At 55.2% G+C, this 57,525-nt stretch carries 53 protein-coding genes and 3 pseudogenes (2 of these 56 only partly in view); 24 read left to right on the forward strand and 32 right to left on the reverse strand.

Annotated features, from left to right (window positions below; translation table 11 throughout):
* On the reverse strand, nt 1-145 hold the beginning of the coding sequence (locus M1D99_RS26325; RefSeq protein ID WP_458131012.1) for a DUF1413 domain-containing protein. 218 nt of this gene lie to the left of the window's left edge; the window shows 145 of its 363 coding nt (coding positions 1-145); the start codon lies at nt 143-145; the stop codon falls past the left edge of the window.
* Between the two features lie 517 nt (nt 146-662).
* Here M1D99_RS26325 and M1D99_RS26330 point away from each other — a divergent pair.
* Entirely contained in the window at nt 663-809 is a 147-nt protein-coding gene (locus M1D99_RS26330; protein ID WP_458131013.1) for a hypothetical protein, read from the forward strand.
* 142 nt (nt 810-951) lie between these two features.
* Here the strand turns inward: M1D99_RS26330 and M1D99_RS26335 are convergent, their stop codons facing one another.
* Nucleotides 952-1,278, reverse strand: coding sequence for a hypothetical protein (locus M1D99_RS26335; protein WP_217861190.1), 327 nt, complete (start codon nt 1,276-1,278; stop codon nt 952-954).
* Between the two features lie 378 nt (nt 1,279-1,656).
* Here M1D99_RS26335 and M1D99_RS26340 point away from each other — a divergent pair, with 378 nt between their 5' ends.
* Nucleotides 1,657-2,478 (forward strand): HNH endonuclease, encoded by an 822-nt coding sequence (locus M1D99_RS26340; RefSeq protein WP_458131014.1) that lies wholly within the window; start codon nt 1,657-1,659, stop codon nt 2,476-2,478.
* A 75-nt stretch (nt 2,479-2,553) separates the two neighbouring features.
* Here M1D99_RS26340 and M1D99_RS26345 read toward each other — a convergent pair whose 3' ends face one another.
* The 7 genes from M1D99_RS26345 to M1D99_RS26375 form a co-directional block, all read right to left on the reverse strand.
* Entirely contained in the window at nt 2,554-3,348 is a 795-nt protein-coding gene (locus M1D99_RS26345; protein WP_458131015.1) for a hypothetical protein, read from the reverse strand.
* Nucleotides 3,349-3,828: 480 nt separating this feature from the next.
* Nucleotides 3,829-4,926: a DUF4238 domain-containing protein gene (locus M1D99_RS26350; protein WP_458131016.1), complete on the reverse strand. Its 1,098-nt coding sequence runs from the start codon at nt 4,924-4,926 to the stop codon at nt 3,829-3,831.
* 202 nt (nt 4,927-5,128) lie between these two features.
* Complete coding sequence (gene tnpC / locus M1D99_RS26355; protein WP_458130747.1) at nt 5,129-6,673, reverse strand: IS66 family transposase; 1,545 nt, start codon at nt 6,671-6,673, stop codon at nt 5,129-5,131.
* An 18-nt stretch (nt 6,674-6,691) separates the two neighbouring features.
* Nucleotides 6,692-7,051, reverse strand: coding sequence for an IS66 family insertion sequence element accessory protein TnpB (gene tnpB / locus M1D99_RS26360; protein WP_244651899.1), 360 nt, complete (start codon nt 7,049-7,051; stop codon nt 6,692-6,694).
* Nucleotides 7,052-7,476: 425 nt separating this feature from the next.
* Nucleotides 7,477-8,508, reverse strand: a complete 1,032-nt coding sequence (locus M1D99_RS26365; RefSeq protein ID WP_217861186.1) for a hypothetical protein — start codon at nt 8,506-8,508, stop codon at nt 7,477-7,479.
* Between the two features lie 298 nt (nt 8,509-8,806).
* On the reverse strand, nt 8,807-9,253 hold the full coding sequence (locus M1D99_RS26370; protein WP_458131017.1) for a hypothetical protein: 447 nt from the start codon (nt 9,251-9,253) through the stop codon (nt 8,807-8,809).
* A gap of 34 nt (nt 9,254-9,287) precedes the next feature.
* Nucleotides 9,288-10,337, reverse strand: coding sequence for a hypothetical protein (locus M1D99_RS26375; protein ID WP_458131018.1), 1,050 nt, complete (start codon nt 10,335-10,337; stop codon nt 9,288-9,290).
* A 27-nt stretch (nt 10,338-10,364) separates the two neighbouring features.
* Between M1D99_RS26375 and M1D99_RS26380 the strand changes: the two genes are divergently transcribed.
* A complete protein-coding gene (locus M1D99_RS26380; RefSeq protein WP_217861183.1) occupies nt 10,365-10,670 on the forward strand; it encodes a helix-turn-helix domain-containing protein in 306 nt (101 codons plus the stop codon).
* A gap of 240 nt (nt 10,671-10,910) precedes the next feature.
* On the opposite strand, the gene M1D99_RS26385 is transcribed toward M1D99_RS26380, so the two are convergent.
* The 3 genes and pseudogenes from M1D99_RS26385 to M1D99_RS26395 form a co-directional block, all read right to left on the reverse strand.
* A complete protein-coding gene (locus M1D99_RS26385) occupies nt 10,911-11,291 on the reverse strand; it encodes a histone-like nucleoid-structuring protein, MvaT/MvaU family (protein WP_217861182.1) in 381 nt (126 codons plus the stop codon).
* Nucleotides 11,292-11,672: 381 nt separating this feature from the next.
* Nucleotides 11,673-11,990, reverse strand: coding sequence for a hypothetical protein (locus M1D99_RS26390; protein WP_217861181.1), 318 nt, complete (start codon nt 11,988-11,990; stop codon nt 11,673-11,675).
* A gap of 159 nt (nt 11,991-12,149) precedes the next feature.
* Nucleotides 12,150-12,269 (reverse strand): annotated as a pseudogene (locus M1D99_RS26395) (hypothetical protein); the annotation flags it as partial.
* Nucleotides 12,270-12,614: 345 nt separating this feature from the next.
* Between M1D99_RS26395 and M1D99_RS26400 the strand changes: the two are divergent.
* Nucleotides 12,615-13,160, forward strand: coding sequence for a hypothetical protein (locus M1D99_RS26400; protein ID WP_458131019.1), 546 nt, complete (start codon nt 12,615-12,617; stop codon nt 13,158-13,160).
* A gap of 125 nt (nt 13,161-13,285) precedes the next feature.
* On the opposite strand, the gene M1D99_RS26405 is transcribed toward M1D99_RS26400, so the two are convergent.
* The 3 genes from M1D99_RS26405 to M1D99_RS26415 all read right to left on the reverse strand — a co-directional run bounded on the left by M1D99_RS26405 (nt 13,286) and on the right by M1D99_RS26415 (nt 17,946).
* Entirely contained in the window at nt 13,286-13,369 is an 84-nt protein-coding gene (locus M1D99_RS26405) for a helix-turn-helix domain-containing protein (protein ID WP_458132168.1), read from the reverse strand.
* A gap of 285 nt (nt 13,370-13,654) precedes the next feature.
* The gene (locus M1D99_RS26410; protein ID WP_458131020.1) at nt 13,655-15,916 is read right to left on the reverse strand and encodes an nSTAND3 domain-containing NTPase; all 2,262 of its coding nucleotides are present in this window, start codon (nt 15,914-15,916) and stop codon (nt 13,655-13,657) included.
* 182 nt (nt 15,917-16,098) lie between these two features.
* Nucleotides 16,099-17,946, reverse strand: coding sequence for a P-loop NTPase fold protein (locus M1D99_RS26415; RefSeq protein ID WP_217861178.1), 1,848 nt, complete (start codon nt 17,944-17,946; stop codon nt 16,099-16,101).
* A gap of 92 nt (nt 17,947-18,038) precedes the next feature.
* On the opposite strand from M1D99_RS26415, the gene M1D99_RS26420 reads away from it, so the two are divergent.
* The 3 genes from M1D99_RS26420 (at nt 18,039) to M1D99_RS26430 (ending at nt 20,996) form a co-directional block, all read left to right on the forward strand.
* A complete protein-coding gene (locus M1D99_RS26420) occupies nt 18,039-18,953 on the forward strand; it encodes an abortive infection family protein (protein ID WP_225936089.1) in 915 nt (304 codons plus the stop codon).
* A gap of 283 nt (nt 18,954-19,236) precedes the next feature.
* Nucleotides 19,237-19,515: a hypothetical protein gene (locus tag M1D99_RS26425; protein WP_217861177.1), complete on the forward strand. Its 279-nt coding sequence runs from the start codon at nt 19,237-19,239 to the stop codon at nt 19,513-19,515.
* 11 nt (nt 19,516-19,526) lie between these two features.
* Nucleotides 19,527-20,996, forward strand: coding sequence for a hypothetical protein (locus M1D99_RS26430; RefSeq protein WP_458131021.1), 1,470 nt, complete (start codon nt 19,527-19,529; stop codon nt 20,994-20,996).
* Nucleotides 20,997-21,153: 157 nt separating this feature from the next.
* On the opposite strand, the gene M1D99_RS26435 is transcribed toward M1D99_RS26430, so the two are convergent.
* A complete protein-coding gene (locus M1D99_RS26435) occupies nt 21,154-22,017 on the reverse strand; it encodes a restriction endonuclease (protein WP_217861175.1) in 864 nt (287 codons plus the stop codon).
* Between the two features lie 231 nt (nt 22,018-22,248).
* A pseudogene (locus M1D99_RS26440) lies at nt 22,249-22,807 on the reverse strand (lipocalin family protein).
* 297 nt (nt 22,808-23,104) lie between these two features.
* On the opposite strand from M1D99_RS26440, the gene M1D99_RS26445 reads away from it, so the two are divergent.
* The 4 genes from M1D99_RS26445 (at nt 23,105) to M1D99_RS26460 (ending at nt 30,702) form a co-directional block, all read left to right on the forward strand.
* On the forward strand, nt 23,105-26,200 hold the full coding sequence (locus M1D99_RS26445) for a TrlF family AAA-like ATPase (RefSeq protein ID WP_458131022.1): 3,096 nt from the start codon (nt 23,105-23,107) through the stop codon (nt 26,198-26,200).
* A gap of 745 nt (nt 26,201-26,945) precedes the next feature.
* Nucleotides 26,946-28,157: an ABC-three component system protein gene (locus tag M1D99_RS26450; protein WP_458131023.1), complete on the forward strand. Its 1,212-nt coding sequence runs from the start codon at nt 26,946-26,948 to the stop codon at nt 28,155-28,157.
* Nucleotides 28,154-28,726 (forward strand): ABC-three component system middle component 4, encoded by a 573-nt coding sequence (locus M1D99_RS26455; RefSeq protein ID WP_458131024.1) that lies wholly within the window; start codon nt 28,154-28,156, stop codon nt 28,724-28,726. The genes M1D99_RS26450 and M1D99_RS26455 overlap by 4 nt, the downstream gene beginning before the upstream one ends.
* Before the next feature lie 2 nt (nt 28,727-28,728).
* Complete coding sequence (locus M1D99_RS26460; protein WP_458131025.1) at nt 28,729-30,702, forward strand: AAA family ATPase; 1,974 nt, start codon at nt 28,729-28,731, stop codon at nt 30,700-30,702.
* A gap of 401 nt (nt 30,703-31,103) precedes the next feature.
* On the opposite strand, the gene M1D99_RS26465 is transcribed toward M1D99_RS26460, so the two are convergent.
* Nucleotides 31,104-31,379 (reverse strand): hypothetical protein, encoded by a 276-nt coding sequence (locus M1D99_RS26465; RefSeq protein ID WP_458131026.1) that lies wholly within the window; start codon nt 31,377-31,379, stop codon nt 31,104-31,106.
* A gap of 407 nt (nt 31,380-31,786) precedes the next feature.
* Nucleotides 31,787-32,128 (reverse strand): annotated as a pseudogene (locus M1D99_RS26470) (calcium:proton antiporter); the annotation flags it as partial.
* A gap of 355 nt (nt 32,129-32,483) precedes the next feature.
* On the opposite strand from M1D99_RS26470, the gene M1D99_RS26475 reads away from it, so the two are divergent.
* The 3 genes from M1D99_RS26475 (at nt 32,484) to M1D99_RS26485 (ending at nt 35,711) form a co-directional block, all read left to right on the forward strand.
* The gene (locus tag M1D99_RS26475) at nt 32,484-33,566 is read left to right on the forward strand and encodes a BMP family ABC transporter substrate-binding protein (protein ID WP_434572580.1); all 1,083 of its coding nucleotides are present in this window, start codon (nt 32,484-32,486) and stop codon (nt 33,564-33,566) included.
* 141 nt (nt 33,567-33,707) lie between these two features.
* On the forward strand, nt 33,708-34,673 hold the full coding sequence (locus M1D99_RS26480) for a 2-oxoglutarate and iron-dependent oxygenase domain-containing protein (RefSeq protein WP_434572582.1): 966 nt from the start codon (nt 33,708-33,710) through the stop codon (nt 34,671-34,673).
* Between the two features lie 84 nt (nt 34,674-34,757).
* Complete coding sequence (locus M1D99_RS26485) at nt 34,758-35,711, forward strand: adenosine deaminase (protein WP_458131027.1); 954 nt, start codon at nt 34,758-34,760, stop codon at nt 35,709-35,711.
* 153 nt (nt 35,712-35,864) lie between these two features.
* Here the strand turns inward: M1D99_RS26485 and M1D99_RS26490 are convergent, their stop codons facing one another.
* From M1D99_RS26490 to M1D99_RS26500, 3 genes are all read right to left on the reverse strand, one after another.
* Nucleotides 35,865-37,247, reverse strand: a complete 1,383-nt coding sequence (locus tag M1D99_RS26490; RefSeq protein WP_434572586.1) for an MFS transporter — start codon at nt 37,245-37,247, stop codon at nt 35,865-35,867.
* Nucleotides 37,248-37,353: 106 nt separating this feature from the next.
* Entirely contained in the window at nt 37,354-38,088 is a 735-nt protein-coding gene (locus M1D99_RS26495) for an ArsR/SmtB family transcription factor (RefSeq protein WP_434572588.1), read from the reverse strand.
* Nucleotides 38,089-38,229: 141 nt separating this feature from the next.
* The gene (locus M1D99_RS26500; protein WP_434572590.1) at nt 38,230-39,159 is read right to left on the reverse strand and encodes a LysR family transcriptional regulator; all 930 of its coding nucleotides are present in this window, start codon (nt 39,157-39,159) and stop codon (nt 38,230-38,232) included.
* A 114-nt stretch (nt 39,160-39,273) separates the two neighbouring features.
* On the opposite strand from M1D99_RS26500, the gene M1D99_RS26505 reads away from it, so the two are divergent.
* Both M1D99_RS26505 and M1D99_RS26510 read left to right on the forward strand, forming a co-directional pair.
* On the forward strand, nt 39,274-40,287 hold the full coding sequence (locus tag M1D99_RS26505) for a zinc-binding alcohol dehydrogenase family protein (RefSeq protein ID WP_186707938.1): 1,014 nt from the start codon (nt 39,274-39,276) through the stop codon (nt 40,285-40,287).
* Nucleotides 40,288-40,536: 249 nt separating this feature from the next.
* Nucleotides 40,537-40,707, forward strand: coding sequence for a hypothetical protein (locus M1D99_RS26510; RefSeq protein WP_434572592.1), 171 nt, complete (start codon nt 40,537-40,539; stop codon nt 40,705-40,707).
* A 1-nt stretch (nt 40,708) separates the two neighbouring features.
* Here M1D99_RS26510 and M1D99_RS26515 read toward each other — a convergent pair whose 3' ends face one another.
* Nucleotides 40,709-41,911 carry a multidrug effflux MFS transporter gene (locus M1D99_RS26515; RefSeq protein ID WP_458131028.1) on the reverse strand — a complete coding sequence of 401 codons (1,203 nt, stop codon included), beginning with the start codon at nt 41,909-41,911 and terminating at the stop codon, nt 40,709-40,711.
* A gap of 95 nt (nt 41,912-42,006) precedes the next feature.
* Nucleotides 42,007-42,204, reverse strand: a complete 198-nt coding sequence (locus tag M1D99_RS26520; RefSeq protein WP_186707934.1) for a heavy-metal-associated domain-containing protein — start codon at nt 42,202-42,204, stop codon at nt 42,007-42,009.
* A 148-nt stretch (nt 42,205-42,352) separates the two neighbouring features.
* Between M1D99_RS26520 and M1D99_RS26525 the strand changes: the two genes are divergently transcribed.
* From M1D99_RS26525 to cueR, 3 genes are all read left to right on the forward strand, one after another.
* Complete coding sequence (locus tag M1D99_RS26525) at nt 42,353-42,736, forward strand: hypothetical protein (RefSeq protein WP_434572597.1); 384 nt, start codon at nt 42,353-42,355, stop codon at nt 42,734-42,736.
* A 234-nt stretch (nt 42,737-42,970) separates the two neighbouring features.
* On the forward strand, nt 42,971-45,364 hold the full coding sequence (locus tag M1D99_RS26530) for a heavy metal translocating P-type ATPase (RefSeq protein WP_458131029.1): 2,394 nt from the start codon (nt 42,971-42,973) through the stop codon (nt 45,362-45,364).
* The gene (cueR, locus tag M1D99_RS26535) at nt 45,361-45,762 is read left to right on the forward strand and encodes a Cu(I)-responsive transcriptional regulator (protein ID WP_109752292.1); all 402 of its coding nucleotides are present in this window, start codon (nt 45,361-45,363) and stop codon (nt 45,760-45,762) included. The genes M1D99_RS26530 and cueR overlap by 4 nt, the downstream gene beginning before the upstream one ends.
* A gap of 416 nt (nt 45,763-46,178) precedes the next feature.
* On the opposite strand, the gene M1D99_RS26540 is transcribed toward cueR, so the two are convergent.
* Complete coding sequence (locus M1D99_RS26540) at nt 46,179-47,072, reverse strand: PA4780 family RIO1-like protein kinase (protein ID WP_014336406.1); 894 nt, start codon at nt 47,070-47,072, stop codon at nt 46,179-46,181.
* Nucleotides 47,073-47,310: 238 nt separating this feature from the next.
* Nucleotides 47,311-48,102 carry an AraC family transcriptional regulator gene (locus M1D99_RS26545; protein WP_458131030.1) on the reverse strand — a complete coding sequence of 264 codons (792 nt, stop codon included), beginning with the start codon at nt 48,100-48,102 and terminating at the stop codon, nt 47,311-47,313.
* A gap of 79 nt (nt 48,103-48,181) precedes the next feature.
* Here M1D99_RS26545 and M1D99_RS26550 point away from each other — a divergent pair, with 79 nt between their 5' ends.
* On the forward strand, nt 48,182-49,210 hold the full coding sequence (locus M1D99_RS26550) for a bile acid:sodium symporter family protein (RefSeq protein ID WP_458131031.1): 1,029 nt from the start codon (nt 48,182-48,184) through the stop codon (nt 49,208-49,210).
* On the opposite strand, the gene M1D99_RS26555 is transcribed toward M1D99_RS26550, so the two are convergent.
* Nucleotides 49,197-50,474, reverse strand: coding sequence for an acetyl-CoA C-acetyltransferase (locus M1D99_RS26555; protein ID WP_458131032.1), 1,278 nt, complete (start codon nt 50,472-50,474; stop codon nt 49,197-49,199). The genes M1D99_RS26550 and M1D99_RS26555 overlap by 14 nt on opposite strands.
* Nucleotides 50,475-50,723: 249 nt before the next feature.
* On the opposite strand from M1D99_RS26555, the gene M1D99_RS26560 reads away from it, so the two are divergent.
* Both M1D99_RS26560 and M1D99_RS26565 read left to right on the forward strand, forming a co-directional pair.
* A complete protein-coding gene (locus tag M1D99_RS26560; RefSeq protein WP_434572608.1) occupies nt 50,724-52,076 on the forward strand; it encodes a 3-oxoacyl-ACP reductase in 1,353 nt (450 codons plus the stop codon).
* A 2-nt stretch (nt 52,077-52,078) separates the two neighbouring features.
* Nucleotides 52,079-52,933, forward strand: a complete 855-nt coding sequence (locus M1D99_RS26565) for a MaoC family dehydratase (RefSeq protein WP_434572610.1) — start codon at nt 52,079-52,081, stop codon at nt 52,931-52,933.
* 225 nt (nt 52,934-53,158) lie between these two features.
* Here M1D99_RS26565 and M1D99_RS26570 read toward each other — a convergent pair whose 3' ends face one another.
* From M1D99_RS26570 to M1D99_RS26585, 4 genes are read right to left on the reverse strand one after another with little or no spacing between them, the layout of a single operon-like run.
* Nucleotides 53,159-53,716 (reverse strand): DUF4136 domain-containing protein, encoded by a 558-nt coding sequence (locus tag M1D99_RS26570; protein ID WP_186707916.1) that lies wholly within the window; start codon nt 53,714-53,716, stop codon nt 53,159-53,161.
* Nucleotides 53,717-53,736: 20 nt separating this feature from the next.
* Entirely contained in the window at nt 53,737-54,354 is a 618-nt protein-coding gene (locus M1D99_RS26575; protein ID WP_186707914.1) for a DUF4136 domain-containing protein, read from the reverse strand.
* Between the two features lie 25 nt (nt 54,355-54,379).
* Nucleotides 54,380-55,129 carry a methyltransferase gene (locus M1D99_RS26580; protein ID WP_434572612.1) on the reverse strand — a complete coding sequence of 250 codons (750 nt, stop codon included), beginning with the start codon at nt 55,127-55,129 and terminating at the stop codon, nt 54,380-54,382.
* A complete protein-coding gene (locus M1D99_RS26585) occupies nt 55,126-55,431 on the reverse strand; it encodes a MazG-like family protein (protein ID WP_003186192.1) in 306 nt (101 codons plus the stop codon). The genes M1D99_RS26580 and M1D99_RS26585 overlap by 4 nt, the downstream gene beginning before the upstream one ends.
* A gap of 165 nt (nt 55,432-55,596) precedes the next feature.
* Between M1D99_RS26585 and M1D99_RS26590 the strand changes: the two genes are divergently transcribed.
* Together M1D99_RS26590 and M1D99_RS26595 are read left to right on the forward strand one after the other, a co-directional pair.
* Nucleotides 55,597-55,890 (forward strand): hypothetical protein, encoded by a 294-nt coding sequence (locus tag M1D99_RS26590; RefSeq protein WP_018607618.1) that lies wholly within the window; start codon nt 55,597-55,599, stop codon nt 55,888-55,890.
* Nucleotides 55,891-56,085: 195 nt separating this feature from the next.
* Entirely contained in the window at nt 56,086-57,432 is a 1,347-nt protein-coding gene (locus tag M1D99_RS26595; RefSeq protein ID WP_458131033.1) for an MATE family efflux transporter, read from the forward strand.
* 6 nt (nt 57,433-57,438) lie between these two features.
* On the opposite strand, the gene M1D99_RS26600 is transcribed toward M1D99_RS26595, so the two are convergent.
* Nucleotides 57,439-57,525, reverse strand: partial view of a DUF4123 domain-containing protein gene (locus M1D99_RS26600; protein WP_186730139.1) — the 3' end only. Its footprint extends 711 nt past the window's final position; 87 of the gene's 798 nt are visible here — the last part of the coding sequence; the start codon falls outside the window, past its right edge — the gene reads right to left on this strand; the stop codon is at nt 57,439-57,441.

A 57,525-nucleotide genomic window follows, 5' to 3' on the forward strand; every position in this document is an offset into this window, starting at 1 on the left:
CAAGCGATTTGCTCTCTAAATCAGGGTCATCAAGGGCTTCCCGCAAAATGTCGTCGATAGCAGCCTCCACCGTCGAGCCATTTGTTTTAGCGTGTGTGAGTAAGGCGAGGAGTAAATCATCTTTGATCGGGATATTGACTAGCATTTTGGGGAAGCCTCATGGAGTTCATCATTTGAGATGAATTTAAATGAATAGCCCAATGAATGCAATTCATTTTACACATGAGTTCTACAGGAATGACCCTTCCCGGCTAACTGCCCATACAAGACGGTCAATAAAAAGCAGGTAAATGCCCAACGACTTGTCGCTTGATCGGCGTTCAAATAGGGCTTGCTGTGGTCATTACAGGCATGGAGAACGATGGTGAGCGCGTTCTCAATATCGTGGTTCGCCGCGAGACCTTGGCCACCACAGAGCGGCTGCCCTCAGTGACGATCCGTGGTTGATACCGGCCTCTTGTGGAGCGAATCACAAGCGCGGTAGGCGTGTGGCCCACCGTCTAGTTCACAGTGCTGAACGCCAGCGCAAACGCTTGGCCCCTGAGTGTAGTGCCCCACGTTGAACCCGGACGCAGGCCGATGTATTCGTCAGCTCCAGAAAAGCTCCAGAGGCGCAGCAAGCGAACTGCGATCCGGCCGTCGAGGGCGGCAAGGCAGCGTGGATGAGTCAGCCACGCATTGCGCGGTCGACGACCTTGGGTGATATCTGCTCGAAAAATATCTCGGGCTTGATTGCCCCGCTTGGATACAGCACATCTGCAATCCTCAGCAAGGCCAATTCAGTAACGGAAACGGTCGATGATGAATGATTCCTATGGGCCGATTACTGCCAGTAACGAGAGGCAGAATACGACCCAAAGCGAACCTTCGCGGAAGGCACTAATCTGCCAATAACACTTTCGGGCCTGCGCCGCGCATGACTGTTTAGTGCAGCCCTTGTGCAGTCAATGCTCACCCCCACGTCCAGCCGTTGAGGTATGCCGGTGGTTCGAGCGGCAATTCGTACTGCTCGACATCGATCAGCAGCCAGCCGCCGGCTGGTTCGTCGCTGCCCTCGACAATCGGGCCTTGCAGCAGCAGCCCGCCGGGCAGCACCACACGGATGGCATTGGCTTCCTTTGGGCCTGGCAGGTAACGGTCAAATTCTAAGCGAAAACGCCCCGCACCGACGTTGAGCAATCGGATGTTCAGTTCCAGCGTAGTCAGCTCGTTCGGCTGTAGCCCCTGGTAAAGGGCCAATACAGCGACGGTCGCCAACCCTTCATAGGCGTACGACAAGGGCGATGATCCTGTTCAAATGAGGAAAGACTGAGTTCGCCAGACCGTTAAGCAATGGTAGACCAGCCGAGGTGGTGTAGTTTCAGTGCACGGAAAAGGCCCTCGCACCGGCGTCACGTGTGGGGCTTATTCAATAAATCGGCGTCCCGCTTACTGATCTTCACGGGCCCCCAAACGACCCAAAGCTGACGGTGGGGACAGGCTGAAACCGGCCAAAAAAGGACAGCTGGGTAGCGCTTAGCAGGCCTCACTTGTGGCCTGGAGCACACTACAAAACTAGGGGCGATTCACACATCTTTTTTTATAGGAGAGCTATGACCAAGACGGAAAATGGCTGATTGATAGCGTAGACATACTGCAAATGAGGAACTATTGTAGGTGCAAAATAAGGATCTACTACAAGATGGTAAGTTTATGAGTGGATATTTAAAAGCTTGTCATGTTTTTAATTTTTCTGAGTCGTACGCATATGCTGATAAGGTGCGAAAATCTATTTTTGAAAATGACTTTCCGGTTGATCCATTAGATGTTGCCAGTAATTTGGAAGTGCAAGCCGCGAAACCTCAGCAGAAAACTATTTTGCACGATTACATTGATTATGTAATTCGTGAAGACTTGAGTTTTTATTTTGGCGGTGGTGGATGGGAGTATGAAGATGTAACTCCTGTTTTTGCCATGCTGGATTCGCATGGCATTCACTATATTTCATTAGAGGAATATGTAGCGGAACAATATCGCGACGATGAGACGGGAGAAACGGTAGCAGTCACAAATGATCTTATGGACAAGATGAAATTTCAGTACCTTAGTGAGTATTTAGAAGATATAGCTATGGACGGCCTCTCTTCTCTATTGGTGACAGAAGTTTTTACATTGCTTTTTGCTGATCGTGAAGCAATGAAAGTTTTTAATCTCAGGATAGCTGATAGCCTGGAAGAGCGAACGCCTCGATGCACGTACTGGCCGAAATGGCTAGAGCGGGCGTTATTTTGTAGAGAAAAAGGTCTATGTGCAATTTGTAAGACGGATTTAACATCTTTGTTCCATACCTATGGAAAACTGGCTATTGACCATATAGTTCCTATCGCCCTTAAAGGGGTGAATGACCCTACCAATTTGCAAGTTCTTTGCGGAAAGTGCAATGGTGAAAAAAGTGGAACAACAGTGGTTACGTCAAACTCTATGCCGGTATTTTGGTAGTAATTTTCCTAAAAATCATACGTCTATCCATTTTGGCGTCAATCTTATGTCGCAAAAATGCTAAGCCGCAGACCTTTAACTGCTGCGAGTTTCCTCGCGTGCAGGGGCACCGCGGGACTCTGAATGGACATACATTTTCAATAGATCAAAAAACCGCTGAGATTCAGTAGGTAACGGCGACTGCGCACAAATTCCATCATAATAAACCCCGACAACCTCACGTGCCGTTTCCAGGCTGGAAGACTTTTCATATTCATTTTTCAAAAGTTCGGAAAACTTTGCGCGACTCATTTTCATTTCAACTTCGCTGTAGGCGAGACGCACAATTGTAGTTAATGAGTTTGCAAGTTCAAAATTAAAGTAAATCGAAAACAGCGCAAAGAGTCCGCTCATTTCAGCCGTAATTTCTCGGAAGTCTGCGTAAGCTGAGTGTGCTTGTTCCATATACTCTTGGTGCTTATCCCAGTACATTTTGTACGCGGTCCCGTTTTCTTCATCTTTCGTAATGCCTGCCGCAGCCAGCGCTAACTCTCGCTCAGAAATCAGCATTTGATATCTTTTAACTAAATTTATAACTTTTGCCACGTCAGTTACAGATTTTTTGAATGTCTCAATTTTTAATTTTGACTCTTCACGCGCCCAAAGGTGTGCTTGTTGCTCTTGCCATAATTTAAGTTTGTAATTCTCAAACTGCTTGGCATGCTCACCTTTGACTGATTCTATTTTATCGGTAATTGCTTCTATGTCTTCCTTGGTAGCTAGATTTTTCCCTTTCTCTCTTGAGTAGCTAGTTAAGTAATACTGCATGACCAGAAGTATTGCACCACCACTCAAAAAACTCATAATTTGGGTCAACTGTTCCGAAGCCATCCAACTATCCTCTAAATTATAAATTGCCGTGATCGCATGGCGAATGCCGAAGCAATACTAGACTCTACGTCAAAAGCACACAGTCGTGCCGAATACGCACGCCGGTTGCTCCGGCGTTTGCAGCGCTACCACTGGCGCCTCACCTGTGGTTGCCGCTCGTCTCGCCTTAGGCTCTTTAGTTCTATGCGATCTACCGCGAAAGATCGCTATGGGTCGAAAACGGCTATTCATACGGTTGCTCTTGGCCGTTTTCTGCCCGTTACCACTGGCAGCTTTTGGCCGGTGGCGGTCGCTTGCCAACGTTCCCTTCTGGCCGAAAGCGACTAGTAGCCAAACGTTGCTTTTGGGTCACAATGAGCAGGCAGAAACCACCCCGATGATGGCCCTGGGATTCTTGCTAAAGGCCCTACGATAAGGGTAGAAATGTTCATGCGCAGAGCGCGCCTATCATCATGTTTCAACGATTGCAATTCGCGAATTCTACTTATACGGAGAAACCTTAAAAAAAGGTCGAGCTGTTTCTATCATCGCTGCATGCATCTGTCGGAGGTATCCTATTCCAGTGCCATTGTAGTAAGCACAGCTTTTATTTCGGCGGAGCAGGAAACTAGGCCATTGCGACGGGATTTGAGATATCGTTTGAGCATGCATGATGCCATCGTGAGCGTCTTTAAAATCCGACTTGGATACCACACGATATTTTTTATGCTCTGCCGTCTCTTCGCCCTCAAAAATTGCAAAATTGACGATATGCCTTGCTGCTGGCCTGTGGTGAATAAACTCATCAACAAAGCGGTGCAGTCCTTCAGCATAATCCAGGCTGCCAACAAAAAGATTGGCTCGACAATTTAATACTTGAAATTCATTGAGGGCCTCCACGTCAGTGGCGTTACGTAATGTTAGCCAGCCGCTGTCACTTGGAACCCGATAGACATCTGGATCGTAGCCTAGACAAAATATCGTTGGAGATAACGGAAGTAATAATATTGCTCCGGCATCCCTGAGGCCGAGCGAGCCACCACGAGTCCGCTTGTCCTCCAACTGCCATCGGTTCGTTAAGACTGCCGGATCATCAGAAACAAGGAACGGAACGCTGGTAGCATTCCTAACCAGACAAACTTTTAAATCAGACACAACTTCCATGTTTTCAGCAAAGGCGCGCATTGCCGTTTGTACAGCCTCCTTAATACTCATGGAAAAGTCGCTATCGAGCCCAGTAGGCTCGATCATATCCGCAAACATTTCAGCCGACCGCCTACATGCACCCTCAGTGCGTAGATATTGAAATAGCCAAAAAATCTTGAGAGTATATTGATGCTCCAACTGGAGCTTATATCCAGGCTCAATTATCTCACTGATAACTGAGCCATACCACTGTTCCAGCGACTGGATAGCCTTCTCAAGCTGATCGTCTTGACCGTAAAAATAGTCGCGCGAGCACTGATTTTTTACCGGTGCATTAGTTATGAGCCTTCGCCTATCAAGATTGTAAACATTGATAGCAGCACCTTCACCTTTGATTGTGAACGGCTTTAGATAACAACGCGGAACAAAATGCTGATTTTTATTCGATGCCATATTTGACTCCATGCATGGGCAGGTCTCAGCCGCTTTTCAACCGCTTCCTGCGAGACGCGAGCTGCAAACTTATCGGTGATTGCATGGCTTGAGGTTTTGCGTCGGCGGCGGGGATGGTGGCCTAGAGACATTATCACTACCTGACCTCAGTTTGATGGTATGCGATCCATAAACCCCACCTACCCAACAGTGGGTTAACGGTTTACCGTGGCATTTCTGGCGAGCAGTTCCACGGCAGTAAAGCTTCATAATCTTCAAGCGACGAAGCCTGAGGCAGCCGCTCCAGTACGTGGCGCAGCCACGTATAGGGCTCTTGGCCGTTGACCTTGGCGGTCTCGACCAGGCTGTAGATCTTTGCGCTGGCAGTGGCGCCGTTGACGGTATCGCTGAACAGCCAGGCCTTGCGTCCAATGACAAACGGCTTGATCGCTCTTTCGGCCGGGTTGTTGTCGATGGGCAGATAACCCGCTTCGACATAGCGCTCCAGTCGGCTCCAGTTATTCGCCAGATAATGCACCGCCTTGCCTAATGCACTTTGCGGCGTCACCTGGGATTGGGTTTTATCAAGCCAGACTTTCAGCTGCCCCAAGATCGGCAGGCTCTTTTCCTGGCGGGCGATAAACCTCTGTTCATCACTGGCTACCTTGAGTTCACGCTCGATTCCATACAGTTTGTTAATCATCGTCAGCGCGATATCCGCACGTCCCGTCTTGCCCTTGGGTTGCACTTTTTGCGCGTCCACGAACTTACGTCGTGCATGGGCCATGCACGCCAAGCGTTCCACGCCCAGCTGCAACGCCAAAGCGTTATAGCCAGCGTAATCATCGGTCATGACGTAGCCACGATAACTTTCCAGCAAACGCAACGGCACCTCCTGCGCACGGCTGGACGTGTAATCGAATAGCACGACTTTTCGATCCGGCGGACCACTGGTTTGCACCCACATCCAGGATTGACTGGTCGGGTCTCGATCCGGCTCTTTCAACACCTGGACGCGGGTTTCATCGCAATGGATCACCGGACTTTCCAGTAATCGGTCGCGCATCAAATTCAACAGTGGCTGAAAGTGCTCGCTGCACTGGATGATCCAGCGCGCGAGAGTCTGGCGCGGAATATCAATGCCATGTCGGCTTAGCACCGTTTCAAACCGGTGCAACGGCAAGCCATCAACATATTTGGTGGTCAGCAGCATCGCCAACACGCTGGGGCTGGCCATGCTTTTTTCGATCAACTGGGCCGGTTTGTCGACGGTGACCGGTGCAGTTTCGCAGCCTCGGCAAGCGTAGATCTTGCGGATATGTTTGATGACGCGGATCTGCATCGGCACGATATCCAGCTGCTCGCTGGTTTCCTCGCCAATGGCATGTTTGCGGCAACCACAGGCACAGGTCAGCTCGTGTTCGGGCAGTTCATGGATAACTTCGATACGCGGCAGCTCAGCCGACAACGGCTTGCGTTTGCCACGGCGAGGTGTCGGTGCAACGACTTCTTCATCAGCGTCGCCAACTAGCGGCATGGGTTCGCTTTCAGGCTCGTTGAACAAGGCCAATTGCGGCGTGTTGGGCTCAACAGTTTGCTCGGACTTGCGCCCAAATAGACGGTCGCGCAACAGCTTGATCTGTTCTTTCAGGTCGACAATGTGGGTCTGATAAGCTTGCGCCGATTCTTCCTGGCGGCTGAGTGCCTCAAGCAGCAATTGCTTGAGCAAAACAGGATCATCAGGAAGGTCGTCGGGTAGAGAAATCATGGCCCGGATTATACCGAGTCACGCCACGTAGCGCGGCGTCAAAACTTGATGAGGACGGTTGCGCCAGAGATCAAAACCGTCGAGCAGCCAGTTCAGCTCCTGGACGCTGAGGATAATCGCCTCGTCCGTAGCATCGGGCGACGTTTTGAAGCGCTCGGATTCCAAGCGCTTGAGCCAAAGACAGAAGCCGTTGCGCTCCCAGTACAAGATCTTCACGCGGTTGCGGGACTTGTTGAGAAAGACGAAAAGCACCGGATCGAACACGGCCACTTTTATATCCAGTTCGACCAATGCGGCTAGGCCATCGATGGATTTTCGAAAGTCCACTGGCTTGGGGTAGAGGTACACTTTTTCGACTTTGGCGTCGGGTCGCATCATGGCGGGGCTGGCTCCAGAAAGAGATCGGGAGCGAAGCATCGGGGATCAAATGCGGGCTTGGAATGTGGGGATCATGGATCACTTACGTTTGATGGGGCGGGCAAAAAAAACTCAAGCCACGATATTAGGCTTAAGCCCCTCCTTTGATTTGATACCAAATTAGGCAGGCGTCGATGTGCATGGAGTGGCGTACGCTCTGCCCGCATGGCGACTACAATTGGCGTGAACGAGAGCAGATGTAACCGCCGGCTTGCCGGCGAACATGCGCGTGACGAGGCCATGTGATGTTGAATAGATGAAATCCCGCTTCGGGTCAAAAGCGGATGGTCGCGACGAGCCAGATGATGTCATCTGACGCACCGTGCCTCTGACAAAACCTGTAATTTCGCCTGCTACATGAAAATCCACACGGTTGATGCATCTCGTCAAATCTTCAGTTTGAAGTGCATGAGCGGTCCATCTTTCAACCGATTCAGCACATGGGCTGTGATCTCCTCCATTTGACGGCGATCCTCTTCAATGTCTATTTCTGTTCCTTGGAAAGCCTTTAACGTTGAGCGGCCCAGGGCATCTTTGATCGATGCGCAATGTAAAATTATTTTTTGTTCCCAATAGTCATCCCCGGCTTTCACGTCGTCAAATTTCGTTGACTTGCCTAAGCTATCAAAGGCAAACACCCCTCCCGCCAAGAAAGTGCGTACGCGATTCGTGGGATGGTGATACTCGGTGGAACGTGCTGACACAGCTTTCAGTAATGTTCCCAATAAGTAAGAAGCTCGGATGAGGCGCCTGTACATATCCTCTTCTAATTTAGGCTTCCTATAGGTCGCAGGCAGGTGCCAAACCCAGACCCCAAACATGGTACCGGCATTGAAATCAGCGTCTGACTCTAACGCCCTTGCTTCATCATCGTTGTTTGGTCTGTAGTCACAATGGCCGTGGATTGCGTGAGCTAATTCGTGAAAATACAGCAAAAGACAGGCATCCAGTGCAAGCCCGAGCGCGTCGAATCCCGCCTCATCAGGTTCCTGCACACCAGGGAATAAACAGCGAATTGAGTTCTCACCTGGACGATATTGATTTGACAAGCCGGCCGTGGCGCTGTCCTCTTCAAGAGCACATAACTCAATAGCGGCCGACAGGGTCACAAGCAATGTTCCAGCAGCAATATCAATTCGGTACTGACCCTCACCGCCTCCAACCATAGCTTGAAAGGTATCATTGCCTCTGAATTCCCTGTCTATCGTCCAGCCCTGCTTGGCTAGCCTGTGCTTGCGCAACTCCTTCATCAAGAATTCAATCTCTGAATCAAATTCCCTAAACATCACTTCTGACAAAGCAAGTCTGCCGTCAACCAGATCGTGCGTTTGAAAAATGGCGTTAAGGATGTGGCCTTGCGGGTACGCCCGCAAGGAAATACCACCAGACTGAGGAGATTGCCCATCTATTAGGTACATGTAGTTTTCAGCCCTATCCTATTGATTTATTGGCGAAAGACCATTCCACCGAGTACCCGCCTAGCGGCAGATCATCGCCTCCCCATCCTATGGACAGGTTCGGGTGCCCCCCACTGGTTTAGACGGCAAAAAGCCGCTGAGATCCCAATCGAACGGTCTCATAAGTAATCGGCAACCCAAAGCTAAAATTGAGGCGGGTTGGAGAAATCAATACAATCGTTAAATGCCCCAGGTAGAGGATGGTTGCATGATAACAATCCATACAACCGTTACAACAGCGCAGGAGCACGGAATATCGTTAACGAGTGATATTGAATACTTTGCGAGCTTTGAAGTGATCTTTCATTATGAAATACGCAATACCCATTCCAGTTCCCACCAATATTATTAATGAAACCATGATCGATTGAGTAGCGCGCAAAATAGCTACGAATATTGGACTCATCAAAAGAGAAAAAGCGAATCCAAGCATTATCACCCAAACGACAGCTAGCCCCTTACCTTTGGAGACTATTTCACCGTCTTCAAGCTGCGCGGAGTACAGAACATGCACACCCTGAAGTCTACGAACGAGCGCGAGTTTAATCTTTCGCCCTACCACCAAAAATGAACGCATGTAGTCGTCACAAATGACATCTTTTACTCGAACACCGTTTATTTTTACAAATGAGATGATTCTTTGCCCATCCATGTATGAGCCGAAGCCAATTTCTTGAATGACGCCGTCTAGAATTACAAGTGCCATACTCACATCACCGTAGAAAAAGTTATATATCTGGTCAAATATTCTTCGAATAAATTATCTTGCCATCAGCACTTTTGAGATCAATTCGCTGTGGGCCTATTAAAACAATTCGTTGTGGACCAAATTCACCTGCGAAACGCTCCCGCTCCACTGATTTCACGTAGCCCCAAATATCAATCTTCAAGCTATCTCTAGAGGCTTCTATTTTGCGAGCAAGAACTTCATCTTGTACGTCCAGGAGTATGTCGGAACCACCCTTAAATCCTAGATAATAGGGAGTTGGCCCAGGATTGATATAGCAGCGGAGCTTCGGAACTCTTGCCATAGCGGTGGAATTGCGCTTTTCTTCATCTGAATATTCCAGCTTGTCAGAAAACAGACAATGATCTATTCGAAAACCTTTCGCTTGCTGGTCATAGTTACTCAGAGAAATTGGCGTCCAATCATCAGAGCTAAACTTGACAAAATTGTACTGCTTGTATTTTTCGGCCTCCTCTCCAACCAGTACACCTATCGCTGTCGTCAGATCTTTCTTTTTGAATGAGTCCTGCTCCGACAGTCTTTCTGACGCCAACCGATAAAGCTCCGGATTTGCCTTCCGGACGTTAAACGCATCGGCAATGGACTCAGCGATATCCTCGGGTGATTCGTTCCAATCGCGTTTCGCGTTGTACAAATTGAAAGTCGTCATTGGTTGTTTGACGTCAAGGTAGGCAGTTGGCTCTCCTATCCCCGGGTCTTGGAAAGCAACCAGGCGTGGAGCATTTTCTTGCTCTAGTTGTTGCAAAACCGCTTGGTCAGACGTCTTCGCGTCAATCGCCGCAGAGTTTGCAGAGGACTTAGTGTTTTCAGGTCTAGGCGTCTCACTTCCTCCCCCACATCCTGCTAACAGCATGAAGCCGGCAGGTATTGCGAGCGCAAGCAGCCTGCGCCCTCGCAGCGAATATTGGCCAAGGAGCATGAATTGTATCCCTATGAAATTTCCCGAATGACGGCCGATTGAGTGCTTCTGAGCCACCGATTTGCCATCGCCGGCCAAAGCTACCAAATCGGTAGTATTTAGAAAAGCAGCAAATTGCACCATGACGTCACTGATTTTCTAGAAGACATCATGACAACCAGCACGCTATCCATACGGCTCAAACACGCACGACTAAGTGCTGGGCTGTCTCAAGAGGAATTGGGGATACGAATCGGCCTTGATCCTGCTTCGGCGAGCACGCGTATGAATCGCTATGAGCTTGGCAAACGCGTTCCAGCGCCTGAGTTGATAGAACGAGTCGCAGTTGAGCTGGACCTGCCCGCCGCATACTTTTACGCCTACCGTCATGATGAAGCGGACCTGCTTGAGCGTTACTTTCGGCTCAGCGAGTCTGGGAAGGAGCGGTTGATGGCTTATCTCAATAGCCTTGAATAATCCCTGCCCCAATCACATTCCGAAAAGGTCCAGCAGAGACGCTCAAGACTGCATACCTGCGTGCTGGTTGAGAGGATCATCGAAGGACTTGTGCGGACGGCTGTATGTCTGCGATGCAGTACCACTGGCGCTAATGCAGCTAAAGCTAATCGCGACTATTGGGTTGTACCGTAGTCATCCCATGCCGATTTCGGAGAAAGAAAAAAGGCCCCACAGGGCCTTTTGTCACACTCGCGCTCTTTACTTCTTGAGCCAGGATTCGACGGTCGCAGACCCATGCTCAGATTTCCACTGCTTCAAAATCTTGTGGTTGCCACCTTTGGTTTCAACGCGCTCACCCGTTTTTGGATGTTCATAGATTTTCACCTCGCGCGCTCTCCGAGTTCCAGCTTTCGGAGCATCAGCGGCAGCGGCAGCGCCAGCCCCCCGACCTACGCTTTTTGGCTCCAAAAGGTTAACGACGTCCTTAAGACTGAAGCCATATTTCGCAAGTAAATCGCGAAGCTTCGTTTCAAATTCAATTTCTTTTTTCAGCCCGGCGTCACCCTTCAGCGCTTCAAGGGCCTCTAACTGCTCGGCCAAATGTTTTTCCAATTGACGATATTCTGCAAGCTTAGACATATGCTGCTCCTATGTTCGAAAGGCGATGGCTACTCAAGACGACATAGCATCGTTTTTACCCGACAATCAACGAGATTGAATCACAGAGTTTGCGATCCTAATACAGCATCTTGTTATAGCCTTAGTAGATCGCGCCATGGCTGCGTCAAATTCGAAACTGAGCACTTTTTCTGTACTCATTAGCCAAATGACTGCTGGAACGCAGGATAATTCCAGCCAGCTTTTTAGGACTTGTCCGGTATTCAAGTAATGTCCAATCTCCTGCTCCAACTCACGCTTTGGGCGCCTTAAACAGCCTCCGCCAGCGAAGTCGGACATCGTCGATGGCTGGTTTGCGGCTGAAGGTTGAGCGGCTCTGTACCCATACGCTATTGGAAGCCGTCAGATTGATTCGATCGACACCAACTCAAAATATTTGAACTTGCGTTTCTTCGCTTCTGACTTTGCCTCCTGTTCAGCAACGAGTCGACTCAGCGTGCTTGCGTCATAGACCAGCGTCTCCGCTGAGCCTTCGAATTCCGACCTAACACAAAGTGTTACTCTCAACTTGGGTGAACGGCTAGCGTGTGCAGGTCGGGCTTTTGAAACGTGCTGCTGATCTGCCGTAACCTGCGGGGTTTCAATGACTGGAGCAGCTCCATTGCTCTGCGTTCCAAAAAGCGCCTGGCGCATCTCTTCTTCGCTCAGATTATCTTTCATGTAGATGTCTCGTCTGTTGTCTCTGGTTGATCAGTATTAAATGGTGAGCAGCCTAGCCTTTCTGGAAGTCGGGCTCATGCGCCCATGGCGTATCGGCAGCGATGGGAAAGTGCAGTGTCTAAGTGTGCTCCTCCGATCAGATAAAATGGATTAAAAAGGTCAACGCAATTTTTCCAGCATTCGGTAGTACCACATGCCCGCGGCTAGCATCGGGCTTCCAAGCAGTCGCCCCATCGGCACACTAATGTGCTGGCAGGCGGCGAAGGTATGGAAAGCATCTCGGCGCTACCGAACAGCGCTCGCGCATCCTTTCTTTGCCAAATCTTCACGCATCTGAGGTTCAAAAAGGGTGCTATCAGGCTGGCCTCATAATACCAGCGTTGCCCAGGGACCCGATTCCCTCTCCTTCCATCTCAGTGCCTTATAGCCAACCTGATGAGGAATTGAGCCCCAGGGGTTGTGCCACGCGGGAAAATGAGTCAACTTAAAGGCAGGCGTGGATGGACGCCTGCCGCTTGCGTTGGCGAAGCTCAGCACCATCAAGAAAGACCCTTCCCTGTGTGGCACCTTTCCCATGGCGCACACGGTTAGCAAGCTATCGTCGTGCTAATGCTGGAGAGTGCTATGTCCAAGTACAGCTACGTCAACATTATCAAATCACGATGCAAAGACTTTGCGCGTGAAAATCAAATGCCGCTTAACGTTGTTCATGAAATGGCAGCCGAAAGCGTCGGCTTTACGAGCTATCACGACCTCACTCAGGTCTCAAAATCTAGTCCGCAAGACATCAGGCTTATGAGGCTTGCGTTCAGCTTAGAAAAGCTTGAAGACGCGATATACCAGGACGAAATCCTCCCCAATTTGGATAGACAGCTTGAGGACCAGATGTCCGGAGAGATGGCGGAAACCAATGCCACATTTTTCACCATCGAGAACGTCGATCCAGCTAATGCATCCTATGACGCCACTAATGGTCATTTGACGCTGGAGCTGAATTTTGATTGGCAAGGAGAACAGGATGAAGAACGCCCTTGGTCCGGCAACGATTTCAACATCGATGCCGTGGTAACACTGGTGTATCGCTCTAAGGGCTGGAAGCTGCACGATCAGCATGGACTAGAGATCATCAGCTCCGAATCGAATAGGGACCGTGAATCGTACTTCGAGTAGTTCTTTGCGGCGAGTAAGAGTCGTACTCAGGGTTGTATCAGCGATATCGTTTTTTATCGCTGATGTAGCCGTGAGCTTTATCCTCGGTCTGCGGCCACAGGAGGTGAGCGTCGGTATTCAGGGCATTACTGGAGCAGATCACCCGGCTGGCATCGCAGGATCTCGCAAAGAGCAGTCATCGTTGAGAAACGGATTGCACGGGCTCTCAGTAAGCCTCATCGACTGAGTGTAGGGGCAACCGCTCCACTCGCGAGGCTGCACGTGGTGATCTCGTCGGAATTGCAGCGTTCTATAAACTATCGCCCCGCTGGCGCCCTTCGGACCTTCATCTAAAGGTCCGGTCTCTCACGGCGGAGTTACCTCCACAGTCTGCACAGCAAACAACCTCAAGACCTCATGTTACTAACGGTGATCGCCAAACAATAACTGCTACAACACAAACTTTTTAGAGTTGGCAAGCCTCGACCCTGAGAGATTGTGACTGAAGATCAATATTAGTCACGCGCAAATAAATCATCAATTGGATCAATTGCAACACTCAACGCACCCGACCAATCAATTTTTTGATCTCTATAAGAATCATAATCAGGTTCATATTCCGAGCTATAAAAATATTTATCGTAGTGCTCATCTACGTCCACAGCATCTATGACGGTATTGGCGACGCTAGAAGAGTCTGTTGCCCCAAGCTCACTCGCTCTTTCATCCATCAAAATTTTTAGTTTGCTGCGCGCGTCTGACTGAGAGGAACAGCCTGATAAAATTGACTCTGGAAAATCGTCCTCAACGGAGGAAATCAAATAGTCTGCTACAGCATCATCATAAGCCTCTGAAATCGATTCATCTTCCGAATCGCGAAAATATGCAACCAGCTCACCTAAAACCAACAACTCATCTTCGTTTGGATCATTTACAAATGCACCTTCCAAGAAACCTTCAACTGCTTTCTTATCAACACTGCTATTACACAACGCCCAAAGCAGAATTTGTGCCGAGGCCAAAAAAGATCGCATGCATATCTCATTAGAAACAAATTCAATGGCTTTCAGCAGACTTTTATCGGAAGAACTAAGAACTTTGCCAAGGTCGGATCTTATGATACAAAGCTGTGCTACAAACTCAGCATTACAGCCAAGAAAATTTATTTCAGAGACAGTCTTAAATACATGATCTGTCACATTAACAGCGATTTGTTTTGAAATAATTTTGTTACCCAGCATATCCTTCAAGCTTTTTAAAGATGCCAGCGTTCTCAAGCTACCAAAGCAGTCCCGTAACGCAGGGGCATTATTAGAAAATCTATTAATTACATAATCACCCAACGAAGGGTTAAACAACCGTACATAAGGATGGGGATCGCCATTCACAAACCTTGTAAGCATGGAACCCGAAAGATGCCGTAGATTAAGCAAAAAATCCTTCTTACCCATAATGCTCGCGGTGCTTGGAGAAGCTAAATATCTCGCAAACGCCTCCGCAAGCTCTGATTCGTTGATCACCCGCCCATTCAAAGCAACCAGTAGTACAAGCGCACGGCCACAGTCATCCAATTGCGCTTGAAATGGATGATCCCAGACTTGAGAAGGATTTTTTAATAAATCAATTGCATGCGACCAATATGAATCAGCTGGAACGTCCTCTAACCGCTGAGCGTCGGTAATGAAACGGATTAGCCTGGGGTTAAAATTTGGATGATCAATGATGGTTCGGTAACGCTTACCTAGATATAACTGTTCGACGTAGTCGCGATCCATCTCCGAATGCCAAATATGGTTATATAGAATTCGGGCCTTGTCTATCTTATCCAAAGATTCCAGCGTAATTTCAAACTCATTTCGGCTTACGTTTGAGTTATGAAAAACATCATTCAAAATCTTTCCCTGATTGAGAATGGTGGTACGAGACGTCAATACAAATCGCTTTTTTGGATCTTTCACAATGCGTCGAATAAAGCTCACGATCTTAGCGCCTTCGTGCCCAGAAAGCGCCTCCAAATAGTTACGACCCAAAAAATCATCAAAATAGAATATTTGCTTTGAATCTTGGTCGTATACCCCTTCTGCTTCTTTAATATCATCAGAAATAACCGACAGCGCAAAGCCTTCTGCCGCATACTGTAGGATCAGTTGACCAGCCAGCGTCGTCTTACCGATCCCTGCCGGACCTGTGATAATGACGACATTCATAGACTCCAGTTTCTCAATGGCCTCATCATGGTTGACGGTCGGCACATACAGACGAGACGCCTCCATGATTTCGTCAAGCTCAAATTGACTTCTATCATATATAGGCTTATTGAAGATATAACTCAGAACATTTGAGCTAGCAATCCAGAGCTTATAATGTCGTTTTTCGACATCAGCGTGGTTCGCCAAAATATCATTTAAATCCTCGCGACCTAATATGTCATCAGGAGAGCACACAAAAGGCGAAAGCTTCTCCATTAAAATGCTTTTATCTTTTCGTGAAAGCGGGTGTGATACTGCCAAAATATATCGACTAGGCGATAGCTTCTGAACTTTTAAGCTCTCCGAGTCCTCGATGTGCTTAACCAGACGTTCCAACGGCGTCGAAATCCAATGCTTACACTGAAGAATCCACTCATTCCCCTCGGACTTAAAATAACGACCATCCACCCCTCCATCACGTCCAGGCTTGAAGCGCTCAAACCGGACTCCTTCCCTTGCGCTGAGCAGGTCAGTGCAGAAGACTTCGAATTCCTTGTCGTTTAGTCGCGAAAAGTCGTATTCGTTCACAGAGGCCTCGGTATTGGTGAGCCACATGCCACTCACCAGATCAGCACGTAGTTGTAGTTTTTGATGTTTTTCTAAGGCCTATAGCTGGGAGAGCTGTGTAGAGAGAGCTACCAGGCGACTTCGCTACATCTTACCTGTAGAAACCGGGCGAATAGAGCATTCGCCCGAACTAAGCCAGAGGGTTAGCTGACGGGTGCGGGCCAACCAATTCCTTCTCCGATTTTTTCGAAATAGTAGTTCACACGATCACGAAGCATTTTTGCAAACGGCGCAGTGTCGGCATCGGCCATTGCCAGTAAATGAGTCTTCAAGTTTTCGACCCACTCGTACTCAGCCTTCAGGGACTGGCCGATTTGGAAATTATGCTCGTATCGCTTTGCGAGCGACGCGAAAAGCTGGTCATTGGTGCGAGAATCGGCGATCAGGAGAGCCGCCAGATCCTCCACATTTGTATGGTGAAGAAATGGTGCACCGGCATAGTTTTCGTCCTCAATGCCATGCTCGTATAGTGAAGAATAGCTGTCAGGCCCAGTCGCTAGGCGCGCCACGTAGTTGTGCGCTTTAACCTTCAACTGCCTACGTAAAACTTCTGCACTGGCGTCTTTCACCATCGTATAGATAGAGGTAAACTCTGGGTTGGTATAAGAAGAATATCCGAGCCCAACAGCGCTCATGCTGTCGAAGCCATAAACGCCCTTGTTTGGTATCAACGTACCCGCGTCTACCAATCTGAACACATACTCAGTGAAATACTTTAGTAGGTCCCGCTCGCCGCCTATCAAGTGGTCACCATATCCACCTAGGGTAATGGCGATTCCTGCCACATGCAGAATCACACCTGGATGAGTAAGCTTTTCGTCAGCCAATTCACTCAACAGCTCAGTCTTGGCTTTCTCATACTCCGATTTACTCATGCGCGACCAATCCCAGAGAAGCCGCCATGCCGGGATATGAGCGTGCCCGACTACATCTGGATGGCGGGCTAACTCATCGTTGATTGCATCTACATCGATTTTGCCGCTGAAGAACAGATCGGCCAGATGCTTCAGGCTGACAATGGGGTCCGTCCAGCGGACCTCGGGGTAGCGGTTGTTGAGCATCTCAAAGGCTTGCTCTGTAGGAGTCTTTTCTGATTTCGAGAACAGCCGTCCCACTGAGAAAGCGGTAGTCGGAAGCTGCCGGAGCATAGCCTCACTCAAATCTGCACTGCGGGCTTCACATCCTGTCGCAATCATGTACAACAGGAGCTGCTTCAGTGCATCTGGGGCTTCGCTCAGCCGCTTATCCACTACCCCCACCAAGCGCTCGAAGTCCGCTAGTACGGCGCGCAGATTGCGATAATTGGGTTTCTTCGAGGCGTTGAAAGTGGCCAGCAACGCCATCTTTTCAGCCGACACGATCTCCTTAACAGCGCCTGACTTCAGGTCGCTCGTTAGCTTGTCCAGAACCTCAGCAGGATCTGCCTTAACCTCAATAGTCTTGCCTACAAGCTTCTCTTTCTGCCTGTCGTAGTCTTCACGCTGGGCTTTGGGGATCTCGCTCTCGTTGGCGAGGATGATCACTTTGAGCTTCTCATGCTCGACCAGAGTGTTGATGAAGCCCATGACATCCGAGATCTTCATCGAGCAGCGTTCTAGGTCATCGATTACCAGAATCTTGCCGTCCAGGTTTAGTAGCAACTCCTTCAAAGCCTGAGCGCCACCCTTAGCGCCGGAAAACTTTTCTAAGACCCCAGAGGCCATATTTCCGAAAAGCTGAAAACCCTTCGAATTGAGCTGCGGATGAATCTGGGCGAAAAATTGATCTTTGATCGCAGAGATAGCGGTGACGCCGAAAAGGCTCGCATACAAGTAGTAGGGGGCTTTTTCCTCAGTCAGACTAGCCGAACGGTGATCCAGATATTTCCTGATGAAGTGAGTTTTCCCAGCTCCCCATGGGGCAGAGAGCATAATTGCGTATTCTGTATCGACAGAATCATCAAGGTAATAGTCCAGCAGTTTGGTCGCTTCGTTGGATTGGCTGCTCGCCATGGCTAAAACTCCGGAATGCCTGTAGCGGGTCTAGGTTCTTACCACTCTTGAGTGGGTTGGATTTCAGGTCACATTGGCGAAGGGTATCGACGATGGCCTTCCAGCACAGTGCTTGGACGAATGAACAATGGATCACTAAGCTTTCCACGCTGCCCAAAACAAAAAAAGAGAGCATAAAACGAATGGCACTTCCAATCACAGACTTGATCGTGGCGACAGTTAGTAAGATGGTCGATGACTCCCAATCGGGGGCGTACAGAGAGCCAAGTCATTCGGATCTGGATTTCTACATTAGCCGCGCGGGACTATCGAACATCGACCCAAAGGTACAGGGTCAAACGGTGGGCAAAGCGAAGCGTGTACGGGCTGTGCTGTCCTGGGCACTCGATAACGACCAAGTTGCCGGAGGAAAGCTGGTCGAGAGCTTGATTTCCAAGATAAGAGCTTCCGGTGGTTTCAGGGAAACGTCCGAAAACTATGTAGGAAATGATGTCATTTTGCGGGCCGTAGACGCCTTCAATTCCGAAGGCTATGTGCTCGCAATGGATGGAGATCTACGATCCAAGAACTTGGAATCACTAAGTGGCCGGAACCTCACCGAGGCACTACGAGCATATGCTAGACGCGCTAAGAAAGGTTCGGAAGACGCAGCGCTGCTCTCCGGCACAAGCAAAGACTTACTAGAAGCGACGGCGGCTCACGTGATAACAGTGAAGTTCGGCGCCTACCCTCAGCAAGCCAATTTCCCAGCATTGCTTGGCCAAGCCTTTGTTGCTCTCGGCATGGCTACGCCGGAAGACCCGCCATCATCGACAGAAGCTCCATGCCGAGTTATGGAACGCGGCATGTATCACGTTGCGGTAGGCGTTAATCGTCTTCGAAATAAAGAAGGCGCCGGCCACGGCCGGCCTTGGTCTTCTGGCATTACAAAGGTTGAAGCAGAAGCGGCGGTAGAGGTAACTGGCGTAATCGCTGGGTACATGCTGGACAAGCTCAACACATACTAAAAGTGAAGATCGCCTGACTCTCACAGCTCTAGCGACTTGCTCTGACGCTGCTGACATGTGCTTCTTCGTGGTCGTTAGCTTAAAAATCCGGTCTGATACCGGAGATCCCCTAGAGAAAAGACAGATCTTTAAGGTTCCGCGCTGGTAGGAGTGGCCCATTTCCGACTTCAGTAGCTCCCTCAAATTTCGCGGGAGATTCGGCCTTCATCTTTTACACCTCCTGGCTGACACTCTCCGTCGTCCTCATTCCGAGGACATCAGAGACACCATCGGGAGACGAAAAATGAAAGACTACCTCGACGAGAAAAAACTGCTCATTCGTCAAGGCCATCAACTATGGCACCTCCATAACGCCTTGCTCGAAAACCCTGAGGAGATAGTGATTTGCGAGATGGCCAACGTGTATAAAGAGGTCGGTCGAGTGCGAACCATAGCTGAAGGCATGGTTCTGGCTGGTGCGAATATCACCGCCTACCGCAGCACCGAAGAAGGAGAGCGGGTGATGCAGCGCACCCGTGACAATCTCAAAACTCGCCCAAAGGGCGACCCACTTTTGGCTTAAGGAGACGAAAAATGGATCGCACGTTCCAGCCTATAGAGCGTGCGCTCAAAGATGAGTTCGAACGCATTGGGCGAGAGTATCCGGACCGAGAGATTAAGACAGCGATTGAGGACGGTATCGTCCGAAAGGTCATCCGCGAAATTTTGTCCTTGCCACCCCACGCAAAAGTCCCCGGTACAGCGGACGAGCATAGCTTGCTGGAAAGTATCATCTGCTTGGTAAGCAGTCATAACAGAAAGTGGCTGAGTGAAATTCAGGTTGCGATCCCATACAGCCGGCTCACTTCGAAGCTACGCCCAAAAGATGCGCAGTTGAAAGCCAAGGTACCAGTACGCACGGTTCCCGATGAGGTCGTAGGCTCCTGCATGTTGTCGGACATGCAGCTTCGCAACTACTTTCTTAAATGGCTATGGATGTGTGTTCCTGAATCCGAGTTGGAAACCTTTCCACACCTGCTGTCGCTGTTCAACCAAAATGAAGACGCGGCAGAAACGACAGATCGGTTAGAAGTCGTCATGGAGTCAGGGGCTTGGGAGGTTCTGACCAAATGCCAACAGTTCGTGTATGCCTCCGAAAAGAAAGCGCGCCCAGCGAAGAGAAAGAGCGTTCGGGAATACAGTAACGAAGATATAAAAGGCATTCAGGCCAAAATTCTTGCATCTATGACACAGAGCGTCTCTGAAAGTACTTGGCGCTCTGACCTCCTCAACACGCTACCAAGCCAAGATGGATTGTTCGCCAAACTGCTGATCAATGCTGCTCTCAATCGCTTCATTTTGGAGAACTGGGCGTTCGAAAAGCGCACCCGATCTGTGGCCGAAATTCACTCAGGCTTTTTATCAGAGCTTGAAGAAACTGCTCCTGAGGGACTAGTTCAGATGCTCGATGAGCACCGAATCGAGGGGAAAATCTGTCACCGTGATCTTGCCTGGAGCATGCTCCAGCATTCTCTTTCGAACCACAGAAGTGGCCTAACACCCACTGTCGTCGAAGCACTTGATGCGCAGAGCGATGCGGTGCTCGCAAGTGCGGCATTAAAAGAGTACGAGGCCGAAAGAGAAGTGAACCGCATTTTCAGCCTTGATTCTGACACATCGCGCGCCATGATCTGGTTAGCCCTAGCGTGGATCTATCTCAACGGCAAGACACTGCCCAATGACAATCCCACCCTTCATGCGACTGGTTTTCGTCCCGTGTCACGTCGAGCGAAAACGACGCAGATTGGTCAAAACATGGTTTCACTAAGACGCGTCCTATCATCACTACTACTCAACCATCATCATGAGCTTCCGTCCGCAGAGCGAAGCGGCCTGCATGCAAAGTGGGTCATTGATGTTAGAAGCACAGTGATTCGAACTCTCCTCGATAACTTCAAACAAGCGACGCTATCTCAGTGGGACAGCGCCCTCACGAGCGGGATGACGGATATTGCCCTGAGGGATTTGCTAGGCCGCTGCGGCCTGCCTTCGAGGCCCGTGTAACACATGTACAAACAGATCAGGTCAGACGGAAGCGATCACTCATGGACGCTTTCGCCGAATTGGTACATTTCGGCGGCAGCTTAGGGCCGTTTGCGGTCATGAGCGACCGGCGAAAGATGACCGCTTTCGAACCTTTCCACATCACGTCTTTGTTGACTTATCCTTCGGTTGCGCCTGGCATCACGCGTCGAACTCGGAGCTGCTCCTTGTACTCCTCACAATATTCATCGATCAGAATCTGCCGAGGCATATCGCTAAACATGTTGCCACTGTTGGCAAGTTCGTGATTTGGTGGTGGGGCCGTCGCAAAACTTCCATTCATTGCATCTACGACAAGGATATAAGAAAAGAGATGCCGTGCTTCCAGCCCACGAACCTGCCAGTTCGCCGCAAGTTGTTTGCGAGCATGGTATTTAGCTGCTTGATTTTTAGACCAAAAAAGCAACGCATGGATACCCTTAGCATGCCCCAAACCAAAAGGTGCTCCGGTTTCCAAGTCGAAGAAAGTCCAGAAAGGGGTTCCAACGCAGAGTTCGGTTGGTATCGCATTATGACGAAGCCGCATTCCTAACAGCTGTCCAATTGAGGGAATCTCTTCGATACTCAAAGCTGAAATTCGGTTCCGCTCAGCGAAATCCTTTGCTCCAGATTGGAAACCGCTGGCAGAAACGATGACGCCTACTACATCAGAAAACTCGCCGATCTTAGCTTTGAAAGCCAATACATCGTTGCGTTCTACTCGTCGTTTTGTATTTTTACACTCAATAGCAACTCGATGCCGTATTCCAGCCACCTCAAACTCGTAATAAACGTCAATTTGATACTCGGCGCCTTCTCGGCCCATCAAACAAGCATCCTTCGCAACCACGACGTTGTGGCCACCAAGGCTCAGAAGTGTTTGATAAACATATTGAACGTGGTCCTCAAAATCCCTCCAATTTAGTGAGCTGGAGGGGTCGGCACGTTGCTGTTCTAGGGTTTCTATGAGGCCTAACATCGACCGCTGGATTGTTCTAGACATGGCGGGAAAGGTTCGAATTGGAAGCCATTGGAAACCGACGCCATAACGCCGGAGTGCATGCCTGTATTTTATATGAGTTACATTGCGCCCCGCATTAACTCAGCAGAATGCATCTATGAGGTGAATGGGCAAGATGCTTCAGACACGTGACGGGGCTGCTACTGGCCGTTCCCTGAAACTCACGTCAGGCAGCAATCGGTAAACTGCTGCCTACGCACCATTACAAGTCGACTAGGGCTTGCTCGGATCTGCCGGACGCCAAATTAGTTTGCTGGTGTCATACCCCCTGTCGCTGAGCAATCTTTAGCAGCTGTTCGCGGTTGACGCCGGTAATTTCAGATGCGCGTGAAAGTACCCATAGATATTCTCGATTCGGGTGGCCGACCAATGCGAACTGGTAGGCGGGGTCGTGGTAAAGCACCCAATACTCACCTTTGGCTATTCCTGGTGCAATGCGGCTGAACCAGTTATCAAATTGCACCCACAGTTTGTCTGTCTTACCTGGCTGCTGCGGATCGGCAATTCCGCGTACCTCTTTCCAATCGCCACCCTCCTCCCTGCAACGATTGGTGACGTCAATGCGGCCATCATCACGTAAACCATAATGCGCCTCTGACTGCTGGCAATTCCGCTGAAAGAACATAGGTAACCTGGCCTGCTCATACCAAGTGGCCTGGTATTTCTGAAGGTCGACTTGCATGGTCGTGGGAGGGGGCTTCTGGCTTGGGCCTGCACATCCGGCGAGTGCTAAACCCAGGGAGGAACGTAAAGCGATCTTGCGAATCGACATATCGACCTCCAGTTTGTCAGGAGAAACGCACATGTCATTGGAGATAAGTGAGGGTGAAAAGTGCTATCAATTTCTTGATGGCGGCGTTCACAGTTGGGACGGGCCGATTGCTGCCTTTCGCGACCGGCAGCATTCGGCCAAAAGCGATTGGTCATGAGCGGTTGCTAGCGATCAGAAACAGGCATTTCAGGTAAAAAATCGTCGACTTGTCGGTAATAGGAACTAGACCTACCATCTGGTATCCATTGGCGCGATGAACCAAATGGATCGGCAGTTCCAGACAAAGGAAGGCGAGCAATGGCGATTCAGAGCGGCAGTGAGCGCGGTTCAGAGTGGCGGCAGTGGGATTTGCATATTCACACTCCAGCGTCATTTGAGTGGAGCGGGCAGAAATTTGACCGGAAGAACCTAGGTTCACCTGCTAACAACGCCCTTGTGGACGAGATGATTAAGGCGCTGAATGAGGCGGAGCCCGATGTCTTTGCGCTGATGGACTATTGGACGTTTGACGGCTGGTTTGCGCTGAAACGCAGATTGAGCGAGCCGGACGCCCCGAAGTTGACGAAAACTGTCTTCCCTGGGATTGAGCTGAGGCTTGCTGCCCCTATGAAGGGCCGCCTTAATGCCCATGTTCTGTTCTCCAACGAGCTGAATGACCAGATCCTCAAAGATTTTTTATCCCACCTCCGACTCGCCGAAAATAGCAGGCCATTGTCAGATGGGGCTCTCATTGATTTTGCCAAGCAAGTTCCGGACGCGCTTCTCAGGTATCACGGTTTCAAGCCTGAGCAGGTGGCAGCAGATGATGCGCAGGCCTATATGGCTGGCGCTAAAATTGCCGAGTTGACTTGTGACAGCTACAAAGAGGCCATAGCAAAAGTTCCTGATGAACAAGCTATTGGGTTCATGCCATACGATACGAACGATGGCCTGAGCGATGTGAAATGGACAGATCACTACGCTTATTTCATTGGGCTGGTACGATGCTCTCCGATTTTCGAAAGTCGAAATCTAGATGTCCGTGCCGCTTTTGTCGGGGAAGAAACACCCGGTAATGCCAAGTTTTATGTTGGTATAAGAGAGGGATTGAAAGACGTATCTCGCCTAGTTGTGGCCGGAAGTGATGCGCACTGCTTTGTTGGTATTCATGGAAGCAATGATCGTCGTGGATACGGCGACTTTCCGTCAGACAAGAAAACCTGGATCAAGGCTGACCCCACATTTCGTGGGTTGCAGCAAGCAATACTAGAGCCCGCAAAGCGCTCATTCATAGGCATATCACCGCCGAAGCTAGATCATATCGCGGCCAACAAAACGTATTTCATCGACCATGTGATGATCAGCAAAGTGCAGGGATCTGCACTGGCCTCGCACTGGCTGGGCGATGTCCAGCTTCCGTTGAACTCCGATCTTGTCGCCATAATTGGCAACAAGGGGAGTGGCAAAAGCGCTCTGGCTGACGTCCTGGCTCTGTTGGGCCATTCGCGCCAGACCAATCACTTCTCCTTCCTTCGAAAGGAGCGGTTTCGGGGGAAGGCTGGAGAGCCTGCTCGACAGTTCGAGGGGCTCATCATCTGGCATGATGGAACCATTAACACCTGCAATCTCAATGCGGACCCGCCCGCCGAGATGGTTGAAATGGTGAAGTATATCCCTCAAGGACACTTCGAAGATCTCTGCAACGCACATGTTACCGGCCAATCTAACGCTTTTGAAAATGAGCTTAGGGCGGTCATTTTCTCGCATACCGATGATGCAATCCGTTTAGGCGCACTGGATTTTGACCAGCTAATTGAGCAGCAGGAGAGCACGTACCGCCTTCAGCTGAACGAGTTTCGTAAGGATCTGAAACGGGTCAATCTTGAGATCGCTACCTACGAAAACCAACTCCATCCTTTAGTCAGAAAAAGCCTAACGGAACAACTGACCCTCAAGCGACGGCAACTTGCGGAGCATGAGGCTGTGAGGCCAGCGGCAATTGAAAAGCCCTCTGCTGAGCTATCACCTGAGCAAAAAACGACGGCCGAGGCCATTGAGGCAATCGCTGCAAATCTCAAAAGTTTGGAAGATGAACACAACAAAGCTAATGAGAAGGCCTCACAGCTAGCGGCCAAGAGCAAGGCCATCAAGGACGTGAGGGAGCAAGTCCGGTTGCTCCAGCGTACCTACGACCAGTTCGTGAACGACACCAGTAGAGATCTCGACCTATTGGGCCTGGCCGTCACCGACGTGGCGAAAATCGACTTAAATCTTGGTACGTTGGCACAGTTCGAAGAAGCGTTTTTAGCTGAGCAAAGGACCATTGGTATTAGGGCCACCGCAGCGGAAGGTGAACGCCAGGAACTCATAGGGAAGCAAGTCGAAGCTAAAGCGAAGTTGGATCAACCTCAGCTGTTTTATCAGAATCATCTGCTCGCAGTTCAAGAGTGGGAGAAGAAGTATCTGGAGCTTATTGGCTCTAGTGACTCTCCAGAAACGGTGAAAGGACTGGAGGCTAGGATCGCTCAAATAGATGCTCTGCCAGAGTTGTTGAACGCGCATCGGAGCGTTCGACTGGCATTGGCAGGCGAAGTCTACGACATCCTCGATGCTCAGCGACGAGCTAGGGAGGCGCTGTTCAAGCCGGTTCAAGAACTAATTCAGGGAAACAGTCTGATTCGCGAGGAGTACAAACTCCAATTCAAGGCGAAGCTCGGCGGCTCAATTGACGCTTTCGCCACCAGCCTTTTCACTCTGCTGAAGCAAAACGTCGGCGAGTTTCGAGGCGAGGACGAGAGCCTCAACACAGTGCGCCGATTGGGCGAAGCTGCTGATTTCGACAACCGTGAAGAGGCTGTTGTTTTTGCTCAAGCGCTGCACGACAGGATCTCAGCTGCGGCCGCTACGATTGGCGACAGGGTTGAATACGGCATCGACTCAATGCTGCGTAAGGACAAAAGTGCGAATGAGGTTTATGACCTCCTATTTGATCTTTCCTACCTAGAACCCCGGTATTCGTTGACGTTTCAAGATGCTGAGATCGAGCAGCTCTCGCCAGGTCAACGGGGTGCTCTGCTCTTGATCTTCTATCTGCTGGTGGACAGGGGGCGCAACCCAATCATTCTGGATCAGCCGGAAGAAAACCTCGATAACGAAACTGTGGTGAGCCTTCTTGTCCCAGTGCTCACCGAGGCTAAGAAGCGTCGGCAAATCATCATGGTTACGCACAACCCGAACCTTGCGGTTGTCTGCGACGCGGAGCAAATCATTTGGTCTCATTTTGATCGAGCGAACAGCCAAAAAATCTCCTACACCGCAGGAGCCATTGAGAGCCCTGCTATCAACGGGCATGTGGTGAAGGTGCTTGAGGGGACGAAGCCTGCCTTCGATAATCGCAGGTTCAAATATCATTGATGAGCGCCCGGCATAATGCATCCGTACCGATGCAACTGTGCCGGGTGCTTCCTTCACTGGAATCTACCCGGCGTTACTGCCGACTCAGCGACGTAATGCTCGATGACATGTTTTTAATCCACGACGGAGTCTCTAGCTACCCCTTTTACAGCGACTAATGGATGGTCGACATTCATGACCGCCATCCGTCGTACTGAGCGCAGAGCATGCTCGGGAGTGTGGTGATCCGAATGCCTCACCGCTACGAGCTTCGGAACTAGCCTGGCAGTGCTCTCGGAAGGTTGGGGACGTCGGCTGGTATCCGGTTGGTAAGGAGGTCGAAAACGTGCGGAATCAGGGGTCAGAACTGATTGACCCACTGGTTGCTTGGCTGCGATGACCCTGTAGCTCGCCATCCGAGTCGCGCAGCTCGACATCAACCCTACGAGCCAGGTCTGATAAAAATCTTGGTCCCAATGGCCATATGGGCCCAAGTGACGCGCGCGCGATAATCACGAGCATGACTAATTTGATGCAGAATCAGATACGCGTGACGAGTCAAAGTGGTCATAGCGAGAAAAATCCAGATGGCGAGTCGACTCTCTGATGGCAATTCGCCCCCAAAGAGCACTATGCTCGTGCCTTCGTATGGCCGGTAACGTGTCAAGGCGAACTCGCCAACACAACCTTCCGAAACAATTTATCTGCCGACTCGCATCAATATTCGTGGCTACGGCCGTCGTCCACTCAGGAAAAGGACATCCAGATGAGCATGATCACATGGGTAAAAAAAGAGAACAAACCCAACGCGGTGATTTTCGTACACGGGCTAAAAGGAGGACAAGAAACCTGGTCTTTTGACGATAACGTCTCATTTCCAAGTCTTTTAGCGGCCGACCCACAGCTCATCGACCGTTACGATATCGGTTGTTTCAATTATTTCACCACATTCACCTCATCGTACGGTGTTACCAAAAGTTTATTTGCGCGTCTGTTTAGCTCAAGAACGAGTATCAGAACAAATCTTCCGATCACTGAAATCGCTCAACTGCTACGTACAGAATTTGAAGTCAATCTCGGTGATTACGAGAAAGTCATGGTCATAGCACACAGCATGGGCGGCCTGGTATCTAAAGCATGCATCCTTGGCCAGCTAGAGGAAACCCAATCAACGGCTGTTAAGGGCTTCATTTCTCTGGCAGTCCCCCACACGGGGGCGAAAATCGCAAACATGGCGTCCTTTATATCCTCGAACGTCCAACTTAGTGACCTGAATGTTTTGAGTGACGCGGTCTACCAATTCAGCCGCGATTGGATTAATACGTCCACCCCACCCCCTACGAAATACATCTACGGCGCCCATGATAAATTTGTTGACAAAAAAAGCGCACTAGCAATTGAAAGTCTGAAAAAAGACTCTAGAGCGGTGGATGAAGATCACACCAGCATCTGCAAACCTAAAAGTAAAGAAGAAACAGTTTATAAGGCGGTAGTCAAGTATATCCTGGAATTTGAAGCGGCATACAAAGCTCCACTCGCGGTGCAGGACTTCAAAGACAACAATCAATATGATGATCATTTCTTTGTTCTTAAGATGGTTATAGCAGACGTTCATGAGGGCATTACAGGCAACGCAAAGGGATACTTCTTCAACGCGGAAGAAGCCAGAAAACTGTTTACCAGCGACCATGACAAAAAGCTTCTAAGCGTACTATACGGAAAAGTAAGAGAAATTTATCGTCAAGAACACGAACACCACATTGCGAATAAGACTACTCCAGATCAGTTTGTGCAAAGAGTTCATGCCAAAATAATGAGCGAAGACGGTTCATACCTGAAAACTTTGTTGGCTGAGCTAGATGGTGTTCACAAAAAAGGCATGATCCACCAACTTGCCAACAAAGAGGATATTGATGTTGTATGGTCAGCGAATACGTGCCTTGAGGATGTACTGGCGAAAAAAGGACCCTCACAATGAACCAAACACTTCCATATCTACTGTTAGACGATGACTTTTCGCTTAATTATTCCTTACTTGCACTTATAATTTATAAACTGGGAATATCCTCCAAAAAAAATGCAGTGCTAGACTTCGAAAAAATTCAAGTATTTATATATCTTACAAAAAACCCATCAAAGATAAACGAAATACTGCGATTGGCAGGTAAAAAATTTGCACCCATCAACTCTCAGTACACCTACACAATTGAGAGTTTATCAACAAACGTGGACATACTCTTTGACCGATCGAAGCTTAAAGCTTTAATCAAAGAATTAGCAGCACGTGGAATGTTAGCATGCGATGACAAAACAGATCCGAATTCAATTAAGTACTTACTGAGCCCGACAGGAAGATCTTTTGTAGAAAGCTTGATTAGTCCAACCCTCCACGATGCAGTAGCGTACTCGCAATCGACCTCAGCCAGTCAAAATAGCCAAAACTATTTCTCTTCAGTTCAAGAGTTGATAGACAGCCTCTCAGCTTTACAAACGCAAACAACTAGCAAACTTTATTCATTTCTCAATGAAGCTTTCAAAAGGAATTGAAATTGAAATCTCACATTAGCATTAGCGGCTTAAATCTTGTCGGCTATCGGAAAATATACTCAATACCATTTTTTCCAGGTGTAAATATTATCTATGGCGATTCAGATACAGGCAAGTCGAGTATTTTGGAGTTTATAAACTATTTACTCGGCGCCAGCAGCATCGAACTCTCGGATGAAGTTAAGGCATCCATTGAATATGCCGCTCTAGAGCTGGAAATAAATGGTGCCTCTCTCACTATAAAGCGCAACATTTATGATCCTAAAGAATACATAGAAGTCTATCCATGTGTATTTGAACAATGCGCAGACTTCTTTCCAAAAAAATATTCACCTAATTTCACAGACACACAATCTCCTGATGGTTTTTTTTCCGACTTCTTGCTGGATAGCTTAGGCTTCCCGAAAGTGAAAATTAAAGTTTCACCGTCAAAAGCAGATTCTGAAGTAAAACGGCTCAGCTTTCGAAATCTATTTAAATATGTGTACGTCAACCAAGACGATGTCGGAAGCAAGAGCTTCTTAGATTTGAATAACTGGATAAAATCCACTACCAATCGTGAAGTCATTAAATACATTTTCAATGTGCTGGACTCAAGCATAGCAGAGCTAGAAGTCCAAATTGCAGAACACACTCGCGAAAGCAAGAAACTCCTCAACAAATATACATCCGTTTCTGAGTTTTTGAGAGAGACGGGTTACGACAGTCAAACCTCCATTGATGATTCGATTACAACAATAGACAAAATAATAGATACATTAGAAACTGAATTTACAAAAATCAATAAATCTATGGTCGCCAGTTCTCAAAACCATACTGAACTTAAAGCTATTTTCAACGAACTATCACTGAATGAAAAACATGCAACGCAAGAAATTATCAAAACGAGAGCACAAATAGAAAAATACTCACGTTTGAAAAATGACTATGAAAATGACATTGAGAAAATAAATGGCATTATTCATGCGCAAACTAGAATTGGACAAACCACATCGCACGCTAACCCTTGTCCTGTCTGCGACGCGCCCATCGAGCCAACGCACGCAACGAATAGCTTTCAACCAGTTAACAGAGACACCTTGTCAGATGAGCTGAACTCCATTCAGAAGAAGAAGAAAAGCATACAGTCGCTCATTGATGAACTATCTTCTAAATCGCGAAATTTGTCTAAAGACCATGCAGCATATAATTCGGACCTGTCGCGCGCCAGAGAAATGTTAGACACCGAAAGTCAGGCAATGATCACGCCATATCTCACGCAACGAGATACTCTAGTTAAGGAAATAGCATCCAACAAAAAAGCTCGTGACTTCCTACTTAATAACATCCGCGTTAGAAATCAACAGCAAAAAATCCATGATGCTTACGAAAATTTAAACCTCATAATTAAGCAACTAAACGAGCGCCTAGCTGAACTTCGGGAGACAGCACCCAGTGTTGCAGAGGTGTTAGAGACGCTCGGAGATTACCTGTGCAAATACCTCAAGAAAGTAAACATTAAAAGACAAGAAGGGATCAGCATCAGCCCCAAAAGCTTCGCGCCTATTATCCGAGATCGCGACTACCTGAACATAACTTCGGGAGGACTTAGAACAATATCCTCCGTTGGCTTTATGATTTCCCTCCTAGAGTATGCGGTTGATTCAGAAATAAACCATCCTAGATTATTGATGATCGACACCGTAGGAAAGTATCTGGGAAAAACGACCAAAGAGAAATATCAGGATCAAACTAACGTACAGGAGGATACTCGCGAAGGTATTTCCGACCCCTTGAAATATCAAAACATCTATGAGTATCTGCTCAGTGTGGCGACCAGAGCCGAAGAAAAAGACGTCCCATGCCAGATTATTTTGGTAGACAACGACGTTCCTGATACTTTTATCAATCGGTATAAGGCTTATATCGTTGCTCACTACAGTTCCACTGGCGAAAACGGGTTGAGCGTGGGGCTGATAGACGATATTGAACAATAAAACACATATAACTTAAGGATGAAGGGGCGGATTTGTTTCCCAATGCTAATATATTCCCCCCTTTTTCCATCCCACCAGAGTTGACTTCCCTCGTCGGCGATGGCCAAGTACCTCCTAATTTATTGGGGAGACGACTTGAGGCGGTTAAATTTCACCGACTTCTTATTGCCGATCTTTGCCGACCCAATCGAAACACGCGGTTCACATAGATATTCACAACCGTCTGATTGCATGGGAACAACTCGCCAAGCAAGTGCGATTAACAACCCATTCTATGTCTCTAGGTCTTAAGGCAGTTTACAACGTAAATGAAGCCGAGCACCGCTAGGATTGGCAGAGTCGAAACGCTGAACTGATGCTTGTTCTAGAATAATGAAATTCTGGTATCCACAATATGGATCTTAATCCATGCCATTTGATACTAGCGCACATGCTTTCAATGTCTCGACCATCACATGACCATCCTCTACCATTTCTAGTGCGCTAATGACTTCCTGAACGGTGAGTTTGGTTTCAATTTCGACTTCCACGTCTGGAAAAATAGGATCTGGGACGATCGTGATTTTCTTCAGCGATGTGGCTTCAGGCAGCGCTAGAAAGCTAAGTACATCGTCGCGGCATTCGGCGCGAAAGGAATACGTGCTTATGTGGTTAACGTTCACATTTTGTTTAATCATAACTTCACCATTTAGTTGATAATATTTACGGCAGAAGCTAGCGAGCCGTGTCTAGGAAGTCGAGCCAAAACCGTCCAAGTTCATGGCCCCTCAGGAGCAAGCGCTTTCCGCTCGATTCGATGAACGTAGGTCAGCGTATTCGGCTCGGTCTGATGCGCGAGGTTTTGTGATAAGGCTTCCGAGACCCTCCGTCCGTGTCTTCACACCGTGCGACGTCTCCACCAGGGATAAGCGGTCATAAGGACAGCGGCCCACCGGGAAGCAATGGACTGAACTGATGCTCCAGAATGCTTAAGCTGGTGGTTTGTCAGGACGATCAGGCGTAGAGCACTCCCAATCAAAAGCCCTTTTCTAAGGTTTCCAAAGGCAGATCAAGAACGTCAGAGCCTTATGGAATTTGACACTGAAATAGGGTCTGTCTGGAAAATCACCGCCGAGTAAATCGTGTCCCGCACCAGCGTCGACGAGGCTTCGTTGTTCATCATGATCGCCAGGATCACCACTTCCACCAGCACCGCCGACAAGGTCAGGATCATGGTGCCGTAAGGATCACCGACCTTTTCCGCCAGCAACTCGGCGTGATGGGCTACGCGCATGGAGGCGGCGACAATAAAACCGATCAGGACCAGGCCGCCGAGCAACGCCACCAGTTGCCCGCTGCCCAGCAGCCAGTGCTCCAGCGGATAGGCGACACATACGGCGGCCAGCGCCAGCAACAGCAGTTTTTCTTGCTTGATCAAAGTGAGCATCGCGGGCCTGCCACTGTGAACGGATCATGAGTTACTGACTGTCGGGGGAGGCGAACGTTTCGTTCGGTGTGATGCACCAGGGGGTGGCGAGTGGCTGGCAGGTGCACCGTTATCGATCTGGACGGCCCCATCGCGAGCAAGCTCGCTCCCACAGGTTATGCGGATGTAGAACCTGTGGCGAGGGAGCTTGCTCCCGCTCGGTTGCGAAGCAACCGTAAAAAACAGGGCCGCTGCGCAGCCCAGCGGGAGCAAGCTCCCTCGCCACAATAAGGTCGTGTCGATTAGTTGTCCTGTTGGTCAGCATTTTGCATTGCTGCTGCACAGCCAACCTCACAACAAAATGGAGTTCGAGTTCATGCACAAACGTCCCTTGAAGAAATTGCTTTGCGCCGTCGTCGCGGCCGTCGGCCTGGGTGCCGGCCTGAATGCCAGTGCCGCCGACCCGCTGAAGGTCGGCTTCGTCTACATCGGCCCCATCGGCGACCACGGCTGGACCTATCAGCATGAACAAGGGCGCAAGGAACTGGCGGCGAAGTTCGGCGAGCAGATCACCACTCACTACGTGGAAAACGTACCGGAGGGGGCCGACGCCGAGCGGGTGATCCGTAACATGGCCAAGGACAAGTACGACCTGATCTTCACCACGTCCTTCGGCTATATGAACCCGACGCTGAAAGTCGCCAAGCAGTTTCCCAAGGTAACCTTCGAACACGCCACCGGCTACAAGCAGGACAAGAACCTCGGCACCTACCTGGCTCGCACCTATGAGGGTCGCTACGTCGGCGGCTTCCTCGCGGCCAAGATGACCAAGACCAAGAAGATCGGCTACGTCGCCTCGTTCCCGATCCCGGAAGTCATTCGCGATATCAACGCCATCCAATTGGCCCTGAACAAATACAACCCCGGCACCGAAATCAAAGTGGTGTGGGTCAATTCCTGGTTCGACCCGGGCAAGGAAGCCGACGCCGCGAACGCGCTGATCGACCAGGGCGTGGACGTGGTGTTCCAGCACACCGACAGCCCAGCACCGATCCAGGCCGCCGAACGCCGCGGCGTCTATGCGGTGGGCTACGCTTCGGACATGGCCCATTTCGGGCCCAAGGCGGTGCTGACCTCCATCGTCAATGACTGGGGCCCGCATTACATCCAGGCGACCCAGAGCGTGCTTGACCACAACTGGAAACCCCAGGACTACTGGGGTGGCCTGAAGGAAGGCACGGTGAAACTGCCGATCAGCGACCTGGTGCCGGCAGCGGTCAAGGGCGAAGCCGAGCAGATCATCGCCGACATCGAGAGCGGCGCCCTTCACCCGTTCACCGGCCCGATCAAGGACCAGGCCGGCGTCGAGAAAATCCCCGCGGGCGTGAGCGCCACCAACGCGGAACTGGCGTCGATGAATTATTACGTCGAAGGGATGAAGGCTGAGATTCCGAAATAGCTGGCGAATCAACACAAAACCCTGTGGGAGCGGGCTTGCTCGCGAAGGCGGAGTGTCAGTCAACATTGATGCTGAATGTCCCGCCGCCTTCGCGAGCAAGCCCGCTCCCACAGAAGTCCGCATCCGAATTCAGGAAAAGCCATGAACAGCCTGCCCATCATCGACATCAGCCCGCTCTACGGCGATGAGCCCGACGCCTGGCAAGGCGTCGCCGAGCAGATCGACCGCGCCTGCCGTCAGTGGGGCTTCTTCTACATCAAGGGCCACCCCATCAGCCCGGCGCGCATCGCCGAGGTGCTGGGCAATGCCCAACGCTTCTTCGCCTTGCCCGTCGAAGAAAAACTCAAGATCGACATCACCCAGACCCGCCACCATCGTGGCTACGGCGCCGTCGCCACGGAACAACTGGACCCGACCAAGCCCAGCGACCTGAAGGAAACCTTCGACATGGGCCTGCATCTGCCGGCCGATCACCCCGAGGTGCTGGCGGAAAAACCGTTGCGCGGCCCCAACCGCCACCCAGACCTGAGCGGCTGGCAAGCCTTGATGGAGCAGCATTACCGTGACATGCAGGCGCTTGCGCAAACCCTGCTGCGGGCCATGACCCTGGCCCTGGGCATCGAACGGGACTTTTTCGACACGCGCTTCAACGAACCGGTGAGCGTGCTGCGCCTGATCCATTACCCGCCCCGCGACACCGCCAGTTGCGCCGAACAGCAAGGTGCCGGCGCCCATACCGACTACGGTTGCATCACCCTGCTCTACCAGGACGCCGCCGGTGGCCTGCAAGTGCGCAACGTCAACGGCCAGTGGATCGACGCGCCGCCCATCGACGGCACCTTCGTGGTCAACCTCGGTGACATGATGGCGCGCTGGAGCAACGACCGTTACCTGTCCACGCCGCATCGGGTGATCAGCCCACTGGGGGTGGACCGGTACTCGATGCCGTTCTTTGCCGAGCCGCACCCCGACACGCTGATCCAATGCCTGCCCGGTTGCCAGGATGACGCCCACCCGCCAAAGTACCCAACGACTACCTGCGCCGAATTCCTGTTGTCGCGCTTCGCCGACACCTATGCTTACCGGCGAGAGCCGCTCGCCGTGTAGTGGATCAGCCGGTCAGGTTTTACCCGACAGGACGGCCAGCCCCCTGTAGAATGCCCGCCATCGATTCGCTGATGAGAAAAGACCATGTACGACTGGCTGAACGCCCTGCCCAAGGCTGAACTGCACCTGCACCTGGAAGGCTCGCTGGAACCCGAGCTGCTGTTCGCCCTGGCCGAACGCAACAAGATCGCCCTGCCGTGGAGCGACGTCGATACCCTGCGCAAGGCCTATGCCTTCAACAACCTGCAGGAATTTCTCGACCTCTATTACCAGGGCGCCGATGTGCTGCGCACCTCCCAGGACTTCTACGACCTGACCTGGGCCTACCTGTTGCGGTGCAAGGCGCAGAACGTGATCCACACCGAACCGTTCTTCGACCCGCAGACCCACACCGACCGTGGCGTCCCATTCGAAGTGGTGCTCAACGGCATCGCCGCCGCCCTCAAGGACGGTGAGCAGCAACTGGGCGTTACCAGCGGCCTGATCCTGAGCTTCCTGCGTCACCTGAGCGAAGAACAAGCCGAGAAAACCCTCGACCAGGCGCTGCCGTTCCGCGACGCCTTCGTGGCCGTGGGCCTGGACAGTTCGGAAATGGGCCATCCACCGAGCAAGTTCCAGCGCGTATTCGACCGCGCACGCAACGAGGGCTTCCTGACCGTTGCCCACGCCGGCGAAGAGGGCCCGCCCGAGTACATTTGGCAAGCCCTGGACCTGCTGAAGATCCAGCGCATCGACCATGGTGTGCGCGCCATCGAAGATGAGCGGCTGATGCAGCGGATCATCGACGAGCAGATTCCATTGACCGTGTGTCCGCTGTCCAACACCAAGCTGTGCGTATTCGACGACATGTCGCAGCACAACATTCTCGACATGCTCGAGCGCGGCGTGAAAGTGACGGTGAACTCCGATGACCCGGCGTACTTCGGCGGCTACGTCACCGAGAACTTCCACGCGCTGTATACCCACCTGGGCATGACCCAGGACCAGGCCAAGCGCCTGGCGCAGAACAGCCTGGATGCGCGACTTGTAAAACCCTAAGCCCACAGGTTTTTTGATCGCTTGCAAATCCACGGTTGGACGCAGATCCAATCGTGGGAGCGAGCCTGCTCGCGAAGGCGGTGTATCAGTCGACATTAGTGTTGAATGCCAGACCGCTATCGCGAGCAGGCTCGCTCCCACAGGGGATAGTGTTTAGTCGGCGACGGGCGCTTCGCTCAACTCTTCCAACGTCTTGCCCCGGGTTTCCATCCCGAACACCCAGACCACCCCCGCCGCCACGGCGAAGCACAGCGCGCCCAGGGCGAATACGCCGCCCTGGCCGGTGATGGGGAACACCAGGCCGGTCACCAAGGGGCCGAGCAGCGAACCGATACGCCCAACCGCTGAAGCAAAACCCGAGCCGGTGGCCCGCGCCGAGGTGGGGTACAACTCCGGCGTGTAGGTGTAGAGCACCGCCCACATGCCGAACAGGAAAAACTGCATCAGCAACCCGGTGCCGATCAGCAGCCCGACGTTGCCGCCAAACACCGCGCTCTGCCCATACAGAAACGCCATCACCCCGCCGCCCAGCAACGTGATGATGCACACCGGCTTGCGGCCCCAACGCTCCACCAGCCAGGCCGCCATCAGGAAGCCGGGAATCCCGCCCAGGGAAATCACCACGGTGTAATACACCGACTGGGTCACGGCGAACCCCGACTGCTGCAACAGTGCGCTGAGCCAGGACGTCAGGCCATAAAAACCGAGCAAGGCAAAGAACCAGACGCTCCAGATCATCATCGTGCGCTGGCGATACAGCGGCGACCAGATCTGCGCCAGGGCCGAAAAGAAATTGCCCGGCACACTCTCCACCCTTGGCAGGCGGATCGGCTCCGGCAGATCACGACGTCCGAGCGAGGTCCGGACCTTGTCTTCGATCCGCTTGAGCACCGCGTCCGCTTCGTCACCCCGACCGGCCTGTTCCAGCCAGCGCGGCGACTCGGGAATGAAGAAGCGAATCGCCAGGACAAACACCGCCGGCACCGCCAGCACCAGGAAGATGTCGCGCCAGCCGATCACCGGCAGCAGGAAATACGACAGCACCCCCGCCGCCACGAAGCCCAGGGGCCAAAAGCCATCCATCAAGGCGATGTAGCGCCCTCGACGCTTGGCCGGGATCAACTCCGACAGCATCGACTGGGCAATCGGAAACTCCATGCCCATGCCGATACCCAGCAGGACGCGAAACAGTGTCAAGGTCTCGACATCCTGGGCGGTGGAGCACAGGTAACTGGCAATGCCCCACAACACGATGCTCCACTGGAACACCGGCTTGCGCCCGAACCGATCGGCCAGCATGCCCGACAGCGACGCCCCCAGCACCATGCCGAAGAAGCTGGAGCTGGCGAGCAAACCGGCCTGGGCGGTGCTCAGGCCGAACTCGGTTTTGATCGAGCCCAGCAGGAACGTCATCATTGCCAGGTCCATCGAGTCGAAGAAAAACGCCAGGGCAATGATGATGAAAATCACCCGGTGATACCCACTGATGGGTAACCGCTCCAGGCGTTCCGCCGCGCTGTAACCGTGAGTGTCCATGCTGCCTCCCCAATCCGAGAATTCCCCGGACCGAGTGTGCGCGAACCTTGCGAGCGGCTATTGCTGAATACGACCTGTCGACAGCCCTGAACGACGTGCCAGTTCCCTAGAACGCCATCTCCACGGCATCCTGCCGGGCGAACCGGTGGATTTCCTGCTGGCCGAGCGTCGTCACCTGCAAGGCCCTCGAATCGTTGGGCAAGGCCAGCCAACCTGACTGCATGAACAGTTGCAGCAACGCCGCCCCCAGCGCGCCCCCCAGGTGCGGACGACGCTCGCTCCAGTCCGGGCAGGGGCAAGCGATACGGGCATTGCGATAAGCCAGGGCCTGGACGAATAAGCCCCGCTCGGCCAGTTGATTGGCACCCTTGTGCGTGACGATCACCCGTTGTTCGAACTGCTCGATCCATCCGGCGTCCAGCAGGCGCTGGTAGAGGTCGGCCGCCAGGGTTCCCCCCAGGTGGTCGTCGCACAGCCTGGCCCGCATCAACGAAGCGGGGACCGACGGGGCCTTGGTCGGCATCACCCGGCGCCTGAAGACCTCCGGAATCTGCCGTGGCGTACTGACCAGGGTCGCGCTGGCCAGCGCTTCGACGGCGGCGCCGATTTCAGGCGCGGCCAGGCGGAAGAACCGCTTGCGGCCCCGGGCTTCGACTTTCAACAGACCTCCCGCGGACAAGCGCCCCAGGTGCGCATTGGCCGAGGACGGCGACAATCCGGCGAGCAACGCCAGCTCCTCGGCCTGGCGGGCCGTGCCGTCCATCAAGGCCCACATCATTGCGCTGCGCTTGGGGTCAGCCAGCAGCGTGGCGATCTGGCTGATGCAAGGTGCATGTTCCATGTATTCACTCCCTGTTGAATCATTCGTCTACTGCTCTGGCGCAGGCGGTCGCTAGTATAAGCGCGGTGACCGCGCTTTCCTGTCCTCCGGAAACCTTTGGAGGCGATTGTTCATGAGGGAAAAGTCTCTAATTGCGTGCGACTAATGGCCCGCCCCCGCAGAGAGTGGAAATCGAGCCGTCAACTCACCGCAGCGGTCCCGGAGCATGTCCCGCAAAAGGTTGATGGGTTTGCTCAATTGTGCCCGGTGGGCACACAGCAGATTGAGGGGCGCGCGCTCGCATTGCAGGTGCGGCAAGAGGATTTTCAAGCGCCCGGCCAGTACGTCGGTGGACACATCCAGCCACGACTTGTAGGCAATCCCGGCCCCCGCCACCGCCCAGCGGCGCACCACATCAGCGTCATCACTGAAGCGATCGCTGCCGACGGTGAGGCTCACCTCCCGTTTGCCGTCATGAAAGACCCATCGGTCATGGACCCGGCTGCCCAGCATGTACAACAGGCAGTTGTGCTGGGCCAGTTGTTCCAGTTGATGAGGTTCACCCTGGCGCGCCAGATAGTCTGGCGACGCACACAGCACTCGACGGTTATCCGGGGCGACGGGCAAGGCCACCAGGCTTGAATCTTCCGGCTCGCCATAACGCAGGGCGATGTCCACCGGCTGCTTGAACAAGTCGGCCATGCGATCTCCCAGCAGCAGCCGCACCGTCAGCCCGGGATGCTCGCGCTGGAACTCATCCAGCCAGGGCAACAGCAGGTTGCGCCCCAAGTCCGAGGGCGCGGACAACTGCAACACCCCGCTGACCTGATCCTGGCCGCTGGTCAATAACCGCCGTCCTTCGTCGAGACTGCTCAACGCGGCACGGGCGTATTCGAGAAACCCCTCGCCTTCGGCCGTCAGGCGCAGGCTGCGGGTGGAACGGGCCAACAGCCGCGCACCGAGGTGCTGCTCGATCCGTTTCAACGCGGCACTGGCCACCGCTGCCGACAGGTCCATGACCCTGGCTGCCGCCGAAAGACTGCCCAGGTCCGCCGCCCGGACAAACAATTGCAAGTCATCGAAGCGAAGCATGACGACTCCATTATCAAAATATTATTGAAAGAGCCTGTTGTTTTAGCCGGTTTTATCTCGGTGATAAATAGCTAAACATGGCCTTCATCGAAACTCACCTCACGGAGCCGCTTCATGAAAGCCATTGCCTACTACCATTCGTTGCCCATCACCGACCCGCAATCGCTCCAGGACATCGAGCTGCCGGAACCGGTCGCAGGCCCCCGGGACCTGCTGGTGGAGGTCAAGGCCATTTCGGTCAATCCGGTGGACACCAAGGTCCGCCAGAACGTCCAGCCCGAAGGTGGTGCCGCCAAGGTGCTGGGCTGGGACGTGGCCGGCGTGGTCAAGGCAGTCGGCAGCGAGGTCACGCTGTTCAAAGCCGGGGACAAGGTGTTCTACGCCGGTTCCATCGCCCGGGCCGGTGGCAACAGCGAGCTGCATGTGGTGGATGAACGCATCGTCGGCCACATGCCCAAGACCCTCGGTTTCGCCGACGCCGCGGCGCTGCCGCTGACGGCCATTACCGCTTGGGAACTGTTGTTCGAGCGCCTGCACATCCAGGAAGACCAGGATGACCAGGGTCAGAGCCTGTTGATCGTCGGCGCGGCGGGAGGCGTGGGTTCGATCCTGACGCAACTGGCCCACCAACTCACCGGGTTGAAGGTGATTGGCACCGCGTCCCGTGCGCAAACCCAGGAATGGGTGCGCAGCCTGGGTGCTGACCTGGTGATCGACCACAGCCGCCCTTTGAGCGAAGTATTGAAAGAAGCGGGCCAGCCCCAGGTGACTCACGTCGCCAGCCTGACCCAGACCGACCAGCATCTGGACCAACTGGTCGAAGCCCTCGCACCCCAGGGCAAGCTGGCGCTGATCGACGACCCCAAGGCGCTGGACGTGACCAAGCTCAAGCGCAAGAGCCTGTCGTTGCATTGGGAATTCATGTACACCCGCTCGCTGTTCGAAACGGCCGACATGCTTGAACAGCACAAGCTGCTCAATCGCGTGGCCGCCCTGATCGACGCCGGCACGCTGAAGACCACGGTGGGCGAGCATTTCGGCACCATCAACGCCGAAAACCTGCGTCGGGCCCATGCCTTGCTGGAAAGCGGCCAGGCCAAGGGCAAGATTGTGCTCGAGGGCTTCTGACCGAACACGGCGGTCGCCCCGCTAACAATCCCGTGGAGAGGGAGCTTGCTCCCGCTGGGCTGCGTAGCGGCCCCTGGTTTTTGCAGTTGCTGCGCAACCGAGCGGGAGCAAGCTCCCTCGCCACAGTGATTGCCTCATTAGCCGGCGACTAACCGTCAGTCCGAGAATTGACCGTTGTCACAAATGCGATCGCATTCGGGTCTACACTCGAGGCCTTTGCAACGCAATCTTTTCGTGAGGAGGTCAGCAATGAAGATCCTGATAAAAGAAGTGGCAAAATCTCAATGGCAAGTGCGTCTTGACCAGCACGTAGTCACCTTCCGTACCGAGGCCGAAGCCCAGGCTTTTGCCACGACCTTGCAGGCGCGGATCCACGCGCCCCATCGTTTCCCCGAACAACAGCAGCGCGCGGTCGGCTGAGTCAGTCTTCGCGACTGGCCTGGACCAGTGCCCGGGCGTTTTGCAGGCGACGAGTCAGCATCGCTGCACTCACCACCAACAGCCCGCAAAGGCTAATGACCAGCGCCATTGGCACCGCGGTGCCGTCATGCAGCGCAGCGACCAACGCAGCGGCTCCCGCCGCCACGGAAAACTGCAGGCATCCCAGCATCGCCGAGGCACTGCCGGCCCGGGCGCCCTGCCCGTTCATGGCGCAGGCCGAGGCATTGGGAAGGATGCAACCCAGGCTGGCGATGCAGATAAACAGTGGGACCAGCAGCGGCCACAACTGCGCAGGTTGCAATGAACTGACCGCCAGCAGGCTCAGCCCCGCCCCCAGGTAGACCCATACCGCGCGGTTCAACAGAAACGCCGGGCCGCGCTTGGACAGCAACCGGGCGTTGACCTGGGCAACCAGGATGAAGCCCGCCGCGTTGGTGCCGAACAGCCAACCGAAATGTTCGGCCGGTACACCGTAGAGCTTGATGAAGACGAAAGGCGAACCGGCGATGTAGGCAAACATCCCGGCGATAGCGATGCCCCCCGTCAGCGCATGGCCGAGGTAGACGGCGTCGGTCAATAACCGGCCATACTGGCGCAACGCCCCCGACAACGGTTGCCGAGGTACATCGTCCGGCAAGCTTTCCGGCAACCACAAGGCCACCGCCGTCGACGCCAATGCGCTGAACACGGTCAGGGCAATGAAGATCGACTGCCAGCCATGCAGGTTCACCAGCAACCCGCCCAGCATCGGCGCGAGAATCGGCGCCAGGCCCATCACCAGCATCAGTTGCGAAAACACCTTCGCCGAGCCCACCGCGTCGCATTTGTCACTGACCACGGCCCGGGAAATCACCATCCCGGCGCAGCCGCCCAAGGCCTGGACGAAGCGGGCGCCAATCAGCCATTCGAGGTTTGGCGCATAGGCGCAGGCCAGGGACGCCAGGGTGAACAGACCGACGCCCGTCAGCAGCGGAATCCGCCGTCCGAAGCGGTCCGCCACAGGCCCATAGGCCAACTGCCCGATGGACAAGCCGAGGAAATAGGCCGCCAGGGTCAGCTGGATGTGTTTTTCGTCAGTACCGAAGGCCGTGGCCATCGCCGGAAAGGCGGGCAGGTAGAAATCGATCGCCAAGGGACCGAAAGCGCTCAAGGCGCCAAGAATCAGAATCGTACGGAGGTTCATCGGGCGTCCAGCTCAGGCGTCGTTCGACAGCCCGACAGTCTAGCCGTGCCGGGCGCTCTTGAACATTCCGATAGGTCGCTAACGATTAAAAAAACTCAAGCCACACTGATCCCATAACCCTCTTCCTTGATGGCCGCGACCACGGCATCGGCCGGCAACGAACTCTGGACCTGGACGGTCTTGGCGCCCAGGTCGACGCGCACGTCAGCCGCCGGATCCTTGGCCTGGACCGCCTCGGTGATGGCCTTGACGCAGTGACCGCAGGACATGCCCTCGACATTAAAAGTTTGCATGAGATGACTCCTTGGGATTGAGGTTGCCGCCAGTCTCAAGCTTGCCACGATGGAAAGGTCAAGTTCTGACAAAAACTGCCGGGCTGGCAATCGGCATCGCCCTCAGCCAAGCTGCACACATCAAGGATTTCACACCGGAGGTTCAGCCATGCGCTGGTCAGCGTTCAGCCTGTTTTGCATGCTCGGTCTTTCAGCGGTAGCGCCCCCGGCCTCGGCCGCCGGCGAAGACTATGGCGTGTTGATCATTTCCCGCGAGCGCCTGGAGGTGTCGACCAATTGCGAAATCGGCATCTATATCCAGGACCAACTCTCGGCCCGGCTGTTCCAGGAGCAAAGCACCTCGTTCAACCTGCCGCCAGGTCAAGTCTCCTTGCGCCTGAAGTTGCTGCCGGGGCAGGCGCCGGGTTGTAATCCGGGCATGCTCGCGCCAGGGTCTCAGAACATCACCCTCAAGGCCGGTGACATCTTGAAGTTCCGCATCGCCATGAATGAACAAGGCATGTACCTCAAGCAGGCTGGGCTCGGTTACTGACACCCCCATCTTGTGGTTGCCAGCCCCTGTGGGAGCGAGCTTTGTGGAAGCAAAGCTTGCTCGCGATCCAGGCACCGCGGTCCCTCAAGAGACTGCGGTGCTTTCATCGCGGGCAAGCCTTGCTCCCACAACGTCAGTCCCATCTTAGGGATATGTTAGCTTTTGGATTGGCGCTTGACCTTGCCAGCATGGCAAGGTTGATCCTGTAGTCATTCACTACAGGGAGCCTGACCCATGTCCGAATCCACCACGTTCGATCTACCCATTGCCGGGATGACCTGTGCCAGTTGCGCCGGGCGGGTCGAGCGAGCCTTGAGCAAAGTCGCCGGTACCCGTGCTGTCAGCGTCAACCTGGCGACGGAACTGGCCCGAGTCCAGGCCCCCAAAGGCAGCCTGCCGGCCTTGAAGCAGGCCGTCGAACAGGCGGGCTATAGCGTTCCCGTGCAAACCCTGGAGTTGAACATCGAAGGGATGACCTGCGCCTCCTGTGTCGGTCGGGTCGAACGCGCCCTGGGCAAGGTCGATGGCGTGAACAACGTCAACGTCAATCTGGCCAACGAGCGGGCCCATCTCGAACTGCTCGGCCACGTGGATGCACAAACCCTGATCGATGCGGTCAAGCGCGCGGGCTACGACGCCACGGTCTGGCAGGCCGAGCAGGCCGCCGATACCCAGGGCAACCGCCTGAATCGTGAACGCCTGGCACTGGTGCTGGCGATCCTGCTGTCCGTGCCGTTGGTGCTGCCCATGTTGCTGCAGCCGTTCGGCGTGCATTGGATGCTTCCGGCCTGGGTGCAGTTCGCCCTGGCGACGCCGGTGCAATTCATCTTTGGCGCGCGGTTCTACGTCGCCGCCTTCAAGGCCGTGCGGGCCGGTGCCGGGAACATGGACCTGCTGGTGGCCCTGGGTACCAGCGCCGGCTATGGCTTGAGCGTGTATGAATGGGCGATCGCCCGTCCCGGCGGCATGCCGCACCTGTATTTCGAGGCCTCGGCGGTGGTGATTGCCCTGGTGCTGCTCGGCAAATACCTGGAAAGCCGCGCCAAGCGCCAGACCGCCAGCGCCATCCGCGCCCTCGAAGCCTTGCGCCCGGAGCGGGCGATCCAGGTGATCGATGGCCAGGAGCGGGACGTTGCCATCAGCGCCCTGCGCTTGAATGACCGGGTGCTGGTCAAGCCCGGCGAACGTTTCCCGGTGGACGGTGAAGTGCTGGAAGGCCAGAGCCATGCCGACGAAGCGCTGATCAGCGGCGAAAGCCTGCCGGTGCCCAAGCAGCCCGGCGACAAAGTCACGGGTGGCGCCATCAATGGCGAAGGCCGGCTGCTGGTCCGCACGCAAGCCTTGGGCGCCGAAACCGTTCTGGCGCGCATCATCCGCCTGGTGGAAGACGCCCAGGCCGCCAAGGCGCCAATCCAGAAACTGGTGGATAAAGTCAGCCAGGTCTTCGTGCCGGTGGTGCTGGTGCTGGCCCTGGCGACATTGATCGGCTGGTGGCTGTACGGAGCCCCACTGGAAATCGCACTGATCAACGCCGTTGCGGTGCTGGTAATCGCCTGCCCCTGCGCCCTGGGCCTGGCGACGCCCACGGCAATCATGGCTGGCACCGGTGTGGCTGCGCGCCACGGGATTCTGATCAAGGATGCCGAGGCCTTGGAGCGCGCCCATGAAGTCACGACCGTGGTGTTCGACAAGACCGGCACCCTGACCTCCGGCACGCCCCGCATCGCCCACCTGACCGCCCTCGACGGCGACGAGGACGCGCTGCTGAAAATGGCCGGGGCGCTGCAACGCGGCAGCGAACATCCGCTGGCCAAAGCGGTACTGGATGCCTGCGCCGAGCGCGGCCTGCACGTGCCGGATGTCAGCGACAGCCAGTCCCTGGCCGGACGCGGCATTGCCGGTAGCCTCGACGGGCGCCGCCTGGCCTTGGGCAATCGTCGTCTGCTTGAAGAACGGGGTCTGAACCCCGGTTCGCTGGCCGAATCTGCGCAGGTTTGGGAAACCGAAGGGCGCACGTTGTCCTGGCTGATCGAACAAGGCGCAGTGCCGCGGGTGCTAGGCCTGTTTGCCTTCGGTGACACCCTCAAGCCTGGTGCTCTGGCAGCCGTACAGGCCTTGGATGAACAGCACATCGCCAGCCATCTGCTCACCGGCGACAACCAAGGTAGCGCCCGGGTAGTGGCCCAGGCGCTGGAGATTTCCAATGTCCATGCCGAGGTACTGCCGGCGGATAAATCCGCCATCGTCCAACAATTGAAGCGCCATTCGGTGGTGGCGATGGTGGGCGACGGCATCAACGACGCCCCGGCCCTGGCCGCCGCCGACATTGGCATTGCCATGGGCGGCGGCACCGATGTGGCGATGCATGCCGCGGGCATTACCCTCATGCGTGGCGATCCGCGCCTGGTGCCGGCGGCGCTGGACATCAGCCGCAAGACCTACGCCAAGATCCGCCAGAACCTGTTCTGGGCGTTTATCTATAACCTGATCGGCATCCCCCTGGCGGCGTTCGGTTTTCTCAACCCGGTGCTGGCCGGCGCGGCCATGGCGCTGTCGAGCGTCAGCGTGGTGAGCAATGCGTTACTGTTGAAGTTCTGGACACCCAAGCCATTGGAGGACAAGCGATGAACATCGGCCAAGCGGCCCGCCAGAGCGGCCTGAGCGCGAAGATGATCCGTTATTACGAATCCATCGGCCTGCTCAAGGCTGCACATCGTACCGACAGCGGTTACCGGATCTACGGCACCGATGACCTGCACACCCTGGCGTTCATCAAGCGCTCCCGCGACTTGGGATTTTCCCTGGAAGAGGTCGGCAAACTGCTGACCCTCTGGCAAGACCGCCAACGCGCCAGCGCCGACGTCAAGGCCCTGGCCCGGCAACACATCGATGAGCTGAACCAGAAAATCCGCGAGTTGGCCGAACTGCGCGACACCCTGCAAGACCTGGTCGAACACTGCCACGGCGACCACCGCCCGGATTGTCCGATCCTCAAGGAACTGGCGTCGGGGTGCTGTAAGAATTGATGCCAACCGCCAATCCCCTGTGGGAGCGAGCCTGCTCGCGAAGACGGTTGCCCATTCAACATCCATGCAAGCTGACCCATCGCTTTCGCGAGCAGGCTCGCTCCCACAGGGGGCTTGGTGGGGGACATCAGATTCGAGCTCCAACACAAAACCTCTGTGGGAGCGGGCTTGCTCGCGAAGGCGGCGGCACATTCAACATTGATCCAAGCTGACCCACCGCTTTCGCGAGCAAGCCCGCTCCCACAGGGATTGGCTGTGAATATAGATATTGAAGGCATCGAAAAACCAATGTGGGAGCGAGCCTGCTCGCGAAGACGGCGGCACATTCACCATCAATGCAAGCTGACCCACCGCTATCGCGAGCAAGCTCGCTCCCACAAAAAACCCGGCCATTGGCCGGGTTTTTGTTCAACCGATCATTGCATCCACGGCGGCGGTGGTTCTTCGGTCTTGCCGGGTGGTGCATCGTCGGCGGCGCGTACCGCCTGACGGCGTTCTTCGTCCAGGCGTGCAGCCTCGATTTCACGCATGATCCCGCCGACATCCGCCAGCTCTTCCGGCTCGTCGAACTCGCCGGTCAGCACGCTGGCCGGGTGCAGGGTGCCGGCTTCGTATAGTGCCCACATTTCCTTCGCGTACTTGGTGCGCTTGAGCTCCGGGGCGAACCGGCCGAAGTAGGACGCCATATTGCCCACGTCCCGCTCCAACATACTGAAGGCATGGTTGTTACCCGCGGCATCCACGGCTTGTGGCAGGTCGATGATCACCGGTCCCGTTGGCGTGAGCAGGACGTTGAACTCCGACAGGTCACCATGCACCAGACCGGTACACAGCATCAGCACGATCTGGGAAATCAGATAGGCGTGATATTCACGAGCCTGGTCCGGCTCCAGCACCACATCGTTCAGGCGCGGTGCCGCATCACCATACTCGTCGGCCACCAGCTCCATCAGCAGCACGCCTTCGAGGAAGTCGTACGGCTTGGGCACACGCACACCCGCGCTCGCCAGGCGAAACAGGGCCGCCACTTCGGCATTCTGCCAGGCGTCCTCGGTTTCCTTGCGCCCGAACTTCGAGCCCTTGGCCATGGCCCGGGCCTGACGGCTGTTGCGCACCTTGCGGCCTTCCTGATATTCGGCCGCCTGACGAAAACTTCGCTTGTTCGCCTCCTTGTAGACCTTCGCGCAACGTAGCTCGTTGCCGCAGCGCACCACATAAACAGCTGCTTCTTTACCACTCATGAGTGGGCGCAGCACCTCGTCGACCAGACCGTCCTCGATCAGGGGTTCAATGCGTTTTGGAGTCTTCATCAGCTTTTATTGTGGGTCCTTTATTACCAAACACGCGAATGACAGTCGTTATACGGCAATCCTTGCTCCACGGGGAGGGGGTGCCGACCTATGAACCGGTGATGCACACACTGTGCCGGATTATCGACCGCGCCAAATCATAGCCGAGACCGGACCTGGCGTTGGCAACTGAATGCCCAGGTATTTGCGACAAGAGCTGACAGCCATGTCTACCGCCGCCGTAGGTCAGTGCGGCGACTCAATGCTTGAACAACTCCCCCGGGGTAAACCCGAACATCCCCTTGAACGCGGCAATGAACGCGGACGTTGAATCATACCCACAGGACAACGCGGCGCTGGTGACGCTGTCGCCTTTCTCCAGCGAGCCCAGGGACGACAACAAACGCATGCGCTGGCGCCAGGCCCGAAAACTCAGGCCCGTCTCGCGCTGGAACAGGCGCATCAGGGTTTTTTCCGACGTGCCCAGACGCTCGGACCAAGCGTGCAAGGTGACGTTCTGTTCGGGCTGTTCGATCAAATCGTTGCACAGCGCCAGCAAGCGGGCATGTCGCGGCAGCGGCAGGGAAAATCCCACCTCCGGCAGCGTCGCCAACTGATCCAGCAGCACCAGCACCAGCCGTTCTTCCTGGGTATTACCCTGGGGATAATCGACCGGCAGCTGACAGAACACCTTGATCAGTTCACGGGCCAGCGGCGTGACCTCCAGCACCCGACAGCGCTCATCGGCCCAGGGGCAAGCGTGGCGATGGACGTACAGACTGCGCATTTCCGCCCGGGTCGAGGTCACCACCTGATGCTCCAGGTCCGCCGGAATCCAGATGCCCCGTTGTGGTGGAGCAAAAAAACTGCCGGCGACGGTGTGTACGCCAAGAACGCCGCTGATGGCGTAGGAAAATTGCACCCAATCATGACGATGGGCTTGGGTCCAGGAACCGGCGCTCAGGCTTTCGACACGGGCGTACAGCGGCCTCGGCAATTGCCCCAGGTCGGGGATATGGCGTTCCAGCTGCTGATGTCCGTTAGGCGGCATTGATTGGCCTTATGTCGCAAGACGACTAATGAAGACGACGTTAGGCTAAGTCGACTTTTCCTACAACTTGCGGTGCCCTATGCATATCGTCAGACACCTCAAACGCCTGGTGACCGACTGGTTCCTGTGCGGCATGTTGCTCGCCACGCTGTTGGCGTATTTCTTCCCGACCTTTGGCGCCACGGGCGGTGCCATGCATGCCGAATGGGTGGTCAACATCGGCATCTTCGTGGTGTTCTTCCTGCACGGGGTCAACCTGTCCGGCGAGCAGATCCGCCACGGCCTGAAGAACATCCGGCTGCATGCGATGGTGCAGGGTTTCACCTTTGGCGTGTTCCCCTTGATCTGGCTACTCAGCAACTGGCTGCTGGGCAGCCATGTGCCGGCGCTGCTGATGCTGGGTTTCTTCTACCTCTGCGCCCTGCCCTCGACGATCTCTTCCTCGGTGGCCCTGACGGGCAGTGCGAAAGGTAACGTGCCAGCGGCGATTCTCAACGCGAGCCTGTCCAGCGTACTGGGGATTTTCCTGACACCGTTGCTGGTCAGTTTCGTCGTCGGCAGTGGCGCCGGGGGCATCGACCTGGGGTCAACCTTGCTCGACCTGTGCCTGATGTTGCTGCTGCCGCTGGTGCTGGGGCAGTTCCTGCGGCGTTGGCTGGCCGGCTTTTTCGGACGATACAAACGCTACACCAGCCTCATCGACAAGTTGGTCATCCTGCTGCTGGTCTATGCGGCGTTCTGCAACTCGATGGTGTCCGGCATCTGGCGCCAGCAAGGCAACGGCGTGTTGCTCAGCGCAGTGGTGGGCAGTGCCGTGCTGCTGGCAATCATCCTGTGGGCGACCACCCGTACCGCCCGCGCCCTGAAGTTCAACAGCGCCGATGAAGTCGCCGCGGTGTTTTGCGCCAGCAAGAAATCCCTTGCCGCCGGGGTGCCGATGGCGGCGTTGATTTTCGGCAACCATCCGGGCCTGGGGCTGATTCTGCTGCCGATCATGATCTATCACCCGCTGCAGTTGATCGTCTGCTCGATCCTGGCCGAGCGCTATGCTAGCCAGCACAAGGCGCTGACATCCGGCCAGGACGGCGTCCTCGTCAACGCTCGATGATCGCCGTCACGCCCTGGCCGGCGGCGGCACAGATGGAGATCAACCCTCGACCTCGCCCGGCGGCATCCAGCAACTTGGCGAGGTTGGCGACAATGCGCCCGCCCGTGGCGGCAAACGGATGCCCGGCGGCCAGGGAACTGCCCTTCACGTTCAGCCGGCTGCGGTCGATGGACCCCAGCGGCGCGTCGAGGCCCAGGCGGGTGTTGCAGTAGTCCGGGTCTTCCCAGGCTTTGAGCGTGCACAGCACTTGGGCGGCGAACGCTTCATGGATTTCGTAGTAATCGAAGTCTTGCAAGGTCAGGCCGTTGCGCGCCAACAATCGCGGCACGGCGTAGACCGGGGCCATCAGCAGCCCTTCGGCACCGTTGACGAAATCCACCGCTGCCGTTTCACCGTCACGCAGGTACGCCAGGATCGGCAGGCCCCGGGCCTTGGCCCATTCTTCGCTGCCCAGCAGCACCAACGAGGCACCGTCGGTCAGTGGCGTGGAGTTGCCGGCAGTCATCGTGCCCTTGGCGCTTTTTTCGAAGGCCGGCTTGAGGGACGCGAGTTTTTCCAGGGTCAGGTCTGGGCGCAGGTTGTTGTCCCGGGTCAGGCCGAGAAACGGCGTCATCAGGTCGTTCTGCCAACCTTCGGCGTAGGACGCGGCCATTTTCTGATGGCTCTCCAGGGCCAACTGGTCTTGCGCCTCCCGAGGGATCTGCCAGGTCTGGGCCATCAATTCACAGTGCTCGCCCATGCTCAGGCCAGTGCGCGGTTCGTTGATGCGCGGCAGATCCGGCATCAGGTGTTGGGGGCGCAATTGCAGGAAAGCCTTGATTTTCTCGGCGGTGGTCTTGGCGCGATTGGCTTGCAGCAGGATCCTGCGCAACCCCTCGTTGACGGCGATCGGCGCGTCCGATGTGGTGTCGACGCCGCCGGCAATGCCGCTGTCGATCTGGCCCAGGGCGATCTTGTTGGCCACCAGCAGCACCGTCTCCAGCCCCGTACCGCAGGCTTGCTGTACGTCATAGGCCGGCGTCATCGGTGACAACCGCGAACCGAGCACGCATTCGCGGGTCAGGTTCATATCCCGGGAGTGCTTGAGCACCGCACCGGCCGCCACTTCGCCGATGTGCAAGCCATGCAGGTTGTAGCGTTCGATCAGCCCCTCGAGGGCAGCCGTCAACATCGCCTTGTTGCTGGCGGTGGCATAGAGCCCGTTGGAGCGGGCGAAGGGAATGCGGTTACCGCCGATGATCGCGACGCGACGTAGCTGTGTCATGAAAGAACTCCCTGTGTACCCTGTGAAAACTCAACCGGACCCTGTGGGAGCAAAGCTTGCTCGCGATGAACGATGACGCGACCTACCTGAAAAACGCGGTGTCTGCATCGCGAGCAAGCTTTGCTCCCACAGGTATCCCGTGCCCTGGAAACAGCGCTCCGGCACAAGCTTAGGCTTTATCTCGCCGATCGAACGACTGATTGCCAATCATGGTCCACACTTGGAACCTCATCAGCCGGAGTGTGTTCCATGTCTGACCGTTATATCGACTTCGCCAATTCGCCCATTGGCCGGCGCATGGTCGGGTCCCTCGGCCTGCCCTCGCCGGTACGCCTGGAACGCTGGCAGGCCGGGCGGCTGCGGCCGATCGAAGGCGCGCTGCTGCTGGGCGGTGGGCCGTTGACCGAACAGATCGGCACCTTTGCCAAGCGCCTGACCGACAGCATTTTCATCTACGGCGGCGAACCGACCCTGGCCACGGAATGGATCCCCGGCCACGGCCCGAAAATCAAGGCGGTGGTGTACGACGCCAGCCATTTGGTCCAGGCCGACCAGCTCAAGCAACTGCGGGAATTTTTCCAGCCACTGATGAAAAACCTCGACCACAGCGCCCATGTCGTCATCCTTGGGCGTGCACCGGAAAGTCTTGGCGATCCGTTCGCCGCCAGTGCCCAGCGAGCGTTGGAGGGTTTCAGCCGGTCCCTGGCCAAAGAGCTGCGCCACGGCGGGACGCTGCAATTGCTGTACGTCGGCGACGGTGCCGAAACCCAGTTGGAAGGTGCGCTGAGGTTTTTCCTGTCGCCCAAAAGCGCCTTCATTTCCGGGCAGGTCATTCGTCTTAACGCCTGTGACACCCAAGTCCAGGACTGGACCCGGCCGCTCACGGGGCTCAAGGCGTTGGTCACTGGCGCAGCCCGCGGGATCGGCGCCGCCATCGCCGAAACCCTGGCCCGCGATGGCGCCGACGTGATCCTGTTGGACGTCCCCCAGGCCAAGACCGATCTCGACGCCCTGGCGGCACGCTTGAGCGGGCGCAGCGTCACGCTGGATATCTGCGCTGAAGAGGCTGCCCCACAGTTGATCGAGCACCTGCCCGACGGCGTCGATATCGTGGTGCACAACGCCGGCATCACCCGGGACAAAACCCTCGCCAACATGACCCCGGAATTCTGGGACGCCGTGCTGGCCGTCAACCTCAACGCCCCGCAAGTACTGACCAAGGCCCTGCTGGACAGCGGCACCCTGCGGGACAATGGCCGGGTGGTTCTGCTGGCGTCCATCAGCGGCATTGCCGGCAACCGTGGGCAGACCAACTATGCGGCGAGCAAAGCCGGGCTGATCGGCCTGGCCCAGGCGTGGGCACCGCAGTTGCAGACACGCGGGATCAGCATCAATGCCGTGGCGCCGGGCTTCATTGAAACCCGCATGACCGCCGAGATCCCCTTCGCCTTGCGCGAGGCCGGACGGCGCATGAGCTCCCTTGGCCAGGGCGGTTTGCCCCAGGACGTCGCCGAAGCCGTGGCCTGGCTCGCACAACCGGGCACCGGCGCCGTGACCGGGCAGGCCCTGCGGGTGTGCGGTCAAAGCCTATTGGGAGCGTGACCATGACGATCCAATGGCATGACGTCAGCAGCCCGCCCTCCATGTCCGGGCTTTATTCGAAAGCGGCGACACGGCGCAAGGTCACCGGAACGACCTTGCCCGAGGAAGGGTTGCGCCAGGTGCTCCAGGTCGACCCGCAACGGCTGGCGGCTTATCGCAAGGTTTGCGGTTTCGTCGATAACGGACTGCTGCCGCCGACCTATCCCCACGTCTTGGCGTTCGCCCTGCAAATGCAATTGCTCACGGGGCGGGACTTCCCTTTTCCGTTGTTGGGGCTGATCCACTTGAGCAACCGCATTCGTGTATTGCGGCCCATGGGCGGGGTCGGCCAGGTGCGGACCAGCGTCCACGTCGAGAACCTGCAAGCCCATGCCAAGGGCGCGGTCTTCGACCTGGTGACCCGCCTCGATGATCAATTGGGGCCGCTGTGGGAAGCCCGGAGCCAGATGCTGTGCAAAGGGGTCCAGCTTGACGGCGCACTGGTGGACGACTCGCCCGAGGCCAGCTTGCCCTTGATTGAAGTCGCGCGTTGGGCCGCACCGGCTGACATCGGTCGGCAGTACGCCAAGGTCTCCGGCGACTACAACCCGATCCACCTGAGTGGCATGAGCGCTCGGCTGTTCGGCTTCCCCACCGCCATCGCCCATGGTCTGTGGAACAAGGCCAGGACCCTGGCGGCGCTGGATGACCACCTGGCCGAGGCCAACATCGAAATTGACGTGACCTTCAAAAAACCAGTGCGCCTGCCCAGCGAAGTGACCCTGCTGGCCAGCGCGGCGGGCTCCAGTGGGCAACTGCAACTGATGGGCGCCGGGGCGCTGGAGCATATGGTGGGAGCGTGGCGGCCGGTGGCCTGAGCAGGTCGATGGTATTCACCGCGCCCCCTGTGGGAGCGGGCTTGCTCGCGAAAGCGGTGGGTCAGTCTGAATCAATGTGACTGTGCAGCCGTCTTCGCGAGCAAGCCCGCTCCCACAGTTTGTCCAGGGATGTTCATAGATCCGATAGCCACCACCAATCCCTGTGGGAGCGAGCTTGCTCGCGATGGCGGTGGGTCAGCTTGCATCCATCTTGAATCACCCCACTCAGCGCGGCGGGTAGTTGGACAGGATCCGCCCGACCGTCTCTCGCACAGCCGTGTTGCGGTCGGTCGGGTTGGGGGAGTTGCTGAGCAATTGCTCATCACTGCCACGCCACACCAGCTTGCCGTCCTTGCCATCGAGCAGGTCGATCTGTACGGTGGCGACCTTGTAGCTGATGTTGCGGGTTTCGTTGTACATCGGTCCGCCCCAATACCCGTTCCAAGGGCCGCCCCAACCGCCGCCATAGTTGGTCGTGACCTGCTGCTGGCGGTCCTCGACAATCAAATAGGCCTGGACCAGCACATCGCCGCGCCCACCTGCCGCGGCCGGACGCAGGCCGCGCTGGTCGAGTTGATCGGCCACCGCCTGGCGGATCCGCTGCTCGGTCAGGTCGCTCTTGATACGGGGGTCATCGGGACGATATTGCAGCGCCGGGTCTTTCCAGCTCCAACTGCGGTATGCCGCGAAATCACGGCTGGTGTCGAAGTCATGATTGACCTGGTTAGAAGCACAGGCCCCCAGCAGCAAGGTGAAGGCCAGTAGAGCAAGACGGCGAAACATGGTTTTTCTCCGTTGCGTAATCAACTTGGCGGATACGCCGACAGGGCTTTTTCCACCGCTTCACGAATGGCGTCGGTGCGCTCGGTCTGGCTGCCCCGCTGGCCAGTCTCGGCGCTGGCGCTCCACACCGGCTGACCGGTGCGGGCATCGAACAGGTCCACCCGAACCACCACGACTTGTTCCTGATACGTGCGCACCATCGGCATCGGACGGTACACGCCATAACCCGGACCGTAGCGGTCGTAACGGTTGTAGCCACCGTAGTACCCCGCATCATAGTCGTCCCGAACCTGACGCACGCGGGTTTCCAGGCGCAGGTCGGCGCTGACGAACAGGTCGGCGGGCCGGTTGTCATGCAGCGGCCGCAGGCCCCGCTGGTCGAGGGCATTGCTCACCGCTTCGGCCACTTGGGCCGAATCCGCCCAGGCAGTGCCCGGTGGCAAACGCCCGTCACGCCAGGCCCAACTGCGATAGCGCCCGTAATCACGGGGCGGCGCCGGATAGGCGCTACGGTCGAACACCGTGGCGGCCTCGGGCGGCGCCGGCGGCAGCGGGTTGGACGTGGCGACATAGGGATTGCTGCCCTGGCAGGCCACCAGCCCCAGGCACAGCACCAACAACCCTGAACGACCTTTCATTTCGCGCTCCGATTGCACGTTCAGATCAGAGGGGACGACACATCCAGTGCAGATAACGCCCCAACCCGGCAAACGCCGGATGGCGACGGTGGGCCAGTTCCATTTCCAGCAACTGCGCTAGCTCCACCCGCCCCTGGAATTCTACGGGCATGTAGTCATGGAAAACCCGCACGCCACTCTGGCTTTCGACCTGCCACAGGCCTTCAAGTTGCGCCGCCAATTCGCGCGGATCAAGGGGCTGTTGTGGTGTCAGGCTCTGTTTTTCGCCGGCCATGTCGTTTTTGCGCAACTTGCGAAAATGCCCCTTGAGCAGGTTGCGATAGACCAACGCGTCACGGTTGTAGAACGCCAGGGACAACCAACCGCCCGGGACCGTGAGTTGGTGCAACACCGGCAGGATCGCGTGGGGCTCGGCCAGCCACTCCAGCACCGCGTGACACAGCACCAGGTCGTAAGGCTCGGTCAACTGGCCGAGCAGGTCCTGCCACGGCGCCTGGATAAACGTGGCCTGCTGGCCGGCCTCGGCAAAGCGTTGGCGGGCGCCTTCGAGCATGGGTTCGGCCGGCTCGGCCAGGGTCACCTGGTGGCCGCGCTCGGCCAGCCACAACGACATATGGCCCAGGCCGGCGCCGATGTCCAGCACGCGCAACGGGCGTTGCGGCAAGCTTTCCAGCAGGTCGGCCTGAAGCACTGCCAGGCGGATCGCGCCCTTGGCCCCGCCGTAGATTTTCTCCGCGAAACGCGTGGCGAGCTGATCGAAATGACGGTCGCTCATTGGCCGAACCGCCGTTCGCTGTCCGCCAGCTTGCTGCGCACCACGGCGTCCATGTCCAGGCCCAACTCGCTGCACAGCAGCAACAGGTACAACACGATGTCACCGACTTCCTGCCCGGCGTGGGCCAGTTTGTCCGCCGGCAACTGGCGGGACTGATCCTCGGTCAGCCACTGGAAAATCTCCACCAGCTCGGCCATTTCCACGCTGGCGGCCATGGCGAGGTTTTTCGGGCTGTGAAATTGCCGCCAATCGTTACGATCGCGAATGGCATGCAGGCGTTCGGTCAGTTCAACAAGGTTCATCGGGTTCTCCTGAATGCGCATAGCTTCACGGGGATGATCGGGGAAGGCAAGAGTCCTCGGTACGAAGCGGCGGTTTGCCCCATAATCGAACCAACTCGGCCGCCACAGCTCCTACAATCAGGAGCCAACGGCTCAACGCAGATTCCCTCCCATCAGGATGCACATATGCAGGCAGAAAGCTTTTTCGAATGGCTCGGCCAGGCGCTCGGTTCGGTGATCCGGTTCATCGTCGACCTGCTCAGCGGCCTCTTCAACACCCTGGCCAACGCCGGCGGCAACTTCGTCGACGGGCTGTCACGCACCCTGGGCATGGACACCTCGATCATCAGCATCATCGCCCTGATCCTCGGGCTGATGCTGCTGTACTCGGCCATTCGCGCGTTCATGCGGGCCTCGATCGTCATGGGCATCATCTGGCTGGTGCTGGGGTTGTGGTTGTTGAGCTGGATCATTCACTAGAGCCTCCAGCATCCCCTCGCCTGACACAACACTCTGTGGCGAGGGAGCTTGCTCCCGCTGGGGCGCGCAGCGGCCCTGTTTTTGGGGACGGCTGCGCAGTCCAGCGGGAGCAAGCTCCCTCGCCAATGAATCCAAGTTCCGCAGGGAACGAGCAGGCAAGAACCCGCTACAATCGCGCTCCATCAAGGAGCCCGCATGCCCAACCTGATCACCGACTGGCGCGACCGCCTCACCCATCGCCGGGTCTGGGCATTGGCTGCGCCGATGATCCTCTCGAACATTTCCGTACCGCTGGTGGCGCTGGTGGACAGCACGGTCATCGGCCACTTGCCCCATGCCCATCAGTTGGGCGCGGTGGCGGTCGGGGCGAGTTTGTATACGGTGCTGGCGTGGGCCATGGGTTTCTTGCGCATGGGCACCACCGGGTTCGCCGCCCAGGCCGCCGGGCGGGGTGACGGCGCGGCGTTGCGGCAAGTGTTGCTGCAAGGCCTGCTGTTGGCGATGGGGTTGGCGATGTTGCTCGGCGCCGTCGGCGTGCCGTTGAGTAACGTGGCCTTGCACTTCATGCAGCCGTCCGCTGAGCTCAACCAGTTGACCCGCGACTTCTTCCATACCCGGCTCTTCGGCTTGCCGGCGGCGCTGGCCAGCTATGCGCTGGTGGGCTGGTTCCTTGGCGCCCAGAATGCCCGGGCGCCGTTGGCGATCCTGCTGGTGACCAACCTGGTCAACATCGCCCTGAACCTGTGGTTCGTGATCGGCCTGGACTGGGGCGTGACCGGTTCGGCCCGGGCCTCGGTGATTGCCGAGTGGACCGGTGCGCTGGTTGGCCTGGCCTTGGCTCGCAAGACACTGCGGGCCTGGCCCGGACAAATCGCCTGGGCAGCCCTGGGCGTTTGGCGGAACTGGCGTCCGCTGCTGGCGGTGAACCGGGACATTTTCATTCGCAGCCTGGCCCTGCAAGCGGTGTTCTTCCTGATCACGGTGCAAGGAGCGCGCCTGGGGGACGCGACCGTGGCAGCCAATGCCCTGCTGCTCAACGGCCTGCTGTTGACCGCCCATGCCCTGGACGGCCTCGCCCACGCCGTGGAGGCGTTGTGCGGCCATGCCATCGGCGCTCGCGACCACCTCGCCCTGCGTCGTTCGCTGGTGGTGGCCGGCGGTTGGTCGCTGATTGCCAGCCTCGGCTTTGCCCTGCTGTTCCTGCTCGCCGGCCACGTCTTCATCGACATGCAGACCGACATCCCCGACGTACGCGCCACCGCTTATGGCTACCTGCCCTACCTGGCGACCTTGCCGCTGATCGCGGTCTGGAGCTACCTGCTCGACGGCCTGTTCATCGGTGCCACCCGCGCCCGGGAAATGCGCAACGGCATGGTCTTGACCCTGCTGCTGGTGGCGCCAATCGCCTGGATGCTGCTGGGGTTGGGCAACCATGGACTGTGGATCACCTTCCTGCTGTTCATGGCCTTGCGCAGCCTCACCCTCGGTGCGTTTGCCTGGCACTTACAGCGGCACGACCGTTGGCTCGGCGCGCCGACGTAATAGTCCTCAACCCTGACGGCCCTGCCAGCGTCGCCGCAGGTGATCGAGCCGCTCGCGTTGCGAACCACCCTCCGGCCCCGGCAAGAGCCGGGC

It is taken from the genome of Pseudomonas sp. R3-41, from assembly GCF_054161485.1.

Coding starts and splice junctions, on each gene's coding strand:
- M1D99_RS26330 (WP_458131013.1), top strand. CDS start 663: ATGAGTCAGCCACGCATTGCGCGGTCGACGACCTTGGGTGATATCTGC.
- M1D99_RS26345 (WP_458131015.1), bottom strand. CDS start 3,348: ATGGCTTCGGAACAGTTGACCCAAATTATGAGTTTTTTGAGTGGTGGT.
- M1D99_RS26350 (WP_458131016.1), bottom strand. CDS start 4,926: ATGGCATCGAATAAAAATCAGCATTTTGTTCCGCGTTGTTATCTAAAG.
- tnpC (WP_458130747.1), bottom strand. CDS start 6,673: ATGATTTCTCTACCCGACGACCTTCCTGATGATCCTGTTTTGCTCAAG.
- tnpB (WP_244651899.1), bottom strand. CDS start 7,051: ATGATGCGACCCGACGCCAAAGTCGAAAAAGTGTACCTCTACCCCAAG.
- M1D99_RS26365 (WP_217861186.1), bottom strand. CDS start 8,508: ATGTACCTAATAGATGGGCAATCTCCTCAGTCTGGTGGTATTTCCTTG.
- M1D99_RS26370 (WP_458131017.1), bottom strand. CDS start 9,253: ATGGCACTTGTAATTCTAGACGGCGTCATTCAAGAAATTGGCTTCGGC.
- M1D99_RS26375 (WP_458131018.1), bottom strand. CDS start 10,337: ATGGTGCAATTTGCTGCTTTTCTAAATACTACCGATTTGGTAGCTTTG.
- M1D99_RS26380 (WP_217861183.1), top strand. CDS start 10,365: ATGACAACCAGCACGCTATCCATACGGCTCAAACACGCACGACTAAGT.
- M1D99_RS26385 (WP_217861182.1), bottom strand. CDS start 11,291: ATGTCTAAGCTTGCAGAATATCGTCAATTGGAAAAACATTTGGCCGAG.
- M1D99_RS26390 (WP_217861181.1), bottom strand. CDS start 11,990: ATGAAAGATAATCTGAGCGAAGAAGAGATGCGCCAGGCGCTTTTTGGA.
- M1D99_RS26400 (WP_458131019.1), top strand. CDS start 12,615: ATGTCCAAGTACAGCTACGTCAACATTATCAAATCACGATGCAAAGAC.
- M1D99_RS26415 (WP_217861178.1), bottom strand. CDS start 17,946: ATGGCGAGCAGCCAATCCAACGAAGCGACCAAACTGCTGGACTATTAC.
- M1D99_RS26420 (WP_225936089.1), top strand. CDS start 18,039: ATGGCCTTCCAGCACAGTGCTTGGACGAATGAACAATGGATCACTAAG.
- M1D99_RS26425 (WP_217861177.1), top strand. CDS start 19,237: ATGAAAGACTACCTCGACGAGAAAAAACTGCTCATTCGTCAAGGCCAT.
- M1D99_RS26430 (WP_458131021.1), top strand. CDS start 19,527: ATGGATCGCACGTTCCAGCCTATAGAGCGTGCGCTCAAAGATGAGTTC.
- M1D99_RS26435 (WP_217861175.1), bottom strand. CDS start 22,017: ATGTCTAGAACAATCCAGCGGTCGATGTTAGGCCTCATAGAAACCCTA.
- M1D99_RS26445 (WP_458131022.1), top strand. CDS start 23,105: ATGGCGATTCAGAGCGGCAGTGAGCGCGGTTCAGAGTGGCGGCAGTGG.
- M1D99_RS26450 (WP_458131023.1), top strand. CDS start 26,946: ATGAGCATGATCACATGGGTAAAAAAAGAGAACAAACCCAACGCGGTG.
- M1D99_RS26455 (WP_458131024.1), top strand. CDS start 28,154: ATGAACCAAACACTTCCATATCTACTGTTAGACGATGACTTTTCGCTT.
- M1D99_RS26465 (WP_458131026.1), bottom strand. CDS start 31,379: ATGATTAAACAAAATGTGAACGTTAACCACATAAGCACGTATTCCTTT.
- M1D99_RS26475 (WP_434572580.1), top strand. CDS start 32,484: ATGCACAAACGTCCCTTGAAGAAATTGCTTTGCGCCGTCGTCGCGGCC.
- M1D99_RS26480 (WP_434572582.1), top strand. CDS start 33,708: ATGAACAGCCTGCCCATCATCGACATCAGCCCGCTCTACGGCGATGAG.
- M1D99_RS26485 (WP_458131027.1), top strand. CDS start 34,758: ATGTACGACTGGCTGAACGCCCTGCCCAAGGCTGAACTGCACCTGCAC.
- M1D99_RS26490 (WP_434572586.1), bottom strand. CDS start 37,247: ATGGACACTCACGGTTACAGCGCGGCGGAACGCCTGGAGCGGTTACCC.
- M1D99_RS26495 (WP_434572588.1), bottom strand. CDS start 38,088: ATGGAACATGCACCTTGCATCAGCCAGATCGCCACGCTGCTGGCTGAC.
- M1D99_RS26500 (WP_434572590.1), bottom strand. CDS start 39,159: ATGCTTCGCTTCGATGACTTGCAATTGTTTGTCCGGGCGGCGGACCTG.
- M1D99_RS26505 (WP_186707938.1), top strand. CDS start 39,274: ATGAAAGCCATTGCCTACTACCATTCGTTGCCCATCACCGACCCGCAA.
- M1D99_RS26510 (WP_434572592.1), top strand. CDS start 40,537: ATGAAGATCCTGATAAAAGAAGTGGCAAAATCTCAATGGCAAGTGCGT.
- M1D99_RS26515 (WP_458131028.1), bottom strand. CDS start 41,911: ATGAACCTCCGTACGATTCTGATTCTTGGCGCCTTGAGCGCTTTCGGT.
- M1D99_RS26520 (WP_186707934.1), bottom strand. CDS start 42,204: ATGCAAACTTTTAATGTCGAGGGCATGTCCTGCGGTCACTGCGTCAAG.
- M1D99_RS26525 (WP_434572597.1), top strand. CDS start 42,353: ATGCGCTGGTCAGCGTTCAGCCTGTTTTGCATGCTCGGTCTTTCAGCG.
- M1D99_RS26530 (WP_458131029.1), top strand. CDS start 42,971: ATGTCCGAATCCACCACGTTCGATCTACCCATTGCCGGGATGACCTGT.
- cueR (WP_109752292.1), top strand. CDS start 45,361: ATGAACATCGGCCAAGCGGCCCGCCAGAGCGGCCTGAGCGCGAAGATG.
- M1D99_RS26540 (WP_014336406.1), bottom strand. CDS start 47,072: ATGAAGACTCCAAAACGCATTGAACCCCTGATCGAGGACGGTCTGGTC.
- M1D99_RS26545 (WP_458131030.1), bottom strand. CDS start 48,102: ATGCCGCCTAACGGACATCAGCAGCTGGAACGCCATATCCCCGACCTG.
- M1D99_RS26550 (WP_458131031.1), top strand. CDS start 48,182: ATGCATATCGTCAGACACCTCAAACGCCTGGTGACCGACTGGTTCCTG.
- M1D99_RS26555 (WP_458131032.1), bottom strand. CDS start 50,474: ATGACACAGCTACGTCGCGTCGCGATCATCGGCGGTAACCGCATTCCC.
- M1D99_RS26560 (WP_434572608.1), top strand. CDS start 50,724: ATGTCTGACCGTTATATCGACTTCGCCAATTCGCCCATTGGCCGGCGC.
- M1D99_RS26565 (WP_434572610.1), top strand. CDS start 52,079: ATGACGATCCAATGGCATGACGTCAGCAGCCCGCCCTCCATGTCCGGG.
- M1D99_RS26570 (WP_186707916.1), bottom strand. CDS start 53,716: ATGTTTCGCCGTCTTGCTCTACTGGCCTTCACCTTGCTGCTGGGGGCC.
- M1D99_RS26575 (WP_186707914.1), bottom strand. CDS start 54,354: ATGAAAGGTCGTTCAGGGTTGTTGGTGCTGTGCCTGGGGCTGGTGGCC.
- M1D99_RS26580 (WP_434572612.1), bottom strand. CDS start 55,129: ATGAGCGACCGTCATTTCGATCAGCTCGCCACGCGTTTCGCGGAGAAA.
- M1D99_RS26585 (WP_003186192.1), bottom strand. CDS start 55,431: ATGAACCTTGTTGAACTGACCGAACGCCTGCATGCCATTCGCGATCGT.
- M1D99_RS26590 (WP_018607618.1), top strand. CDS start 55,597: ATGCAGGCAGAAAGCTTTTTCGAATGGCTCGGCCAGGCGCTCGGTTCG.
- M1D99_RS26595 (WP_458131033.1), top strand. CDS start 56,086: ATGCCCAACCTGATCACCGACTGGCGCGACCGCCTCACCCATCGCCGG.